The following is a 55,998-nucleotide window of genomic DNA, read 5'->3' as shown; positions in this document are numbered from 1 at the left end:
ATGCCGAATATAGAGCCAGCGCCAATGGGACACGCCATTGAGGCCGCCGAGCAGCGCGCCACTCTCATCATGGGCGAGAATGGAGAGCGGGAGCTCGTTCCGCGGGGCGAAGCGGGCCGCGATCTCGGCGCCGAGCGCCGTGGCGACGGCCGGGCTCTCGCGGTCGAGCTCGTGAAAAACGAGGCGAAGGGGCGGCGTCTCGGGAGGTTCGTCGTTCATGGTCGTATCCGACATGGGGCGTCGCGAGGCGGCAGACAGGATTGACTAAATACGGCAAATTGCCGTACATGCGTGTATGACCAAGACCGCTCGCCTCGAAGCCCGTATCACGCCCGACCTGCAAGCGCTGCTCAAGAGGGCCGCTGAGCTCGACGGACGGAGCGTGAGTGATTTCATCGTCTCCGCGGTGCAGGAAGCGGCGGAGCGCCGGATCGAGCAGGCTCATGTGATCCGCCTCTCGCTCGAGGATCAACGGGCTTTCGTCGAGGCTATTCTCGACCCACCCGAGCCGACGGCGGCGCTGCGCCGCGCATTTCAACGTCATCGTGAGTTGATCGAAAGCTCGAAGTGACGGGCGGTTTCGTCATCGAGCCGCTCGACGCGCAGGATCGGAAGCGATTTGCTTGCGGCGCCGAATCTCTCGACTCCTATCTTCGCGAGCGCGCAAGCCAGGATGTGAAGCGGTTCATGGCGAGCTGTTTCGTGCTGGTGGAAACACAGACGAATTCGATCGCCGGCTATTATACTCTTTCGGCCTCCAGCGTTCCCGCCGGCGATCTGCCTGCCGAAAGTCTGAAGCGGCTTCCTCGCTATCCCGTGCTGCCCGCGGCGCTCATCGGGCGGCTGGCTGTGGATTTGCGTTTTCAGAAGCGGGGCTTCGCGAGCGCGCTTCTCGCCGACGCGGCTCTGAGGGTGATGAGGAGCGACACGCGAGCCTTCGCGCTCATTGTCGACGCAAAGGACGAAACGGCGGCCGGCTTTTACCAAGCGCTCGGTTTTCGCGCCTTTTCGAGTCGTCCTCAGTCGCTATTTTTGCCGATAGCGACAGCGATGCGGATTCTGAGCGGGGAGAAATGAGCTGCGATGCGGCGATCACGTAGCGGACGTGCCTTCGTTCTCGCGGCGCTCGCCGCAATGTCGGGCGGCGACGCCGACGCGGCGTCGCGCCGGGTCGCGGACTATCGGCCGGTCTTTCTCGCGTGCCGCGACGCGGCCGGGGCGTCGCGCCTCGCCATCCGACGCATGCGCCTCGACGGCGCCGACGCCCTTTTGACCGTCGACTCCGAGACGCTGGCCACGGCCGTCGCGCCGGCCGCCGATTGGCGCTGCGCGGAGACCGATGAAGCGGCGCAGGCGTCGACGCGGTTTTTGCGCGCGCTGAGGCCGCAGGGGGCGGCCGCGGGCTTCGCCGACGGGCGCAGCGTCTCGGCCAACGCCGGGCTCGCCCATGGCGCGGGCGGCGGCTCCTTCCTCACCGGCGATCTCTGCCCGAGCCACAGGCCGCTCGACCGCGGCTTCCTCGAGCGTCTCGCCGCGGCCGCGCCGGGCGCGCCGATCGCCCTTTCGATCTCGGGACGCTGGCTCGCCGGCCATGGCGAGGATTTCGATTGGCTGATGGAGAAGGCGAAGAGCGGCGCGCTCGCCGTCTCCTTCGTCGACCACTCCTACTCCCATCCCTATGTTCGCGGCCTCGCGGAGACGCGCAATTATCTGATGCGGCCGGGAAGCGATCTCGACGCAGAGGTTTTTGCGACCGAGCGGCTGTTGATCGAGAAGGGCGCGACGCCCTCGGTGTTCTTCCGATTTCCGGGCCTCATCGCCGATGCCGGCCTCCTCGAGGCGCTGCGGCGGCGCCATTTGATCGCGCTCGGCGCCGACGCCTGGCTGGTGCTGTCGCCGCCGCCGCGGCCGGGCTCGATCGTGCTCGTCCATCCCAATGGCAATGAGCCCGCCGGGCTGCGCCTGTTCGAGCGCCTGCTGGCGTCGGGCCGGCTGGCGCGACCGTTCCGGCCGATCGAAGAAGCCCCGGAATGAGGGGCGCTCAGCCGGCGCGAAAATTCTCCCAGCCGGCGGCGCGTAGCCGGCAGGCGGGGCATTCGCCGCAGCCATGGCCCCAGTCGAAGCGTTTGCCGCGTTCACCGAGGTAACAAGTGTGGCTCTCCTCGACGATGAGCGAGACCAGCGCCTCGCCGCCCAGCTCCCGCGCGAGCCGCCAAGTGGCGGCCTTGTCGATCCACATCAAAGGGGTGTGGATGGTCAGCGGCCGGTCCATGCCGAGGCGCAGCGCCGTTTCGACGGCGCGGATCGTGGCGTCGCGGCAATCGGGATAGCCGGAATAATCGGTCTCGCACATGCCGCCGACGAGATCGCCGATCCCGCGCCGATAGGCGAGGGCCGCGGCGAAGGTGAGGAACAGAATATTGCGGCCGGGCACGAAGGTATTGGGCAGGCCGGTCGAATCGAAGGCGATGGCGGCCTCCCGCGTCAGCGCGGTCTCCGATAGGGCGCCGAGCGCCTCGATCGAGACCGTGTGATCCTCGCCGAGCCGCTCCGCCCACAGCGGCGACAGCGAAGCCATCCCCGCGCGCAGAACCGCGCGCTGGTCGAGCTCGACGCGATGGCGCTGGCCGTAATCGAAGCCGATGGTCTCGACGCGGGCAAAGCGCGACAGCGCGAAGGCGAGGCAGGTGGCCGAATCCTGCCCGCCCGAGAACAGGACCAGGGCGGAGGCGTCGGCGGGTGGATCGGCGATGGTCATGGCGGCCTCGTTCCGGTGGGGAGTAGGCGTTCTACGGCGTCATGTGAAGCCGCGACGATTGCAAGGAGCGCAGCGACGAAGCGACAGCGGGCCGCCCCGTGGCTCTAGATTGCTTCGCTTCGCTCGCAATGACGGCCCTGGCTTCCGTTGGCTCGTATCAGGATCGCTGTTGTTGAATAATGTTATCATCAGGTGACGCCAGTGTCCGACTGCCCACCGCCTCGCTCACTCGGGCCTTTCATGCAATATGGTCCCGCTCGACGACGGCGCCCAGATGGAGAAGCCGGAGGCGGCGCGATGGCGGCAGGGAGCGACGCATGGCGGAAACGGCGGACGGCTCCGAGCGGCGCCCGGACCCGGACGCGCTGCTGGCTCTGGCGGAGCAGGAGAAGCGCGGCAAGCTGCGCGTGTTCCTCGGCGCCGCGCCCGGCGTCGGCAAGACCTATGCGATGCTGGCGCGGGCGAAGGCGGCGAAGGCCGACGGCTGCGACATCGTCGTCGGCGTCGCCGAGACGCATGGCCGCGCCGAGACGCTGGCGCTGCTCGACGGTCTCGAGAGCCTGCCGCGGCGCAAAATCGACTATCGAGGCCGCGCGCTCGAGGAATTCGACGTGGATGCGGCGCTCGCGCGCAAGCCGCGCATCATCCTCGTCGACGAGCTCGCCCACACCAATGCGCCCGACTGTCGCCACCCTAAGCGTTGGCAGGACGTCGAGGAGCTGCTCGAGGCTGAGATCGATGTCTGGACGACGCTCAACATCCAGCATCTCGAAGGGCTCGCCGATATCGTCTCGCGCGTCACCGGCGTCGCGGTGCGCGAGACCGTGCCCGATCTCGTGCTGCAGAACGCCGACGACGTCATTCTCGTCGACATCACGCCCGACGAGCTGCTGCAGCGGCTCAAAGAGGGCAAGGTTTATGTGCCGCAGATGGCCGAGCGCGCCATCCGCAATTTCTTCACCCCGCGCAATCTCACCGCCCTGCGCGAATTGGCGCTGCGCCGCACCGCCGATCGCGTCGACGACCAGATGGTCGATTATCTGCGCCAGAGCGCGATCGAGGGCCCCTGGGCGACATCGGAGCGGCTGCTCGTCTGCGTCGGCGCCGATCGCCTCTGCGAGCGCGTCGTGCGCGCCGGCGCGCGCGCGGCGACGGCGCTCAACGCGCCCTGGCTGGCGCTGCATGTCGAGCGCCCCGGCGAGGAGCAGGATCCGGCCGAGGGCCGCCGCGTCGACGAGGCGCTGCGGCTCGCCGAACGCCTCGGCGGCGAGGCCCTGCGCGTCTCCGGCCAGGACCTCGCAGCCGAGACGCTGCGCGTCGCCCGGCGCGAGAACATCACCCAGATCGTCGTCGGCCGTTCGCGCGCCGGCTGGTTCGCACGGCTCGCGCGCAAATCGCTGACCGAGGAGCTGGTGCGGCGCTCCACCGACATCGCCGTGCAGATCATCACCGATGGCGGCGCGCCGGCCGAGCCGATGCGCCGCGTCGCGCCGCCGCATCGGCGGTTCTGGCTCGGCGTCGCGGCGGCGCTGCTCTCCTCTGCAGTCGCGGCTGGCGTCGCCGCGCTGGCGGAGCGCTGGCTGGCGCTTCCCGATCCATCGCTGATCTTTCTCGCCTCCGTCGTCGCCTGCGCGCTCGGCTTCGGCGTCGCCTCGGCGACGGCGGCGTCGATCTTCTCGTTTCTCGCGCTCGATTTTCTGTTCGTCGAGCCGCGCTACGACATTTCGATCAGCGAGCCGCGCGAGTTCCTGTCGCTGCTCGTCTTTCTCTCCATCGCCATGGTGACGGGGACGCTCGCCGGCCGGGCGCGCTCGCGCTCGGAGGCGATGCGCGCGCGCGCCGAGGCGGCGCAATCCTTGTTCGATCTCTCGCGCAAGCTGGCGAGCGCCGCCAATCTCGACGATGTGCTGTGGGCGGCCGCCAATCACGCGCAGAAGGCGCTGGAGGCCAAGAGCGTCGTGCTGCTCGTGCCGGGCGACGCCGATCTGCGCATTGCCGCCGCCTGGCCGCCCGTCGACGAGCTCGACGCCGGCGAGGCGGGCGCGGCGCGCTGGGCGCGCGACAAGGCGGAGCCGGCCGGCTGGCGCACCGACACTCTGCCCAGGGTGCGATTCCAGTTCCATCCGCTGATGACGACCCGCGGCGTCGTCGCCGTCGCCGGAATCGAGCCGCGCGATCCCTCCGAGCCGCTCTCGGCGCAGACCGAGCGCATGCTGACCGCTATTCTCGAGCAGACGGCGGTGGCCGTCGACCGCTCGCTGCTGGTCGGCGAATCGGTGCGCGCCGCGGCGCTCGAGGAGAATGAGCGGCTGCGCACGACGCTGCTGTCGTCGCTCTCGCATGATCTGCGCACGCCGCTCGCCGCCATCATCGGCGCCGTCACCAGCCTGCGCCAGCTCGGCGAGAAGATGACCGCGGAGGAGCGCGCCGATCTTCTCGCCTCGATCGAGGAGGAGGCGGGGCGGCTGTCGCGCTTCGTCGTCAATCTGCTCGACATGTCGCGCATCGAATCGGGCGCGCTCGCGCCGCGCCGCGAGCTCGTCGACATCGGCGATGTCGTGCGCGGCGCCTTGGAGCGCGCTCGCAAAGAGCTCCCCCGGCTCACCGTCACGGCGAGCCTCGCGCGCGATCTTCCGCCCATTCGCGGCGACGCCCATCTCTTGGGGCAGGTTCTGTTCAACCTGCTCGACAATGCGCAGAAATATGGCGGCGGCTCGGCCGCCGTCTATGCGCGGCGCGAGGGCGGCGAGCTGGCGCTCTCGGTGACCGACGAGGGGCCCGGCGTGAAGCCGCAGGATTTGGAGCGCATCTTCGAGAAATTCTACCGCGGCGGCCGCGTCGACGGCCGCAAGGCCGGCACCGGCCTCGGCCTGTCGATCTGCCGCGGCCTCGTCGAGGCGATGGGCGGCGCGATCGTCGCACAGAGCCCGGCGGCGCGGCGTCGGGGAACGCGCATGCTGATGCGCTTTCCCGCGGCCGAGCCGCGCGGCGGGGCGTGAGGGCGGACGACCGGCGCTGCTCTCGACTCGCCGCATCGGCGTGCTATGCGACGATCGGGGCGCGTCGGCCAGTCGCCGAGCCGAAGACCAGAGCCGAGCCATGTTCCTGACCCGTGACGATGTCAAATCCCTCACCGAAAGCCTGATCGGCCGCTCGAGGGCCGATTCCTGCACGATCTTCGTCGAGGGTTCGGAAAAGCATAGCCTGCGCTTCGCCGGCGGCGGCGCGACCACCAATGTGGCGACGGCGCGGGCGCAGCTGCGCGTCACCTCCCATATCGGCGCGCGCTCGGGCTCGGTCTCGATCGGCGGCCTCGAGCGCGAAGCGCTCCTGCGGGCGCTGGCGCATTCCGAGGAAATCGCGCGGATGATGCCGGAGGACCCGGAATTCATGGCCCCGCTCGGCCCGCAGAATTATCTCGCCGGCGCCCGCTACGACGAGGCGACGGCGGCGCTGGGGCTCGGCGATCTCGCCGAAGCCGCCGGGCGCATCATCGCCGAAGGGCGCGCGCGCGGCGTGAACATGTTCGGCTTCGCCGGCTCTGGCCGCCGCTTCGAGGCGATGGCGACGAGCAACGGCCTCTTCGCTTATGACGCGACGACCTCCGTCGACCTTGCGACGACGGCGCGCACGATGGACGATCTCTGGTCCGGCTGGGCCGGCGGGCGGGCTTTCGCGGCGAGCGCGCTCGACGCCGCCGCGATCGGCCGCCGCGCCGCGGAGAAGGCCGCGCAGACGGCGGAGCCGGTCGATCTCGAGCCCGGGAAATATACGGTGATCCTCGAGCCTTTCGCGGTCGGCGAGCTGGCGCGCTGGCTGTTGTGGATGATGGACGCCCGCGCCGCTGACGAAGGCCGCAGCTTTTTTTCCGCGCCCGGCGGCTCGCGCATCGGCGAGAAGCTGTTCGACGAGGCGATCACGCTGCGCTCCGGCCCGCAGGATGCGATCGCGCCGGAAGCCGCCTTCGGCGACGAAGGGCTCGCGCAGCAGCCGCGCCGCTGGATCGAGAAGGGCGTGCTGCGCGAGCTGAAGCGCTCGCGCTTCTGGGCGCAGAAGACCGGGCGCGAGGCTGCGCCCGCGGCGCGCAGCTTCACGCTCGAAGGCGGAACGACGAGCCTCGACGAGATGATCGCCGGGACGCGCCGCGGCGTGCTGGTGACGCGCTTCTGGTACACGAACATGCTCGATCCGCGCAGCCTGCTGCTCACCGGGCTGACGCGCGACGGCAATTTTTTGATCGAGAATGGCCGCATCGTCGCGCCGGCGCGCAACATGCGTTTCAACGAGAGCCTCGTGCACATCTTCTCGCGCGTCGCCGCGATCGGCCCGAGCGTGCGCGTCTCCACCGACATGGGCGGCGACGCGGCGATCAGCGCGCCGCCGATGATGGTGGAGGAGTTCGAGTTCTCGTCGCGGTCGAGCGGGATTTAGAGGCGGAGCGCCCTTCATTGCTTCGTCACGGCTGCGTCTCGTCGTAGGACTTCTCCTCGACGATCGCCGAGCCGCAGAGGTCGTTGACGCGGCGCTTCAACAAGGCGCGATGATCGTTGCGGTGATAGACGCTGCGCGCCAGCGCGATGAACTCGGCGCCGAAATCCTGCCGCTTCTCGCAATTGCGAATGCGGTCCTCGATCTCCCACAGCGCGAGATTGGTGTCCTTCAATTCGCGCGTCAGCGCTTCCAGCGCGCCGCCGCGAAGCCCGCGCGCGTCGCGCTGGTCGGCGAGCAGCGAGAGCTCGCGCGCGACATTGGCGCGCTTGGCGGCGTCGGCGATCTTCGCGGATTTGATCTCGAGAATGGTGATGCGGTCGATGAGGTCGCCGATCGAGCAGGGCGTCATCACCGGCGCCGCCTGCGGCGCATGGGCGAGCCGCTCCAATTCGTGCGCCATGCGCGCAAAAACCTCGTCCCAATCGCCGCGCGCTTTTTGGCGGAACAGCCGCGCGCTGTCGTACCAGGGCGTCGCCTCGCGCTCCAGCATCCAGCGCCATTCGGGCGAATGCTTGATGGCGATCCACACTGGTCTGCCGAGCGCGCCGGCGAGATGGGCGATGGACGTGTCGATGGTGACGACGAGGTCGAGATTTGCGATCACCGCGGCGGCGTCGACGAAGGCGTCGGCGCCGGCGTCGAAATCCGCGCCGAGCGATTCGATGCGCATGCCGGTCGGCGCGCTCCGTAATTGTTCGGCGCCGAAGTTCTTCTGCAGGCTGACGAGCCGCACGCCGTCGATGCGGCCGAGCGGCGCGAAGGCGGCGAGCGGCGCCGCGCGCGTATGGTCGGAGCGCGAATGCGAGCTGCCATGCCAGGCGATTCCGACCTTGAATCCTTCGCCCAAGCGCGCGCGCCAATGGGCGATGCGTTCCGGTTCGGCGTGAAGATAAGCGTTGCCGGTTATCGTGTCGACGCGCGTCGCGAAGGCGCGCGGCAGGCTGCAGATGGTGACGCAATAATCATAGTCGGCGCCGGGCGGCGGCGCCGTGACGATCTCGACATCGGCGCCGAGACCGCGCATCACGCGCGCCAGAGAAGGGCGGCAATGATAGGTCGCGCGCGCGCCGGCCTTGACGAGCAATGGCGCGTAGCGGCAGAATTGCAGCGCGTCGCCGAGGCCCGCCTCATCGAGCACGATGATGGATTTGCCCGCGAGCGGCTCGCCGCGCCATTCCGGCCAGCGATAGGAGATCTCGGCCTTGGGCCGGTCGCCCTGCACCCAGCGGTGCTCGAACAGCTCCAAGCCTTCCTCGAACTGGCCGAGCAGCAGCAGCAGCGAGCCCTTGTTGGCCTTGGCTTCCGCATTGCGCGGATCGATGGAGAGGGCGCGGTCGAAATCGGTGAGCGCCTCGTCATAGCGGGCGAGCTCCTTCAGTACGATGGCGCGGCCGACGTAGACATCGGCGTCCGCGCCGACGAGGCGCAGCGCCATATCGAAGGAGGCGAGCGCTTCGTCGAGCTCGGCGCGGCGCAGCTCGATCATTCCTCGGCAGCGCCAGGCGAGCGCAAAGCCCGCGTCGAGGGCGATAGCGTCGAGCGCCGCGGCGTGCGCCTCGTCGAAGCGGCCGAGCTCGAACAGCGCCATGCCGCGATTGGTGGCGAGCCGCACATCGTCCGGCGCCTGCGCGAGCGCCGCGTCGAAGACGGCGAGCGCTTCCTCGAAGCGCTTCAATTCATGCAGCGCATTGCCCTTGGTCAGCAGCGCCGGCGCATGTTGCGGCGCGAAGGAGAGCACATGGTCGCAGAGCGCGCCCGCTTCGTCGAAACGGCGCAGCGCCATCAGAGCGCCCGCGGCGCCGTCCGCCGCGTCGAGATAGCGCGCGTCCATGGCGAAAGCCTGCGTGAAGGAGGCGAGGGCCTCCTCATGGCGCGCGAGCCGCACCAGCGCGACGGCGCGATTGCGCAGTAGGTTCTTGTCTGCGCCGGCGAGCGCGAGCGCGCGGTCGTAATCTTCGATCGCCTCGGCGTCGCGGCCGAGCGCGTGCAGCGCGAGACCGCGATGGCCGAGCGCGGCGGCGTGGCTCGGCGCGAGCGCCAGGGCGTGCGTTAAGGCGTCGCATGCGTCCGAATGCCGCCGCAGCGCGATCAGCGCCTCGCCGTAATTGAACCAGCCCTCGGCATTGGCGGGATCGAGCCGCAGCGAGGCCTCGTAATCGGCGAGAGCTTCGTTTGGGCGGCCGCATTTTTGCAGCGCGACGGCGCGGCCGTAGAGCGCTTGCGCATGATCGGGAGCGAGCGCGACGGCGCGGCCGAAATGCGCGATCGCCTTCTCGTGCTCGCCCTTGGCGACGCGAATGAGACCGGCGAGATAGCTGGCGAACGGATGGGCGTCGACAATATCGCGCCGCGCATCGATCTTATGCGTCGCGACAGCGAGCGAGCCCTCGCGCACATCCGCCATCAGCGTCGCGAGAAAGACCTCGGAATCGGCGGGCGGGCGCGCGCGCTCGGGACCTGTCTTGCGATGTCTCGGCGTCATCGAGCTGCCTCTCTCGGATCGTCGTCGAATGATCCGAGTAGAAGGTCGGGCTTGTCTCGGACTGACGTCTCGCTTTATGCCGCCGTGCGTTACAATATGTAACATTGTTGCACGTTATCGGTCTGAACGCGCAATAAAAAATTATGACTAATTTGCAATCTGTGGGAGCGACGAATCGAATAACGATTCGCAGGAGGCGGTGAGGAGGCAACGGCGATGATGTTTCGCGGCGAGCAGCCGAGAACGCGATTCGTCGTCTTGCGGAAAGGGACGGACTGATGACCAATGCGTCGCAGCAGCCGATGACGATGGAGCAACGGCTCGCTTTTATCGACATGACCGATGAGGCCCGTGCGGCGCTGCGCTGCCTCGAGCCGGTTCTCTTGCGCGCGCTCGGTCCGGCGCTCGATGCTTTCTACGAGAAGGTCCGCGCCGACTCGAAGCTGCGCGCCTTCTTCGGCGACGAGCGTCAGATGGCCTCTGCGAAAGGCGCGCAGCAACGGCATTGGGCGCAGATCGCCAAAGCGAATTTCGGTCCCGAATATGAGCGCATGGCGCAGAATGTCGGCCGCGCGCATGCGCGCATCGGTCTCGAGCCGAGCCTCTACATCAACGCCTATGCGGTGGTCGTCGACCGGTTGATTCGCGCCGCGATCGAGGAAAGCGCGCCCCATTCGATGTTCGCGGGCAAGAACCGGAACAATCGGCTGGCGCAGAGCCTCACGGGGCTCGTCAAAGCGGTGTTGGTCGACATGGATCTGTCCATCTCTGTTTATCTCGAGACGCTGAGCGAGCAGCAGCGCCTCGCGGACGAGAAGCGCGCGGCGACCGAAGCGGCGCAGCGCCACGCCGTCGACGTGATGGCGCGGGCGCTCGACGCGCTCGCGCATGGCGATCTGCAGCGGCGGATCGACGAGGCGCTCGACGGCGGCTTCGACAAGATCAAAGGCGATTTCAACAACGCCGTCGACAAGCTGCGCGAGGCTTTCGCCGACGTCGGCAGTTCCGCCAATGTGATCCAGTCGTCGAGCGCCGAGGTTTCCCGCGCGGCGGACGATCTCGCGAGGCGCACGGAGACGCAGGCGGCGAGCCTCGAGGAGACAGCAGCGGCGCTCGAGGAGATCACGGCCACGGTGAACAAGACCGCCGACAGCACGCGCCATGCGAGCGAGGTGTTCGACGCGACCAAGGCCGAGGCCGAGAAGGGCGGCGCGATCGTGCGCGAGGCCGTCGACGCGATGCGCCGCATCGAGCATTCGACGCGCGACATCGGCCAGATCATCGGCGTCATCGACGAGATCGCCTTTCAGACCAATCTGCTCGCGCTCAACGCCGGCGTCGAGGCGGCGCGCGCGGGCGAAGCCGGCCGCGGCTTCGCGGTCGTCGCCTCCGAAGTGCGGGCGCTCGCCCAGCGCTCCGCCGAGGCCGCCAAGGAGATCAAAGGGCTGATCTCGGCGTCGACGGCGCAGGTGGAGAATGGCGTGGTGCTGGTGACCCGCACCGGCGAGGCGCTGGAGCAGATCGTGCGGCAGGTCGGCGATGTGAGCCAAGTGGTGACGGAGATCGCCGCCGGCTCGAAGGAGCAGGCGACGGGCTTGAGCGAGGTCAATCGCGCCGTGAGCCAGCTCGACAGCATGACGCAGCAGAACGCCACCATGGTCGAGGAGACCACGGCCGCGAGCCACAGCGTCTCGCACGAGGCCGAGGATCTCGCGCGGCTGATCTCGCGTTTCAAGCTCGATTCCAGCGCGCGCGACGGCCGGCACGCCATGGCCGAGCCGCGCCGCCCATCGCCGCCGCAGCAGCCGGCGCGCCGTCGGGCCGCGGCGGCCGGCGGCGGACGCGCGTCTTCGGCGGGCGCCAGCGAGGAGGAGTGGCGGGACTTCTGAAGCCTCGCTTCCGAACGCTCGCGCCGATCGCATGAGCGCGCTACGTGAGTGGAGGACGCGCTCGAGACGAGACGCTTCGTCGAAGGCGGCCGCCGGCGCCACCTCCCGCTGAAAGCTTATCGAAGCTAAGTAATTTCCACAGGCAGTTTGCCGCGTCCGCGTGACGTATCAAACCTATGATCCAGCGCGAGGCGAACCGCCTCGCATCGGTCGAAGCGCGCCGAGCGCGAGCACGCCTGCTGCGGCTTCGATCGCGCGAGCCGTGTCCTTGGGCCGAAGCGGCGTGGACCGGCGTGACTTCCAGACGCAGCGTCGACGACGTCCGCTTCCGTCGCGGAAGGGAGGCAAAATCGGTGGATGAAACCTGCGTTCGCGTCTCAGCGCCGCCGGAGCCCCAACGCCGCTCTGCGGATCGCGCCCCACGCGCGAAGGATGGCGCCGACATCGGCCGGCAGAGCGTCGAGCGCATCTGTCGCCGCCTGCTCGAGGAGATGCGTGAGGGCACGGTCGAGCTGGACCGCAACGCGGTCGTCCTGCACTGCAATCGGCGGTTCCGGGAGATGATCGGACGGCCGCTGGCGCGGCTGATCGGCGGTCGGCTCGTCGACCATGTCGCATTGCCGCAGAGGAAGCGCTTCGCCGCCTTCCTCGCTGCCGGGCGCGCCGAGACGAGGGAGTTCGAATTCGCGCGCGCCGACGGTTCGCTGGCGCCGGTGAGCGTCGCGCTCGGGCCGCCGACGGCGGGCTCCGCCGCCTCGCGGCTCGCGGTGATCACCGATCTCTCGCAGATCAAATGGATGGAGCGCAGCTTCGCGGCCAGCGACGCTTTGCGCGAGCGCGAGAAATGGCTGCGTCTCGCCGTCGCCGCCGGTCGGGTCGGCACATTCGACGCCGATCTCGTTCGCGGCTGCAGCTGCTTCTCGGCGACGGCGCATGAGATTCTCGGCCTGCCGGCCGAGCGCGCGATCACGCTGGCCGAGGTCGAGGCCATGCTGCTCGAGGACGATCGGCCGGGCTTTTACGCCGAGCTTCGCGCCGCCTGCACGGGCGCCGATGGCGGCGAATGGAGCCATGAGCTGCGCATCCGGCGCGCCGACGGCGCGCTGCGCTGGATCGCGCTGGCGGGTCAGTTCGAGCTGCGGCGCAGCCCGCGCGGGCTGACCCCGACGCGTGTGCTCGGCACCGCGATCGACGTGACCGAGCGGCGCGAGACCGAGGAGTCGCTGCGCCACAGCAACGAGCGGCTGCGCCTCGCGCTGGCCGCCGGCGCCATCGGCAGCTGGGAGCTCGACACCGGCCAGGAGACCGTCGACGTCGACGCCAAGCATCGCGAGATTTTCGGGCTTCCGGCCGCGGAGCCGATCCTGCCGGACACGGTGCTCGACCTCATCCATCCCGACGATCGCGAGGAGGTGCGGAGCGCCGTGCACGCGGCTCTCGATCCTTCTGGCGACGGCCGCTATCAGGCCGAATATCGCATTCGCAGGCGCGCTGACGGCGCCGAGCGCTGGGTGTCGTCGCGCGCGCAGGCCTTCTTCGACAATCCTCGCGCCGTTCGGATGATCGGCGTCGTCAGCGACGTCACGGAAAAGAAGCGGACGGAGAGCGAGCTGCATGAGAAGGCGCGGCTCGCCGAGCAGCTCGCCGGCGTCGCCGCCTCGGCGCCCGGCCTCATCGCCTCCTTTCGTCTCGCTCCGGACGGCAAGGCGTCGCTGCCTTACACATCGCCCAATGTCGAGGACGTCTACGGCCTCTCCTCCGAGGCGCTGCGGGAGGACGCGGAGATCAAATTCGCGCGCGTGCATCCGGACGATCTCGGCCATGTGCGCGCCAGCATCGCCGAGTCTGCGCGTCTCATGACCGTCTGGCGCGCCAGCTATCGTTACAATCATCCGCGCAAGGGCTGGGTCTGGATCGAGGCGCAATCCTCGCCGATCCGCGAGCCGGACGGCTCGGTTCTGTGGAACGGATATCTGCAGGACGTCACCGAGCGCAAGCGCATCGAGCAGGCGCTGGTCGACAAGGAGGCGCGGCTCCACGCCACCGTCGAAGGCGCCCATGACGCCATCGTCACCCTCGACGAGCAGGGCGCGATCCGGTCGATGAACTCGGCGGCGGTGCGCATGTTCGGCTATCCCGAGGTCGACACGATCGGGCGCAGCATCGAGGCGCTCATTCCCGCCTGCCTTTGCGGAGGCCGCCGGTCGAGCCTGCTCTCGCGCGTTCACGAGGCTTGCGCGGAAGAAGGCGCGGTCTGCGAGGCGGAGGGGCGGCGCAAGGACGGCGCGGCGTTTCCGGTGGATCTATCGGTCAGCAAGGCCGCCTATCACGGCCGCAGCCTGTTCATCGCCTTCGTCCGCGATTTGAGCGAGCGTCGGCGGATCGAGGCGCGCATGCAGAAGCTGCATGCGGAGCGGCTGAGCGCCGTCGGCGAGCTCGCCGCCGGCCTCGCCCATGAGCTCAACCAGCCGCTTTCGGCGACGACGATCTATCTGAGGGCGGCGCGGCGCCTGCTGCAGATGCCGGCGGACCAGCGTCCCGCCAATGTCGAGGACGCGCTCGACAACGCCGCGACGCAGATCATGCGCGCCGGGCAGATCATCTGTCATTTGCGCGAGTTCATCACGCGCGGCGAGCCCGACAAGACGATCCAGAGGCTGCACGAGCTCGTCGCCGAGGCCAATGAGCTCGTGGTGGTGGAGGCCAAGCAGGCCGGCATAGGCGTCGTCTTCCAGCTGAACGCGCCCGACGACCGCATCCTGGCCGATCGGGTGCAGATCAAGCAGGTCGTCGTCAATCTGATGAGAAACGCCAAGGATGCGATGAGCTCGTCACAAACACGTAGAATGCTCGTCTCGACCCGGGCCGCTGGCCGGAGCATGATAAGGGTGGATGTCGCGGACACGGGCTCGGGACTCACCGAGGAGGCGCGGGCCAGCCTGTTCGAGCCTTTCACGACCACCAAGGCCAATGGCCTCGGAGTCGGCCTGACGATCGCGCGCACCATCGTCGAGGCGCATTACGGGAAGATTTGGGCGGGTCCCAACCGGGACGGAGGCGCGACCTTCAGCTTCACTCTGCCGCTCGGCGTGGAGACCGAGACGTGAGCCATCCGACCGTTCATGTGATCGACGACGACGCCGCCGTGCGCGACGCCTTGCGTCTGCTGTTGACGACCGAGGGCCTCGAGGTCGTCACCCATGACTCGGCTCTCGGCTTTCTCGCCTCGATCGATCGCGGCAGCACCGGATGCGTCGTCACCGATGTGCGCATGCCCGAGATGACCGGCATGGAGCTGCTGCTCAAGGTCAAGGAAATGGGCCTCTCGCTGCCGGTGATCGTGATCTCGGCGCATGCCGATGTGCCGCTGGCCGTGCAGGCGATGAAGGAAGGCGCGCTCGACCTTTTGGAGAAGCCTTTCGACGACGAGGCGCTGCTCGGCGCCGTGCGCCTGGGGCTCGCCTTCGACAGCGGCAAGCGGGCGCAGAGCACGCAGGAGCAGGAGATCGCGCGCCGGCTGACGACGCTGACCGGCCGCGAGAACGAGGTGCTGGCCGGCCTGCTCAAGGGCCAGCCCAACAAGATCATCGCCCATGAGCTCGGCATCAGCGTCCGCACCGTCGAGGTCCATCGCGCCAATGTGATGGCGAAGATGCAGGCCGGCAGCCTGCCGGAGCTGGTGCGCATGTCATTGACTGGACAAGCGAAGGGACAGCAGCAGGAGTCCGAGGCGGGGCCGCCGGTCGATCACTGAGCGAGGGTGAGGGGGAGAAGCCCGATGAGCGAAAATTCTGGCCGCGGCCCGCCATTGCGGTCGCGGGGACAGCGGTCGCGCGGACGGCGGTCGCCGTTGGTCGCGCAGCCGGCGGGCAGGTCGCCGCCATCGTTGCGGCGGCGCATTCGCATCCTGTCAATTAGCATGCACGTATAGATGGAATTTATCGATTCTCCGCACGCGATGCGCAGAGCCGCCGGGGTTCGGCCCGCCGTGCGAAAACCTCTATCGGGCGACATATGGCGATGAATTGTTCGAGCTTTGCGAGCGGCGGCCCGGCGCGGGCCTTGTTGATCTGCATCACCGAAGCGCGTTTCGAGCCGCCGTCGCGGACGCGCGTCGAGAACCCGCTCGGAGCCGCCGGCGCGACGCTGCTCGGGCGGTGGGAGGGGGCCGATTGGCCGACTGTCTTCGTCGAGCCGGACGCCGCGCTGCTCGTTCCATCCTATTCGATGGCCGGCGCGGGGCGCGATCCCGGCGGGCCGGAGCCTGCGTCCGCCGATTCGCAGCGCCGGCCCAAGCCCGACGATTTCGTCTTCCGGACCAGGGGGCCGTCGCTGCTGCGCCATCGCCGTTTCTCGCGGCTGTTCGAGGTCATGGGCGGCCCGCTGCTGATTCTGCTCGGCGACGCGCTCGGCGATATCGTGCTGCAGACGGCGATCGACGGGTTTCTGGCCGGCCATCCGATCATCGTGGTGAAGGACGCGGCGCCTCCCGGCTTTGCGCCGAGCGCCGAGGCCGATGCGTCCCGCGCTTCGGCGTTGCCGCTCATCGCCTGTTTCGCGCGGCTGATGACCGCCGCCGAATTGATGCGGGATTGGACAGGCGCCGAGTGAGGGGCGGGCCTCGGCGTCAGCCGATTTGCGTTCCCTCGAGAGCGAGCCCATGAGGCTCGCTGCTTCAGCCCGGTCGAATCGGCTGAATCACACCGCTAAAGCGTTTTCCGATCGGCCGGAATCGTTCGATCGATCAGAATTCGCGCGCAAGCGAAAGAATGCGAGAGCTTTATCCGATCCGATCGGAGCGGATAAAGCTCTAGATGGCGGCGTGCGGCTTGTCTCGGCGCGCTCCTCGAGCCAGTCTCCTGCCGCGGCGCAAATCGAGACCCAGGGGAGCCGAGGATGGATATCAAGGAACGGGCGAAGGACATCGCCGAGCGAGCGAAGCGCATCATCTTGTCGCCGAAGAGCGAATGGGCGGCGATCGACGCCGAGCCGATGACGGTGCGCGAGATTTATCTGAACTATGTCGTCTATCTCGCCGCGATTCCCGCGGTGGCGAATTTCCTCGGCAATTGGCTGTTCGGCTTCACGCGCGCTTCCGAGGGCGTCGTGCATACGACGTTTTTCGGCGGCCTCTTGCATTCGCTGGTCCAATATGCGCTCAGCCTGCCGCTGCTCTATGTCGTCGCGATCGCCCTCTCGCGCCTCGCGCCGACCTTCGAGGGAAAGACCGACGATCTGCGGGCCCTCAAGCTCGTCGTCTTCTCCTATACGCCGATCTGGCTCGCCGAATTCTTCGGCCTCATTCCTGGCCTGCGCTGGCTCGACGTGCTGGGCCTCTACGCCGTCTGGCTCTTCTATGTCGGCGTGGCGCCGATGACGCGCAGCAAGCCGGAATATGCCGACGTCTTTACCGCGGCGGGAGTGGCGCTCGGCATAGCGGGGGCCTTCCTCCACGGGGCCATCGTGCATATGATCGCGCCGATCTAGAGCGTTGGCCGATCCAATTGGATCGCATACTCTCGCATTCTTTGGTTCGAGCGAATTCTGATCGATCGAACGATTCCGTTCGATCGGAAAGCGCTCTAGCGGCGGATCATCGGCGTGCTGCGAGAAGCGAGCCTCAAAGGCTCGCTCTTCGTCGCCGTGCTCGCTCCACGCGGAACCGGCGCCGCCGAACAAAAGGGCCTCCCGGAGGGGAGTCCGGGAGGCCTCACATCCGCCGTCGCGCGAGTAGGGGCGGGGGAGCGGCGGCGGTTTTCGCGGATCCTCGGGCGGAGGACGCGAAAATCAGTTGCAGACGCGCACGCGGCGATAGCCGACGAACTGGCCCCAGTCGTCGTAGACGCGCTGTTGGACCGGATAGCAGGCGGGAGCGTAATAGTAAGGACGCGACGCGGCGGCGCCGAGCGCGAAGCCTCCGAGGAGGCCGGCGGCGACGGGGGCGCCCCATCCATAGCCGCCGCGATAGCCGCCACCCCATCCGCCGCGGCGATAGCCCCAGCCGCCGCCATATCCATAGCCGCGGCCTCCCCAGCCGGGGCCCCCCCAGCCACGACCGCCCCAGCCGGGACCCCAGCCATAGCCGCCGGCCGAGGCGGGCGTCGCGGCGCCGAGCGAACCCGCCACGATGACGCCGGCGATGGCGGCGGCGGCGAATTGTTTCAGTCGGGCGTTCATCGAGCTCTCCCCTTTACGGCGGCCCCGAGCGGGCCTCATCGAACATGAGGCGCAAATTAACCGTACGAAGCTGAACGTGGCATGGCCGTGTCGTTCATCTGCCCTTCAGCTTTCTCGGGCGGCGGCCGCGGCGTCTCGACGCGGCGAGGGCCTTCGCGTAACGAAGCGCGGCGTTCGGACGAAGGATGGATGTGACGTGGGATCGCCGAAAGAGGAGGAATGGGCCGTGCTGATGCGCGCCGCCATCGGCGGAGACGCGAACGCCTATCGCCGATTGCTCTCGTCGCTCGCGCCGGCGTTGCGCGGCCTCGCCCGGCGCGATTGCGCGCGCATCGGTCTGCCGGCCGGCGACGCCGAGGATGTCGTCCAGGAGGTTCTGCTGGCGATCCATCTGAAGCGCGACACATGGGACGTGGATCGGCCGATCGGGCCCTGGATCATGGCCATCGCCCGCAACAAGCTGATCGACGCGCGCCGGCGGCGCGGCGACAAGACGCCGTTGCCGATCGACGAATTGGCCGAGCGCCTCGTCGCCGCCGAGGCCGCGGACGACGGACTCGACAGGCAGGACCTCGACCGGATGCTCGGCGCCCTGGGCGAACGGCAGCGCGATCTCGTGCGCTCGCTCTCGGTGGAGGGACGCTCGATCCAGGAGACCGCCCTGCGGCTGGGGATGAGCGAGGGCGCCGTGCGCGTTGCGCTGCATCGGGCGATCAAGAGCCTGGCCGCGCTCTATCGGAAGGGGGAGTGATGAGAACCGAGGATCTGATCGGCGCGCTGGCGATGGATCTCGCTCCCTCGCGTCTGCGCTTCCGCCGACTCTTCGCCGGCGCGCTGCTTTGCGGCGCGCTCGTCGCCGGAGCGCTGTTCCTCGCGTTGCTCGGGCCGCGTCCCGATATCGCTCAAGCGGCCGCGAGTCTGCGCTTTCTGTTGAAATTCGCCGTCACCCTCGGCCTGCTCGCGGCTGTGGTCGGGCTGCTGCTGCGGGTCGCCGCGCCCGGCCGCGAGGCCGGAGCCTGGGCGCTCGCGCCTTTCGCCGCGCCCGTCGTTCTCGCAATGGCGGCGGCCGCAGAATTCGCGCTCTCGCGCGGGGACGAATGGCGCGGGCTTCTCTTTGGCGACAACGCCGTGTTCTGCCTGATGCTCATTCCGCTGCTGGCGCTCGGCCCGCTCGCCTTTCTGCTCTATGCGCTGCGGCGCGGCGCGCCGGCGCGGCCCGGGCTCGCCGGCGCCTTGGCCGGACTCGCCGCGGGCGCGCTGGCGGCGGCGCTCTACGCCGCCCATTGCGTCAACGACAGCCCGCTGTTCGTCGCCGCCTGGTATTCGCTGGCGATCGGCTTCGTCACGCTGCTCGGCTTCGCGCTCGGCTCGCGCCTGCTGCGATGGTGAGCGCGCGATCCTCACAGCGCGCCGATGTCGCGCTCTGCGCGCGCGGCCTGTTCGAGAGCCGCGCCAAGGCGCGCGCGGCCATAGATGCGGGCCTCGTCGAGGTCGACGGCCGCAGGATCGAGAAGGCGTCGCAGCTCGTGGCCGCCGATGCGGCGATCGCGGCGCGGGCGCCGCATCCCTTCGTCTCGCGCGGCGGCGTCAAGCTCGCCCATGCGCTCGACGCGTTCCGCGTCGATGCGAGCGCGCGCTATTGTCTCGACGTGGGGGCCTCGACCGGCGGCTTCACCGACGCGCTGCTCGCCGCGGGCGCGCGGCATGTCGTCGCCATCGACGTCGGCCATGGCCAATTGCACGAGAGGCTGCGCGCTGATCCGCGCGTCGCCTCTTTCGAGGGGCTCGACGCCCGCGCGCTGACCGCGGCGCATCTCTCCGAGCCGCCCTCGCTCATCGTCGTCGACGCGAGCTTCATTTCGCTGGCTCTGACGCTGCCCGCGGCGCTGGCGCTCGCCGCTCCGCAGGCGGATCTGTTGGCGCTGATCAAGCCGCAGTTCGAGGCCGGCAGAGCCGCGGTCAAGAAGGGCGTCGTCCGTGACGCCGCCGTCCACGCGGAGGTGTGCGCGCGCGTCGCGGCCGAGGTCGAGGCGCTCGGCTGGCGCATCTGCGGCGTCATCCCCTCGCCGATCGAGGGCGGCGACGGCAATCGCGAATTTCTTCTCCATGCGCAGCGGAGCTGAACGAATGCGCCGGCGTCTCGTCATCGAACGGCTCGGACATCGCGGCGAGGGGATCGCGCATGGAGAGGAGGGGCGCGTGTTCGTGCCCTATGCTCTGCCGGGCGAGACGGTGATCGCCGAGATTGACGGCGAGCGCGGGCGGATCGTCGACCTTCTCGATGCCTCGCCGGAGCGGATCGCGCCCTTTTGCGCGCATTTCGGCCGCTGCGGCGGCTGCGTCGCGCAGATGCTCGCGCCGCCGGCCTATGCGCGCTGGAAGCGTGGGCTCGTCGAGACGGCTCTGCGCAACGCCGGCCTTCCGCTCGAGGTCGGCGCGCTCGTCGACGCCCATGGCGCCGGGCGCCGGCGGGCGACCTTTCACGCGCGCTTCGAGCGCGGCGCGGCTCGGCTCGGCTTCATGCAGGCGCGCTCGCACGAGATCGTCGAGATCGACGCCTGCCCGCTGCTGGAGCCCGATCTGTCCCGCGCGCCCGAAATCGCCGCGGCTCTGGCGCAGGCGCTCGCCTCGCGCGCAAAACCGCTCGATGTCGCGGTCACGCTGACGACCGGCGGGCTCGATGTCGATCTTCGCGGCGCCGGCGCCTTGGAAGAGGGCGAAACGCTCGCTCTGCTGAACCTCGCCGAGAGTCTCGATCTCGCCCGCCTCGCCAATCATGGCCGGCTCGTCGCGCTGCGGCGCCCGCCCGCGACGGCGGTCGGCGAGACGCTGGTGGTTCCGCCGCCGGGCGCCTTTCTGCAGGCGACCGCTCGAGGCGAGGCCGAGATCGCGGCGCGCGTCGAGCAGGGGAGCGCCGGTGGGCGCGTGGCCGATCTCTTCTGCGGAATCGGTGTGTTCGCTCTGCGCCTCGCCGCGCGCGCGCAGGTCACGGCCGTCGACAGCGACGCCCCGGCGATCGAGGCGCTGGCCAAGGCCGCGCGCGCCGCGATGCTTCCGATCGAGGCGCGGACGCGCGATCTCTTCCGCAGTCCGCTCACGGCCGAGGAACTCGCGCGCTTCGACGCCGTGATCTTCGATCCGCCGCGCGCCGGCGCGCCGGCGCAGGCGCGCGAGATCGCCCGATCCTCCGTGCGCCGGGTGGTGGCCGTCTCCTGCGACGCCCAGAGCTTCGCGCGCGACGCGGCCAGTCTGCGAGAGGGGGCTATGAGGCGGGCGTGGTGACGCCGATCGACCAGTTTCGCCATTCGCCCCATGTGGAGATCGTCGCGACCTTCGAGCGGCGGAGCAAGCCGCCCCGCAGGCGTCTGCTGTCGCGGTAGCAAAGGAGCGAGCCTGCAGGCTCGCTCTCGGACGACCTCGAACCGATTGCGCCGCTCTCTCTAAGTATGTTCACTTATGGCGGCGCTCCGAGCACCCGCTATCTCGCTTCGCCAGTCGCAGAATATGCGGCAACGAGCGGAATTTAGATAATTTCGGGTTCGGGGGGCGATTCCCCTTGCCAGTCGCGTCCTTTCAGGCATAGCATTTGCGTCCGTGTCCAGCGTAGGGAACGAAAACTAGGTAGCTCTCGTTCGTAACTGGAAGGAGATGGTCACATGAATGCGCTTCTCGCCGCAACATTGTGCAGTATCGTCCTGGGCAGCCTTCCCGTCGCCGCAGTCGCTTATGCGCGAGTGAAGCGTTCCGACGATCGTCGTCACCGTCACAGGTGATCTCCTCCCTCGGTGGGTGATTTTCGCTGACAGCCATCTGCGAACGACCTTCCCGATCCATTCTGCTCGACCGCATTGAAGCGATCGTGGGCCATAACGGCGTCATCGCCGACCCGGCTGATATGATCGGCTATGTGACCGAGCCGCGCGACGCCTTCCACGGGCGGGCGCTCTGTGTCGTGAGGCCCGGTCGCGCCGAGGAGGTCGCCGGCGTCCTCGCCCTCTGCAATGACGCCGGCGTCGGCGTCGTTCCGCAGGGCGGCAACACCGGTCTCGTCGGCGGTCAGACGCCGGACGAGAGCGGCGAGCAGATCATCCTTTCGCTGCAGCGGCTCGATCGCATCCGCGAGGTCGATCCCGCCTCTGACGTCATGACGGTCGAGGCTGGCGTCATTCTGGCGCGGGCGCAGCAGGCCGCCGAGGAGGCAGGGCGCTATTTTCCGCTCTCGCTCGCGGCCGAGGGAAGCTGCACCATCGGCGGCAATCTCGCCGCCAACGCCGGCGGCGTCCATGTGATCGCCTATGGAACCGCGCGGGACCTCGCGCTGGGGCTCGAGGTGGCGCTCGCCGACGGGCGGCTGCTCTCCAATCTCTCCAAGCTGCGCAAGGACAATACCGGCTACGACCTCACCCGTCTGTTCATCGGCTCGGAGGGCACGCTCGGCGTCATCACCGCCGCCACCTTGAAGCTGTTCCCCTTGCCGCGCTCGCGCGCCACCGCTCTCGTCGGCCTCGCCGATCCGCAGGCCGCGCTCGCTCTGCTGACGCTCGCCAAGGCGCGCGCCGGCGCGGCGCTCGCCGCCTTCGAGGTCCTGCCGCGCATCGGCGTCGATTTCGTGCTGCGCCATCTCGCCGCGCGCGATCCGCTCGCTTCCCCGCATCGCTGGTACGCGCTCGTCGAACTGGCCTCGCCCGCAGAGAGCGGAACCGACGAGCTGCTCACCGATCTGCTCGCGGAATCGCTGGAGCAAGGCGTCGCCGAGGATGCGGCGCTCGCCGCGACGCTGGAGCAGCGGGCCGGACTCTGGCGCCTGCGCGAGACGCTGCCCGAGGCGCAAAAGCCCGAGGGCGGCTCGATCAAGCATGATGTGTCCGTGCCGATCGAGAGCATTCCGGCCTTTCTGGCGGAGGCCGAGGCGCTGATCCAGCGCCATTTCCCCGGAGCCCGGCCGGCGCCCTTCGGCCATATGGGCGACGGCAACATTCATTATAACATCTCGCAGCCGCCGGGCGCCGATCGCGCGGCCTTTCTGGCCCGACGCGACGAGATGAACGAGCTGGTGCACGGCCTCGTGCGCAAATTCGGCGGATCGGTCTCGGCCGAGCATGGCGTCGGCCGGCTGAAGCGCGATCTGTTGCGCAAGGTGAAGGACCCGGTCGCGCTCGAGGTGATGCGCGCGATCAAGCAGGCGCTCGACCCGAAAGGCGTCCTCAATCCGGGGAAGCTGCTGTAGCGCTGGATCGGCGCTTGCGGCGCTTTTGCGCCGCCGCCGGCTTCTCCGCGACGCCGCCCTCGAAGCCGACCAGAATCTCGTAATCGTCGGCGGCCTGCGGGCCGAGATAGGGAACGAGCAGCGGATCGGCGATCACCCGGAACGCGCCGCGCGTAGCGCCCGCGGCGACGGCGGCGGAGATCCGATAGGTTTTCGAATCGAGGATGTGCTCGTCCTTCTGCCGTCGCACGGCGACGCGCAGCGAGCCGGAATAGGCGCCGGGCGAGCCGGCGGGACCGAGCACAGCGGCGCCCTCGACGCCGACCTTGATCGCGATCTGGTCGCCCTGCATCGAGCATTCTCGCGCCATGTCGCCGAGCGAGAGCTGATAGCGCACAGCGGCGTTGTCGGAGCCCGGGGGAACGCGTAGCGAGGCGGCTCCCGAATCGACGAGGATCTCGGGACAGTCGACGCCGAGCGCGCCATCCGGCGGCGGCGGAGGCGGCGCGCCCGGCGCCTGCTCGCTCTTCTTGTCCCCGAACAGGCCGAAGGGGTTGGGCAGATCGAGCGCGTGCGCCGCGCCGGCAGAGAGCGCGAGGGCGGCGAGCCCTGCAAGAATGCGCTTGGCGTCCATGAAACCGTCTCTTCCTCTGGTCGGCCCGAGCGCCCGCGCTTCACGGGAGCTTGGCGAAGCCCTCCTTGAAGCCGGCGAGCGACAGCGGCAGGCCGACTCCTTCTTCAGGCGTCAGATAAATCACGAAAGTCGCCGTCTGGCCGTTCTTCAGCTGCTCGATCAGCGCGTCGTCCATCACCACCTCGGCGACGCAGCCGGAGGGCAGGCAGCGCAGGAAGCCGGTGTCGCCGATGCGCGTCTTGTCGATGGTGAGGCCGAGGCCTTTGATCAGCAGCACATTGAGCGGCGCGATGACGCGCAGCAGCCGGCTCTTGCCGTCGCTGGTCTTCAGCACGATGACGACGAGATTGATATTGGCCTTGTCCTCGGCGGCGACGCTCTGAATGAGCGCGCATTGCTCGCTCGCGGCGCCGGGCGGCGTCTCACAGCGAATCTCCCAATCGCCGAATCGCGACTTGACGGCGCCTTGCGCGGCGGCCGGCGCGCACAGCATTTGTGCGGCGCCCGCCAAAAGGACGCCCGCGACCAGATGTCGCAACCCGAGAGATCGGCGATCCGGCGCGGTTGGCCTCATTTTCGCTCCATGGCGCTCGATGTGTGTCGTTCGATGCGGAAACCACTGGCCCATAGGACTGAATCCCGGCCGAATCGGGGCGTTACGCGACGCCGCGCGATCCAACCTGCTGGGTAGCAAATGGCCAGTGCCTGTCAAGCTCGAGGGGCGTCTTCGCCGCTGCGCGGGGGGTCGGGGGACGGCGCGACTTTTTGTCAAGGCGCCTGCGGCGCCGCAGCGATTGCGTAGGAGCGCCGTTTGTGATTGAAACCGCGTCGGAACATGCGTCGAGCGCGGCTTGCGGCGGGCCGCCCGACGCGAAAAACACCGGACATCAGAATCATAACGACCTTGTTCCGAAGGTCCGAGAGGCGAAGTTCATGCTCATCGGCAGACGACATTTTATCCGCCGCGCAGCCGCAATGGCCGGCGCCTTTCTTCCTGTCCTGCTGTTCGCGGGACTGGCCTTCGCCCAGGTCGAGGGCCGGCCGACGCCGGGAGGGCTGGGCCTGCCGGCCACGGTCACCGACGTCGGCGCCGAGACGCAGTTCTTCTACAACATCATCCTGCTTCCGGTGATCAGCTTCATCGGCCTCTTCGTCTTCGGCCTGCTGATCTATGTCTGCTGGCGTTTCAACGAGAGCGCCAATCCGGTGCCGTCCAAGCTGACGCATCACACCGGGCTCGAGGTCGCCTGGACGCTGGTGCCGGTGCTGATCCTCGTCTTCATCGCGGTTCCCTCCTTCCGGCTTCTCGCCCATCAGGTCGAGATTCCCGAGGCGGCGGTGACGATCAAGGTCACCGGCAATCAGTGGTACTGGTCCTTCACCTATCCGCAGGATCAGGGCGGCGGCTTCTCCTTCGATCAGCTGATGAAGAGCGACGCCGAGCTCACGCCGGACGACATTCGGCTCCTCTCGGTCGACAATGAGGCTGTGGTGCCGGTCGGCGAGGTGGTGAAGCTGCAGGTGACCGCTGACCCGTCGGGCGTCATTCATTCCTACACCATTCCGGCCTTCACGATCCGCATCGACGCGGTGCCTGGCCGGCTCAACGAGACATGGTTCAGGGCCGACAAGGAAGGCGTCTTCTACGGCCAGTGCTCGAAGATCTGCGGCAAGGATCATGCGTTCATGCCGACCGCCATCCGCGTCGTCTCCAAGGAGAAATATGCGGAATGGCTGGTCGAGGCGAAGCAGAAGTTCGCAAAGCTCGATGACGGCCGCATGAAGGTCGCCGTCGAGACCGGAACGCGTTGATCGCAATACAACCCGCAAGAACGAACAAGCCAAGCATTCGAGGACGAAAACCATGGACGCGATCTCGACCGCCGAGGCGGGGGCTCACCACGGCCATCCGACAGGACTGCGCCGCTACCTCTTCTCGACCAATCACAAGGACATCGGCACGCTCTATCTGATCCTCGCGGTCGTCGGCGGCCTCATCGGCTTCCTGATGTCCATGGCGATCCGCGCCGAGCTCGCGCATCCCGGCATTCAGGTCTTCCCCGGCCTCGCGGCGCTTCTGCAGGGCACGGACCCGACCTCGATCGACGCCGGCAAAAATCTCTACAACGTGTTCATCACCGCCCATGGCGTGCTGATGATCTTCTTCTTCGTGATGCCGGCGCTGATGGGCGGCTTCGCCAACTGGTTCGTGCCGATCATGATCGGCGCGCCCGACATGGCCTTCCCGCGCCTCAACAACATCTCCTTCTGGCTGCTCGCCGCCGCGCTGGTGCTGCTGGTGCTGTCGGCCTTCGCGGAAGGCGCGCCGGGCAGCCTCGGCTTCGGCGGCGGCTGGGTGTTCTACCCGCCGCTATCGTCGAACACCGGCCATCCGGGACCGGCGATGGATTATGTGATCTTGTCGCTGCATCTCGCCGGCGCCTCGTCGATCCTCGGCTCGATCAACTTCATCACCACGATCTTCAACATGCGCGCGCCGGGCATGACGCTGCACAAGATGCCGCTGTTCGCCTGGGGCATGCTCGTCACCGCCTTCCTGCTGGTGCTGACCCTGCCGGTGCTCGCCGGCGCCATCACCATGCTGCTGACCGACCGCAATTTCGGCACCACCTTCTATGATCCGACCGGTGGCGGCGATCCGATCCTGTTCCAGCATCTGTTCTGGTTCTTCGGCCATCCGGAAGTCTATGTGCTGATCCTGCCGGCTTTCGGCATCATCAGCCACATCGTCTCCACCTTCTCGAAGAAGCCCGTGTTCGGCTATCTCGGAATGGCCTATGCGATGGTGTCGATCGGCTTCCTCGGCTGCATCGTGTGGGCCCACCACATGTATACGGTCGGCCTGTCGCTCAACGCTCAGCGCTATTTCGTGTTCGCCACCATGGTCATCGCGGTGCCGACCGGCATCAAGGTGTTCTCCTGGATCGCGACCATGTGGGGCGGCTCGATCTCGTTCCGCGCGCCGATGATCTGGGCGATCGGCTTCATCTTCGTGTTCACGCTCGGCGGCGTCACCGGCGTGGTGCTCGCCAACGCCAGCATCGATCGGCAGCTGCACGAGACCTATTACGTCGTCGCGCACTTCCACTACACGATGTCGCTCGGCGCGGTGTTCGGCATCTTCGCGGGCTTCTATTACTGGTTCCCGAAGATGACCGGCTACATGTATAGCGAGGCGCTGGCCAAGACCCATTTCGCCCTGCTGTTCATCGGCATCAATCTGGTGTTCTTCCCGCAGCACTTCCTCGGGCTCGCCGGCATGCCGCGCCGCTATATCGACTATCCGGACGCCTTCGCGCTGTGGAACTATTGGTCCTCGGTCGGCGCCATGATCGCCGCGATCAGCGTGCTGCTGTTCTTCTACACCGTGATCGAGGCCTTCTGGCGCAAGCGCGTCGCCGGGGCCAATCCGTGGGGCGTGGGCGCGACGACGCTCGAATGGACGCTGCCTTCGCCGCCGCCCTTCCACCAGTTCGAGGTGCTGCCCCGCATCTCCGGCTCCGGACATCAATGATCGGCGCCGTCGGACCGGGGAGCGGCGCCCCGGCCCGACGGCCCAATCGCCAGAGAGGCGAGCAGGATTGGAACGATCATGAGCGACGCTTCCTTCATCCTCGACGACAGCGCGCCGCGCGTCCCGACCGCCGCGCCGGGTGACTATTTCGCTTTGTTGAAGCCGCGGGTGATGTCGCTGGTCGTGTTCACCGCGCTCGCCGGCCTGCTGTTGGCGCCGACGCCGCCGCATCCCTTCCTCGCTTTCGCGTCTCTGCTCGCCATCGCCGTCGGCGCGGGCGCGTCCGGCGCGCTCAATATGTGGTTCGACGCCGATATCGACGCGCTGATGACGCGCACGCGGTTGCGCCCCATTCCCGCCGGGCGGCTTTCGCGCGAGGAGGCGCTGGCCTTCGGTCTCGTGCTGTCCGTCCTCGCGGTGTTGACGCTCGGGCTCGTCGCCAATTGGCTGGCCGCGGCGCTGCTCGCCTTCACTATCTTCTTCTATGTGGTCGTCTACACGATGTGGCTGAAGCGCTCGACGCCGATGAACATCGTGATCGGCGGCGCCGCTGGCGCGCTGCCGCCGATCGTCGGCTTCGCCGCCGCGACTGGCGCGGTCGATCTCTCCAGCATCGTGCTGTTCTCGATCATCTTCGTATGGACGCCGCCGCATTTCTGGGCTCTGGCTCTGGTCAAGCGCGAGGAATATGGCCGCGCCGGCATTCCCATGCTGCCCAATGTCGCCGGCGAGGACCGCACCCGGCTCGAGATTCTCGCCTATTCGCTGGCGCTCGCGCCGATCGGCGTCGCGCCTTATCTCTTGGGCTTCGCCTCGCCGATCTATGGCGCCGCCTCCCTCCTGCTCGGCGCGGCGCTGGTCGTCGGTGCCATTCAAGTGTTCCGTCTGCGCAGCGGCGAGGCCGCGCGGCGCGCGGCGATGCGCCTGTTCTTTTTTTCGATCCTCTATCTGTTCCTGCTGTTCATGGTTCTGGTGATCGAGCGGCTCGTTCATCTTTCGCCCTTGTTCTCCTGAGCGGAAACAAATCGAGAGGATGTGAGATCATGGAGCGAGGCCCGAACAACGGCGCGAGAGAGGCGGAGGGCATCGTGCTCACGCCGGAGCAGGCGAAGAGCCGACGCGCGCGCAACATAGCGATCGGCGTCGCCGTGGCGCTGTTCGTCGCGCTGTTTTATTTCGTCACCATCGTGAAGCTCGGCGGCAATGTCGTGCCGAGGAGCTTGTGACGATGAGCGAGAACCTTCCGCAGGACGGCGAGAAAGGGGCCTCGCGCCACGGGCGCTCGGCCGGTGCGCTGGTGCTCGGCTCGCTGGTCATGCTGGCGCTGAGCTTCGCCTCGGTTCCGCTCTATCGCGCCTTTTGCGCGGCGACCGGTTTCGGCGGCACGACGCAGGTGGCCAAAGTCGCGCCGATGAAGGCCGGCGAACGCCGGCTGGCGGTGCGCTTCGACTCCAATGTCGCTCGCGATCTGCCTTGGAGCTTCGCTCCGGAGACGAGCCGCATCGTGGCGCGCACCGGCGAGACCACCACGGTCTATTATAAGGTCGTCAACCTCTCCGACCATGAGACCACCGGCGTCGCGGCCTATAATGTCAGCCCGGATCAGGCCGGCGCTTACTTCAACAAGCTGGCCTGCTTCTGCTTTTCCGAGCAGAAGCTCGGTCCGCACGAGGCCGCCGAATGGCCGGTGGTGTTCTTCCTCGATCCGGCGCTCGAATCCGATGAGACGATGGATCGGGTCGAGGAGGTCACGCTCTCCTACACATTCTTCCCTTCCAAGGCCGCGCCCAAAGCGGCGAGCGCCGCGGGAGCGAGGCCGAGGTCTTGATTGCGCGAGAATAAGCGACGGCGCGCTGGCGGTGAGGCGCGACCATCGCTCGAAGGAGCCTCAAGTCAACGAGAGCCGGCCGTCAGGCCGGTCCACTGTCAAGGAACTGAACATGGCGGACGGACACGCGAAACCACAGCACGATTATCATCTCGTCGATCCGAGCCCCTGGCCGCTCGTCGGCTCCCTCGCCGCTCTCGCCACCGCCATCGGCGCCATTCATTGGATGAAGGGCCTGCCGATCTTCGGTCTTTCCTTCGGCGCGCCGGCGCTGTTCTCGGCCGGCTTCGCCGGCGTGCTCTTCACCATGTGGTCCTGGTGGAGCGACATCATCCGGGAGGCCGAGCACGAGGGCCATCACACGCCGGTCGTGCAATTGCATCACCGCTATGGCGTGATCCTGTTCATCCTCTCCGAGGTGATGTTCTTCGTCGCCTGGTTCTGGGCTTTCTTCAACTCGGCGATCTTCCCCGCCGACGCCGTGCAGGCGACGCGCGCCGAGCTGTTCCAGGGCGTGTGGCCGCCGCATGGGATCGAGGTGCTGAGCCCCTGGCATCTGCCGCTGCTCAACACGGTGCTGCTCCTCACCTCGGGCGCGACCCTCACCTGGGCGCATCACGCCCTGCTGCACAATGATCGCGACACGCTGAAAAAGGGCCTCATCGCGACGATCGCGCTCGGCCTCACCTTCACCTGCGTGCAGGCCTATGAATACGCCCATGCGCCCTTCGCCTTCAAAGGCTCGGTCTATGGCGCGACCTTCTTCATGGCGACCGGCTTCCACGGCTTCCATGTGATCGTCGGCACGATCTTCCTGCTCGTCTGCCTCGCGCGCACCTACGCCGGCCAGTTCAAACCCGAGCAGCATCTCGGATTCGAGTTTGCTGCGTGGTATTGGCATTTCGTCGACGTCGTCTGGCTGTTCCTGTTCGCCTCTATCTACGTTTGGGGCAATTGGGGCGGAGCGATGGAATAGGCCGGGCGCGTCAGCCGCTGTCTTTTCCGAAGCGCCGGCCGCTATCGCCGGCGCTTCTTTCATTTTCGGCGTCGCGCCTCGACAGCGACGGAGAGGAAATCATGTCCGCCGAACCCGAGCATCTCCCGTCTCCTTATGTGACCGGCCTTCTCGGCCGTTGTCCCCGCTGCGGCAAAGGCAGCCTGTTCAGCGGCTTCCTGACGCTCGCGCCGACCTGCGACGTCTGTGGTCTCGATCTGACCTTCGCCGATGCGGGCGATGGACCGGCGGTCTTCGTGATGACCCTCGCCGGCTTCATCGTGGTCGGCGCGGCGCTCTATGTCGAGGTCGCCTATTCGCCGCCCTATTGGATGCATTTCGCGATCTTCCTGCCTTTGACCATCCTCGTCTGCGCCGGCTTGCTGCGGCCGACCAAGGGGCTGCTGATCACGCTGCAATACGCCAACAAGGCGGAGGAGGGCCGGCGGGCCGATGAGGGCTGAGGCGCGCGCGCTCGCGGGTTCGGGGGTGCTCGGCCCGGCGATCTTCACGGCGCTGATGGTCGCGCTTCTGACGACGCTGGGCGTCTGGCAGCTGCGCCGCCTCGCCTGGAAGGAGGCGCTGATCGACCGCGTCGAGACGCGCGCCCATGCGACGCCGGTCGATCTGCCGCCGCGCGCGGATTGGCGGTCGATGCGTCCCGACGACTATGACTTCCTTCATGCGCGCGCGCGCGGCCGTTTCGATCTCGCGCGCGAGGCGCTGATTTTCTCGCCGCCGCCGCAAGGCGCCGGCGTCGAGCCCGGCTATCGCGTCTTCGCGCCTTTCGCGCTCGACGACGGCGGGATCGTGCTCGTCGACCGCGGCTTCCTGTCGATCTCGCAGCGCGCGAGCGACGCGCGACGACGTGAGCCGGCCGGGCGAATGACGATCGTCGGCGTGCTGCGCCGCCCGCAGGCGAAAAATTTGTTCACACCCGCGGATGATCCGGCGTCGGGCCTGTTCTACACCAGCGACGCATCCGCTATCGCCGCCGCTCTCGGGCTTGAAGACGTGGCGCCCTTCACGCTGGAGCTCGATTCGGACGCCAGCCCGACCCCGGCGTCCGATCAGCTGCCGCGCCCGTTCGGCGTCAATGTCGAGCTGGTGAACAATCACCTGTCCTACGCAGTCACCTGGTTCGGCCTCGCCGCCGCCACCCTCGGCGGTTTCATCTTCTACGCGTGGAGCCGCCTTCGCCGTTCATGACGGCCCGCAGCCGGCGCAGCAGAGCGCCGATCGGTTGGTTTTCATTTGACATGCGGTTGTCGACAACAGCATAGCTTACGCTTTGGCGAAGTCGGAGCCGTCTTCCCTCGATTGCAGGAGCGCATAGATGCAGGGTTTTTTCGCTTTGGGCTCGGCCGCGCTCGCGACTCTTTTGCTCGCAGCGGTCCCGGCCGCGGCCGTGACTGTGACCGAGACGACGGCCGCCGGCCTGGCGGTCTATCGATACAGCTGGACCGACTCGAAGGGGCGTCCGCGCAATGTGTCGCTGAAGAAGGAAGGATCGGGCAATCCGGGCCATGGCGGTTACGCGGTCGCGGCGTCTTATCAATATCTAGATGGAGGGGTGTGGAAGACGAAGGCCGTCAAGCCGAGCGACGTCAATGATGGTTTCGGCTATTTCGTTTCCCACGAGCGCGAGCGTCTCTTCACGGACGGCGAGCGCGCCACGATCGCGCGCAAGATCTTCCATGTGGACGACTCTCCGCTCGGCAAGAACTTTGCGGTCGCCACCGCGACCTATGCGCCGGCGAGCAATCTGAAGATCATTCGCTTCAGCCTCGTCTATCCCCACTACGGCACGATCGCGGCGAATGGAATCGATCTGGAAACCGGCGACGACGCCCCGCCGCTCGGCGCATCCTCGGCTCTTTTCGTGAAATACAGCCTGCCTGTTCGCATCTGGTGGTATTTCAAGGACGGCGCGGATTACCCACGCATTCGGACGCAGGTGAGTCTCGCCTCGCTGCCAGGGCCCGACCGGGTGAGCTTCGACCTGCGCGGCCCTTATGGAAAGCTCGATTTCGACGGAGGCGCCAATTCGATCACTCAGGTTCGCTGGGGCGATGATTTTCACTTTGTCTCGACGACCATGCCTTTGACCCGAAATTCCGCCTGGACTTGGAACGTCATTAATCACGACAATCGCTATACGTCGCTGATCGCCGGAGGTTTCGAGATGGGCCTCGTCAATCTGGGCGGCACGAAGCTCAACGACGGTTACGCGGACGGCCGGGGCAGGACATCGAGCGTTTATTTCAACGGAAAGGGTTGTCCCTACGAGCCGCAGCTCATTCCCTGCGACTATGAATGGCCCTATCAATCGGCGCAGTACGAGCTGCCCTATGACAATCGTAACGGCGTGACCACATCGGAGAAGATCGCCTGGGGCTCGACGCCATTTTTCGGGACCAGCCTGACGAGCACCTATGACGGCCGCGCGTCGCATCCGTTCGATGGCTTCCCTGCGAACAAGGCGATCACCTACGACCTCTGTCTCGTGCTCGGGCGGACGATCGACGGGGGGACGACGCGGGCCGCAGCGCGCGATGTGCGGCTGGGCAATGGCCACTGCGCGGCAACGGCTCCGTAGCGCCCCGCGGGACAGAGCGAGGGGCTTTTCGCGGCTCAACTCCGCGGGTAGAAGAAGAGCTGTGCGCTACATTTCCACCCGCGGCGACGCCCCCGAGCTCGCCTTCGAAGACGTCCTCCTCGCCGGCCTCGCCGCCGATGGCGGGCTCTACACCCCCGTCGCCTATCCGCGCCTCGAGCGTGAGGCGATCGCGGCGCTCGCCGGCCTGCCCTTCGCGCAGGCGAGCGCCAACATCATCGCGCCCTTCGTCGGCGAGGCTTTTTCCGGCTCGGCGCTCGGCGAATTGACACGCGGCGCCTATGCGGGCTTCCGCCACGCCGCAGTCGCGCCGCTCACGCAGATCGACGACAATCTCTTCGTGCTGGAGCTGTTCCACGGGCCGACGCTCGCCTTCAAAGATGTGGCGATGCAGCTGCTCGGACGCATGATGAACGAGGCGCTGGCGCGGCGCGGCTTGCGCGCCACCATCGTCGGCGCCACCTCGGGCGATACGGGCGCGGCGGCGATCGAGGCCTTCCGCGGGCTCGACCGCGTCGATGTGTTCATTCTCTATCCGCATGAGCGCGTGTCCAATGTGCAGCGCCGGCAGATGACCACCATCGCCGACGACAACATCCACACGATTGCGCTCACCGGCTCCTTCGATGACGCGCAGGCCATTCTGAAAGCGCTGTTCCGCGACCAGCGCTTTCGCGAGGAGGTCGGCCTCGCCGGGGTCAACTCCATCAATTGGGCGCGCGTCGTCGCGCAGACGGTCTATTATTTCACCAGCGCCGTGGCGCTCGGCGGGCCGCTGCGCGCGGCGAGCTTCGCTGTGCCCACGGGCAATTTCGGCGATATTCTCGCCGGCTTCGTCGCCAAGCGCATGGGGCTGCCGATCGACCGGCTGCTCATCGCCACCAACGCCAATGACATTCTCGCCCGCGTTCTCGCGAGCGGCGCCTATGAGCTGCGCGCGGTCACGCCGACCCTGTCGCCGTCGATGGACATTCAGATCTCGTCCAATTTCGAGCGCCTGCTGTTCGACATGCTCGGCCGCGATCCGGCGCAGATCCGCGCGCTGATGGGCTCGCTCGATCAATCGCGGCGCTTTTCGCTCGCGCCCGAGACGCTCGCCGCCATTCGCGCCGAATTCGACGCCTGCTCCAGCAATGACGAGGAGACGACGGCCGAGATCGTCCGCACCTTCCGCGCTTCGGGCTATGTGCTCGACCCGCATGGCGCGACCGGCGTGCGCGCCGCGCGCCGCCGCCTCGCCGAGGATCCGGCGACGCCGGTGGTCGCGCTGGCGACGGCGCATCCGGCCAAATTTCCCGATGCGATCGAGGCGGCGATCGGGCGCCGGCCGCCGCTGCCCGAGCATCTCGCGCCGATCCTCGAGGCGCGCGAGCGATTCTCCGTGCTGGACAATGATGTGGCGACGGTCGCCGCCTTCATCCGCGCGCGCGCCCGCGCCGCGCGTGGGACCGCGTGAGGGCGCCATGGCTCTGTTCGGCCTCGTCTCCTATTATCGCGATCTGCCGATCCGCGGCGACGGCGTCTATCTGCGCATGTCCGACATGCGCGACTATGCCGCCTGGGCGGCGTTGCGCGAGCGCAGCCGCGCCTTTCTCACGCCCTGGGAGCCGACCTGGCCGGCCGATGATCTGACCCGCGCCAGCTTTCGCTATCGCGTGCGCCGCCACGCCGAGGAGATGGCGCGCGACGACGCCTATTCCTATTTCGTGTTCCGCGCCGCCGACGATGAGCTGGTCGGCGGGCTGACGCTCGGCCATGTGCGGCGCGGGGTCTCGCAGGCGGCGACGCTCGGCTATTGGATGGGCGAGCCCTATGCCGGCAAGGGTTATATGTCCCGCGCGGTGCGGGCCGCGCTCGACTACGCTTTCACGCGCCAGCGCTTGCATCGCATCGAGGCCGCCTGCCTGCCCACCAACGCGCCCTCGATCCGCCTGCTGGAGCGCAACGGCTTCAAGCAGGAGGGGTTTGCGCGCGCCTATCTGAACATCAATGGGCAATGGCGCGACCATCTGCTGTTCGCGCGTCTCGACAGCGATTCCCTGCCGCCGGGTCGTCCCGGCGCAGGCTGACCGGCGCCGTCTCGAATCCGCACGGCGCCGCTCGAGCGGGGCCCGCTGCGTCATTAGCCGACTCTCGACGCGCGCTCCTTCTCCCACTCGTGGGAGAAGATGGCCCCGCGAAGCGGGGTCGGATGAGGGCGCCGGCAGTTTCTCTGAATCTTGCAGCTCTGTTTCTTGAATTCGAAGCAGTTTTTGAATTCGAAGTCGTTTTTCAGTGAGGGCCCTCATCCGACCCTCGCGAAGGCGAGGGCCACCTTCTCCCGCCCTGCGGGAGAAGGGTGCGCCCATTTCTGCGACGCGACTCGTTTCTTCCGCGCGTCTGGCGCGATTCTTTCAGCCGACCCTGCAAGTCACGGGTGCGCGTCCCGCAACAGGACGCGCCAGCGTAGCAAGGGTCGCGTGCATGGAGTCGAAGGATCGAGGGCGTCCGTTCGGGGCGGTGGAGACCATCATGGTCGGCGGCGCGCAGGTGGCGCGTCTCGACCTCGAGCAGACGGCCCGGCTGATGATCGAGACCGCGCGCGGGCCGGCGCCGGAGGGCGCGCCGCTGTTCCTGACCTCGGTCAATGGCGAGGCGCTGGCGCGCCGCGACGCCGATCCCGATTTCGCCGCGCTGATCGACGGCGCCGATCTCGTCAACGCCGACGGCCAGCCGCTGGTGGTCGCCTCGCGGCTGCTGGCGCGCAACGCGCTTCCGGAGCGCGTCGCGACGACCGATCTCTATCCGCTCGTCGCCGGCAAGGCCGAGGGGGAGGGCGTCAGCTTCTATCTGCTCGGCGCCAGCGAGGAGTCCAATCGCGGGACCTTTCAAGCGACGAAGCGGCGTTTCCCGCGGCTCGACATTCGCGGTCGCTGCCATGGCTTTCTGACCGGAGCGGCGCTCGAGCGCAAGGTCGAGGAGATCGACGCGCTCGCGCCCGACATTCTGTGGCTGGCGCTCGGCGTGCCGCGCGAGCAGGAATTCGTGCGCCATTGGCGTCATCGCCTTCGCAACGTCAAAATGATCAAGACATCTGGCGGCCTGTTCGACTTCATGGCCGGGGCCAAGAAGCGGGCGCCGCTGTGGATGCAGCAGGCGGGGCTCGAATGGGCGTTTCGTCTGGCGCTGGAGCCGCGCCGCCTGCTGCGCCGCTATGCGACGACCAATCCCGTCGCGCTGATGCTGCTGATGCGCCATACGCGCTGAGGCGCAAGAGTTTCCGCCCGGCTGCGTCCGAGGCGGGAGACCAGGGCCGACAAAGTACCGCGTATCGGCTTTGGGTCCCCGGCGCGCGTCTCCGCTCGCGCCGGGGACGGCCCTGAGCGCCGCCCCGGCGCACGCTTGACTCGGCCACAGTCTCGCCTATGACTCCCCCTCGATGGTTCCCCATGTGGGATTGAATGGGAATGCGGTGAGCGTCGGCGGCGGCGCGATTCCGCGGCTGCCCCCGCAACTGTGAGCGGATAGCCGAAGACCGAAAGCCACTGGCGCGCAAGCTCCGGGAAGGCGGTCCGACCGGCGATGACCCGCGAGCCAGGAGACCTGCCATCATTCGTGGTCACGCGCGAGAGCGTCGGGCGGGGTGCACCGATGCGGCCGAGATCCGTTCGACGAACGGGTCGAGACCTTCGCAGTGACGGCCCACGTCCGCTGCGAGGCGATTGTCATGTCTTTTCCACTTTCGAGGTCCGCCGTTCTCGGCGCGCCGCTCTTCTCCGCGTCCCTGCTCGTCATCCTTCCCGCTCTCTCTTTCGCCCAGGAGGCGCTGCCGAGCCTAGAGATCGGCGCCGCCACCGTCGTCTCCGCCGATCGCGTCGAGGAGCCGGCGTCGCGCGCGGCCTCCGCCATCACCGTCGTTTCGGGCAAGGAGGTCGAGAAGCGCGGCGCGACGGGCCTGCTCGAGGTTCTGCGCGGAACGCCCGGCCTCGATCTCTATTCCTCCGGCGGCGTCGGCACGCAGAGCTTCGTCTATCTGCGTGGCGCGACGCCCGGCCAGACGCTCGTGCTCATCGACGGCGTGCGCATCGGCGATCCGTCCTCGACCGACGGCTCGGTCGATTTCGGCGCGCTCGTCGCCACCGATATCGAGAGGATCGAGGTGCTGCGCGGGCCGCAATCGGCGCTCTATGGCTCCAACGCCATGGGCGGCGTCATCGACATCATCACCCGCAAGGGCGAAGGCAAGCTCAAGGGCTCCGTCACTTTCGAAGGCGGCTCCTATGGAACGATTCACACGCGCGCCAGCGTTTCGGGCAGCGAGGGCGCGCTCTGGTACGCCTTCGCCGTCGACGCGCTGCATGTTGATGGATTTCCGCGTTATGGCTATCGCATCACGCGGCCGCTCACCATCGGCGACGGGGTGACGCCGCTGCCGGCCGCGCCCTCCGACAGTCCGACCAACAAGGGCGGCGCCAGCGCGCGGCTCGGCTATCGCATCTCCGAGGATCTGTCGGTCGAGGCTTCTTTCATCGGTTATGACAATTCGATCCGCTTCGCCAATACATTCGCCTTCACGCCGGCGGATGTGTTCGACAATGAGAACCATTCGCATTCGTCCTTCGGACAGGGCCATGTGCGTATCGACGCCGATCTCTTCGAGCGCCGGCTGCATAATCGGCTCGTGCTGTTCGGCAATGTGATCGATCGCGACATCTGGCAGACCAGCGCCTGCTTCGATGCGAGCTTTTCCTCCTTCGATTGCCGAACGGGAATGCGCGGCGCGCGCCGCGGGCTCGAATATCAGGGCGATCTGAAGCTCGACGCTCTGGGGCTGCTCACATTCGGCGCGCGACTCCAGACCGAGACGGTGCATACTTCGCAGGATCCGGCGCCGGTGGGGAGCTTCACGCCGATCGACGCCGCGCAGACGACTCATTCGGGCTTCGCCCAGCACAAGTTCACTGTGTTCGATCGTCTCGATCTCTCCTATGGCGGCCGTATCGACGCCGTCGCCGGCAATCACACATTCGGCACATGGCGTACGACCGCCGCCTATCGTCTCGAGGAAACCGGAACGAAATTCAAGGCCAGCGCCGGAACCGGCGCGCGCATCGCCTCGCTCTATCAGCTCTTCAGCCAATATGGCGATCCGCGCCTGCAGCCGGAGACGAGCCTCGGATATGATTTCGGATTCGACCAGACGCTCTTCGAGGATCGTGTGTTCACGTCGCTGAGCCTGTTCGAGAATGATTTTCGCCAGCTCATCGACTATGGCTCGGCGCCGACCTGCACGGCGACGCAAGTGTACGGCTGCTATTACAATGTCGGCAAGGCGAAGACGCGCGGAATCGAATTTTCCGGCGAGGCCGCGCTCGTGCCGAACGAATGGCGCCTGAAGGCGAGCTACACGCATCTCGTCGCGCAAGATCTCGTCAAGAATGTCGGCCTGTTTCGGCGCCCGCGCGACAAGGGCATGGCCGCGCTCGTCTATTCGGGCTTTCCCGGCCTCGAGCTCGAGGCGCGGCTCAATGTCGTCGGTCCTCGCATCGACAACGATTTGATCAACTCGCGGCGCGTGACGCTGTCGAGCTATGCGCGGCTCGATCTCTTCGCCGATTACAAGGTGAACGAGCTCTTGTCCGTCTTTGCGCGCATCGAAAACCTCAATGATGCGCGTTATGAGGAAATCTATAATTACGGAACCGCCGGACGCTCCGCCTATGGCGGAATCAGGATGAAATGGTGAGGGTGCTCCGACATGACGCGAGTGCGTCATTGTGAGCGCAGCGAAGCAATCCAGGGCCACGGGGCGGGCTCTGGATTGCTTCGTCGCTGTGCTCCTCGCAATGAGGCCCCGACGTGTGATTCAGCTGATTTGACGAGGGTGAAAGAGCGAGCCTTCAGGCTCGCTCTCGACGCCGATGAATTCGATGACGCGGGGCAGTAGAACCATGACGCAAAGAGGAGACTTCGGATGACGCTTTCTCTCGATCGGTCCGGCGGCCGCGCACTCGCCTGGCTCGCCGCCTTCATCGCCGTCGGCGCCTTCGCCGGCTTCGGGGTCGCTTGCGCGGCGCCTTTCGCGGCTTTTGCGGCAGTCGCGGCGATCGCCAATCCGCGTGGCGCGGCGCTGACGCTGACCGCCTCGGCCTGGCTCGTCAATCAGATCATCGGCTTTGCTTTTCTGCATTATCCGACCGATCCGGCGACGCTCGGCTGGGGCGTCGCGCTGCTCGTTGTGGCGCTGCTCGCCTGCGAGACCGCGCGTCTCGTCGCGCCGCGCGCCGGCGCCGTCGCGGCTTTCGTCGCCGGCTTCGGCGCTTATGAGGGCGCGCTCTATCTCGCCACGGTCGCCACCGGCGGCGTCACCACGCATTATGCGCCGGAGAGCGTCGCGCGCCTCTTCGCCATCAATGCGGCCGCCTTCGCCGCGCTGCTCGCCGCCGGCAAGATTGCTTCGCTGATCGCGACGCGGCGCGCGCGTCGCGCCTATAGCTGAGCGAATCGTTTCGCGAGCGCGAGGCTCGCGGCGACGAGGCGGCGCTCCTTCAGCAGGCGCGTCGCGCGCTCCTCGATCACGGCCGCCGCGGCGCGATCCGCGTCGGCGACATCGCCCATTCGCGGCAGCTCGACCGACGTGAGCGCGGCGAGCTGCGCAATATCTTCGTCGACGAGCGCGGCGAGGCGCGCGCGCCGCTCGCCTTCGACGCGCAGCCGATCATCGGCGCGTCGCGGCGTCTTCGCGAGCGAGCGCAGAATCGCGGCGCGCGCCAGCGTCAGCAGCAAATGCCGAGCATAGCCGCGGCGCGGAAAAGCCTCGCGGTCGCCGATGATCTCATTGACGCGGCGCATCGCCTCGAGCGCGCTCGCGCCGGGGTCGGCGTTGATGCGCTCGCCGCGCCGCGGCGGCGCGCCGTCGAGGCCGAGCATGTCCGTCCACAGCAGATCGACGATGTCGCGCGTTTTGTGGAAGGGGAGAATCGTGAGCCGCTCGGCGCCGAGCACATTGCGCCAGCGCGCGATGGTTTCGGCGTAGCGGCAATACCAGTTCGCGGGAAGCAGCAGCTCGTCGACGAAGGCGTCGAGCGTCAGGCCGCGGCCGGCGCGGATCGTGCTGGAATAGGCCGAATAGACGCGCTCCTCATGGGGACGCAGCACGAGGACGATGCGGCAGTCGAAACCTTTGAAGTCCTCGGCGAGCCGTTCGATCTGGAAGGGATAGAGCCGCGAGGACAAATGCTCGGCGCTGACGAGCGCGGTCGGCGCCGAGTCGCGCTCGATCTCATCGACGAGCGAAGCGACGACGCGCCGGCAGGTCTTCCACGAGCGCGTGAGATGATAATCGGCCCAGCCGGTGTCTTCGTAATAGCCGGCGACGAGCGCCGCATGATTGCGGCTCTGGCGCGAGAAGGCGAGGTTGCGCGTCGGATAGAGCACGCCGCGCGCGGCGAGGGCGCGGCGATGCGCATGGCAGAAGCGCTGCAACGCGCTGGTGCCGGTTTTTTCGAGCCCGATGTGGAAGATGATCTGCTTGCGCATGTTTCGAAGGATCTCGACGCGCGCTCCTTCTCCCGCTTGCGGGCGAAGGGAGCTGCCGCCCGTCACCGTCTATTTCGGCGCATGCACCAGCAGCCGGCCGACGCGGCGCGGATCGGCGTCGACGATCTCGAACTCCCAGCCCTCGACCGGCGCCGGCACGATCTCGCCGCGCATCGGCACATGGCCGGCGAGCGAGGCGACGAGGCCGCCGAGCGTCGTCACCTCGGCGCCGTTCTCCTCCGGCGTGAAATCCACGCCGAGCCGACGCGAGACCTCCTCGAGATCGGCCTTGGCGTCGATCATATAGACGCCCTCGGAGACCGTCTCGATGCGCGGCTCCTCGTCGATGTCATGCTCGTCCTCGATGTCGCCGACGATCATCTCGACGATATCCTCCATCGTCGCGAGCCCATGCGTGCCGCCATATTCGTCGATGACGAGGGCGAGATGGGTGTGCGTCGCCTGCATCTTCACGAGCAGGTCGAGCGCCGGCATGGACGGCGGCACATAGAGCACCGGCTTCAGCACGTCGACGGTCGAGAGCGGCGTGGAGAAGTCGATCGCGGCGAGCGAGGCGGTCGGCGCATGCTCCATCGACGCATGGTCTTGCGCGTCCCCTTTGGGCGCGGCCGCCGCCGGCTCGGCGCGCTCGGCCAGCGAGGCGAGATAATCGACGAAATCGCGGATGTGGATCATGCCGCGCGGATCGTCGAGCGTGTCGCCATAGACCGGCAGACGCGAATGGCCGGCGTTGCGGAACAGCGCCAGGGTTTCGCCCAGCGTCGCATCCTGGCCGACGGCGACGATGTCGGCGCGCGGCACCATGGCGTCGGCGACGCGCAGATCATGCAGCGCCAGCACATTCTTCAGCAGCACGCGCTCATGTGGCGTGACGTCGCCGGTCGCGTCCTCCAGCGCCTCCTCGATGTCCTCGCGCACGGAGGCGGAGCCGAAGCCGATGAGGGCGCGCAGCCGGTCGACGATGCCGACCCGCGGCTCGCCCCGCCGCGAGCCCACATGCTCGCCATTATCGATCCTGGACATTGCCGTCAGCGGTTCCCCATTGTGGAAGCTCCGTCCACGAGGTCGGAGCCTTCGTAAGGATCGGCGAGGCCGAGCGTGGCGGCGATGCGGCGCTCCAGCGCCTCCATCTCCTCGGCCTCGCGCGCGGCCTGATGGTCATAGCCGATCAGATGCAGAAATCCGTGGATGATCAAATGGGTGAGATGCGCCTCGAAGCTCTTGCCCTGCTCGTCCGCCTCTCGCGCGACGGTCTCATGGGCGATCACTATGTCGCCGAGCGACAGCCGTCGCGCCAGCGGGCCGGGCGTCTCGAAGGAGAGCACATTGGTGGGCTTGTCGATCCCGCGCCATTGCGCGTTCAATTCGCGGATCGTCGCGTCATCGGTGAAATTAACGCTCAGCTCGCAATCTTGCGCGAGCCGCGCCGCCGTGACGGCGACGCAGCCGCGCACGGTACTCTGCGTCAGCTCGTCGAGGCCCGTCTGCTGCTCCCAGCAGGGGGCCGTGACGATGATGTCGATCGAAGGGCTCATGGCTCCCGAGACTTTGCTCTTTCCCGTCCGGCCGCCTCATAGGCGCCGACGATCTGCCGCACGAGGTCGTGGCGCACCACGTCGCCCTCGGCGAATTTGACCCGGCCGACGCCCTCGATAGTCGAGAGCAGAGCGATCGCCTCGCTCAAGCCGGATTTCTGGCCGGGCGGCAGGTCGGTCTGCGAAGGATCGCCATTGACGATCATACGCGATCCTTCGCCCAAACGGGTCAAAAACATTTTCATCTGCATCGAGGTGGCGTTCTGCGCCTCGTCAAGCAAGACGCAGGCCTTGGTCAGCGTGCGCCCACGCATGAAGGCGAGCGGGGCGACCTCGATCATGCCGGTCTGAATGCCGCGCTCCACCATGCGCGGGTCCATGAAGTCGTGCAGACCATCATAAATGGGGCGCAGATAAGGATCGACCTTCTCGCGCATGTCGCCGGGCAGGAAGCCCAGGCGCTCGCCGGCCTCCACCGCCGGGCGTGAGAGGATGATCCGCTCCACCGCGCCTTGCTCGAGCAAAGAGACGGCGTGGCCGACAGCGAGCCACGTCTTGCCGGTGCCGGCCGGTCCTTCGGCGAACACCAGCTCATGGCGCTTGAGCGCGCGAAGATAGAGGTCCTGCGCCAGATTGCGAGCGCGCACCGGGCCGCGGCGGCGCGTCGAAATCTGCTCGAACACGGCGCGGCCGGACTCGGCCTCGGGAAACAGCGTGCCCTGGCGGGCGCATTCCTGAATGGCGCCGTCGACGTCGCCGAGCCCGACGGTCTGGCCGAGCTGCACCCGGCCGTAGAGAATCTCCAGCACGCGGCGGCCGTGCTCGCAGGCCTCCGCTCGGCCCTTCAGCGTGACGTGATTGCCATTGGCGAAGCAGGCGATGTCGAGCTTGCGCTCGATCTTGGCGAGATGCTGGTCATAGAGGCCGAAGACCAGCGACGCGTAGCGATTGTCCTCGAAGGCGAGCGTGATCTCGGCTTCCGGCTCGCCGGGACGCGGCGCATCCGGCTGCTCGAACAGCTTGGGCTCGCGCTGTAGCCTCACAGGGCCCCCTCCCGCATGGGCTCGCCGATGGTTCCGGCGAGCGAGTTGGAGCCGGCGGCGACGATCGTTACCGGCAGAATCGAGCCGATCAGCTCCGGGCCGCCGCTCGCGTGAACCGCTTGCATATAGGGGCTCTTGCCGGCGATTTGACCCCCGTGCCGGCCCGGCTTCTCGAACAAAGTCTCGACTGTGCGGCCGACGGTGGCGGCGTTGAACGCCTGCCGCTGCTGCTCGAGCAGCGCCTGCAGCGCCGCGAGCCGCTCGGATTTGACGTCTTCGGCGATCTGGTCGTCGCGCTCGGCGCCCGGCGTGCCCGGCCGCGGCGAATATTTGAAGGAGAAGCTCGAGGCGAAGCCGACCGCCCGGATAAGGGCGAGCGTCGCCTCGAAATCGGCGTCGGTCTCGCCCGGAAAGCCGACGATGAAGTCCGAGGAAAGCGCAATATCGGGGCGCGCCGCGCGCAGCCGGGCGACGATGTCGAGATAAAAATCTGCGTCGTGGCGCCGGTTCATCGCTCTCAAAACGCGATTCGAGCCCGATTGCACAGGAAGATGCACGAAGGGCGCCAGCATCGGAAGGGATGCATGGGCGTCGATCAGCTCCTGATCCATATCGATCGGATGGCTCGTGGTGTAGCGCAGCCGCGTGACGCCTTCGATACGGGAGAGACGCGCCAGCAGCCGGGGCAGCGTCGCGGGCGCGCCATTTTCGTCCTCGCCGCGATAAGCGTTGACGTTCTGGCCGATGATGGTGATCTCGCGCACGCCGGCGGCGGCGAGGGCCTCGGCCTCCGCGACGATCTCGGCGACCGAGCGCGAGACTTCCGCTCCGCGCGTGTAGGGAACGACGCAAAAGGAGCAGAATTTGTCGCATCCTTCCTGCGCCGTGACGAAGGCCGTGACGCCGCGCGGAATCGGCGCGCGGCGCAGCGCCGCGAATTTGTCGGCGACGGCGAAATCCGTCTCGGCGATGCGCTCGCCGGCCTCGGCGCGGGTCAGCAATTCGTCCAGCCGGTGATAGCTCTGCGGGCCGACGACGAGATCCACTGCGCGTTGGCGGCGCAGCACCTCGACGCCCTCGGCCTGGGCGACGCAGCCGGCGACGACGATGCGGAAGTCCCGCCCCTCGGCGCCGCGCTCGGATTTGAGTCGGGCGAGCCGGCCGAGCTCGGAATAGACCTTGTCGGTCGCCTTCTCGCGAATATGGCAGGTGTTGAGCACCACGAGATCGGCGTCGTCCTCGCTCGCGGCTTCGCCATAGCCTCTCCCGGCGAGCAGATCCGTCATGCGCTCGGCGTCATAGACGTTCATCTGGCAGCCGTAGGATTTGACGAAAGCTTTTGTTCGCGCGGGCGATGTCTCGGCGGCGTTCGGCGCGAGCGGGAGAGGCGCGATGGATGTCGAAGCCGTATCGGAAATGTCAGCTCTCCTCTGGGCCGTCTCTCATTGCTCGGGGCGGTCTCGCCCCCTTTCGCGACGCCCCTTTCCAGGAGCGCGCGCACGCGCTGCTCGGTGGCCTGGGCCAGTGCCTTGCGGTCGCCGGCGCGCGGGTCCACCGCCTCGCCCCACAATATATGACATTTTGCGCCGCCGCGCTTCATCAGGCTCCACAAATGCGGAAGAAAAGTCATATCGCCATACCAGCCGGCGTCGAAGCCGCCGGCTTCTCCCCGTTTTCGCGAGGCGTAGACGATCGCCGCCGGGGCGAGAACGGGCGCCGCGCCGTCCTCGGCGAGGTCTGTCAGCATGGCGAAATGCGAGGCGTTGAATTTCAGCACGCCGGAGCCGTCGCTCGAGGTTCCTTCGGCGAAGACGACGACGTCGTCTCCAGCGCCGAGCCGCTCCGCCAGAGCGGCGTTGACGATCGGGATCGCCCGGCGGTTGCCGCGATCGACGAACACCGTGCCCTGCAGTCGCGCCAGAAAGCCGAGCACCGGCCAGAAGGCGACCTCGCGCTTGGCCAGGAACACCAGAGGGTAGCGGCTGGCGAGAGCGATGATGTCGGTCCAGGACACGTGATTGGCGACGATGAAGCGCGGCGCCGCCTCCGGCGGACGGCCATGCTCGCGCACCTCTATGCCGATGATCGCGCACATGGTTCGGCAGAAGCCGGTCTGGACGCCATGCCGCATCGCCCAGCCGCGCCGGCGCGCCAGCCATTGGACGGGAACGAAGAAGACGAACGCCCCGGTCATCGCCAGGACAAAAGCGAGCGCGCGAAGATAGGCCATGGCCTTTCTTTCAACGCGCGAACGACAGTTTCGTGACAGCGGGGACATCGCCGCGAATGCGAGCTTCAGGCTCGCTCTTGTCCGAGACGTCTCACGCCGCGATCGCCGCTGCCCCGTCGGCGAGGCGGAAATCGCGCGTCGCCGGCTCGGGCAGGCTCCGCCAAGGCGCGCATTCATAGCCTCGCGCGCTGAGCTCGCCGGCGCCGCGCGCGCTCATCTCGACGACGAGCCGCGTCGTATGGTTCAGCACCGGCGGAACCGCCCAGGCGAAGGCCGGCGCCGAAGCCGGCGTCGTGCGCAAAAGAGCCTTGCGCGCCTCGTTGTTTTCAAAGCCCATGCGCGCCTTCCAGCCGGCGGCGGGCTGCTGCCAGTCATTGGCGACGACCACGGGGCCGCGCAGAACCCGGGCCTCGCGCTCGGTGCGCTCGATCAGCGCGATCTCGTGCCGAGCCGTTCCTGTCAGAGTGAACAGCACCGGCCGCGCCAGCGGCTCGCGCGCGAGCAGCGCCACCGCCTCGTCGAAGGTCGGGCAGGTCTCGAAGGCGAGGCGCAGCAGATGGTCGGGCGGCCAGCCGTTCTCCTGCGCCAGCGCGTCGCGCAGATTGAGAGCGAAATCAAAGGGGAAGCCGAGGAGCCCGTCGCGCCGGCGGCGCATCGGCGCCTGATTGACGACGGCGGCGAAGCGGCCCGGCGCCATGGCGGTGAGCACGCCGACCGCGCCCGGCCAGGTGACATTGTAGAAGCCGCCGGCCGGGCCCTGCTGCCAGGCGATCTCGACGCCGCGGCCGAGGCCGCGAAAGGGCCAGTCCAGCGAGCGGCGCAGCGTCGGGGCGCCGCCCGGTCCGATGTCGGCCGAGGTCGTGCAGGCGAAGAGATAGGACATGTTGAGCGTGACGGCGCCGTGGAACCCGAGGATCTCGGCGATTTGCTCGAGGTCGCGCAGATAGAGGGAGCCCGATTTGCGCAGCCAGGCGGCGGCGAGACGGTCGACCGGGGCGAGGCAGACATGGCTCCAGCGCGGCGCCGGCGCGAGGCAGGCGTCGCGCAGCGCGGCCGCCGCCTCGAGGCGCGCCGCGGCATGGGCGATGGGTCCGCCGTCCCGCACATCGACGAAAGGAATCTGCCGCATACTGGTCCCTCCGACTGTCATCGAAGCGATACAAATGTCACATGCAACTGTCACATAACAGTCGGAAATCGAGGGCGGCGCCGATCCCGCGCGTGACAAATCAACGCGAGGGGCGGCTGCGTCGTCGGTCTCTTTCCGCTGGCTCTGCCGTCGGGCGGGCCCCGCCATGTTCCCGCGGGGCGCGTTCGGGTTAGATAGAGCGGCGGCGAGCGAATCGCCTCTCGACTTGCCAAAGGGGTGGAAGCGCATGTCTCGTCCGAATGTCCTCGAAGCGATGGCCGCGCTGCAGGATCACGCGCGCATGCTGCGCACGCAGCGAACAACGGAGCTGTTCGCCGCCGATCCCGGTCGTTTCGCGAATTTCTCGGTGGCGCTCGACGATTTCCTGTTCGATTTCTCCAAGCACCGCGTCACGCGCGAGACTTTGGGGCTGCTGATCGCGCTGGCGCGCGCGGCTGATGTCGAGGGGCGACGGGCCGCGCTGTTCGCGGGCGAGCCCGTCAATTCGACCGAGCATCGCGCGGCGGCTCATATGGCGCTGCGCGATCTCGGGCAGGGGCCGCTCCTCGTCGGCGGCGAGGATGTGCGCGGGCTGGTCGCGCAGGAGCGGGCAAGGGTCTATGACTTCGCCCGCGCCGTCCGCTCTGGAGCGCTGCGCGGCGCGCGCGGCGAGCCGTTCAGCGACATCGTCAATATCGGCATTGGCGGGTCCGATCTCGGCCCCGCCATGGCGGCGCGCGCGCTCTCGCCCTTCACAGCAGGCGGCCCGCGCACGCATTTCGTCTCCAATGTCGACGGCGCCGATCTCGCCGACACGCTGAAGACGCTCGATCCCGCCCGCGCCCTGTTCATCGTCTCGTCCAAGACCTTCACGACGCAGGAGACGATGACCAATGCGCAGAGCGCGCGCGCCTTCATCGTCGAGGCGCTGGGCGAGGCGGCGGTGGCGTCGCATTTCGCCGCCGTCTCGACGCGGCTCGACAAGGTCGCCGCCTTCGGCGTCGACGTCTCACGCGTCTTCGGCTTCTGGGATTGGGTCGGCGGCCGCTATTCGCTGTGGTCCTCGATCGGCCTGTCGCTGGCGATCGCCATCGGCCCCGAGCATTTCACCGAGTTCCTGCGCGGCGGCGCCGATATCGACGCGCATTTCGTCGAAGCGCCGCTCGAGCGCAATATTCCGGCGCTGATGGCGCTCATCGGCGTGTTCCACCGCAATGTCGAAGGCCGGGCGGCGCACGCCGTCATTCCCTATGATCAGCGCCTCGCGCGCTTTCCCGCCTATCTGCAGCAGCTCGACATGGAGTCGAACGGCAAAGCGGTGGCGCGCGACGGCGGCGTCGCCGAATTCGCCACCGGGCCGATCATCTTCGGCGAGCCCGGCACCAATGGCCAGCACGCCTTCTTCCAACTCTTGCATCAGGGAACCGACGTCACGCCGATCGATTTCCTCGTCGCCGCCGAGCCGATCGACGCCGACGCCCATCATCACGCGCTTTTGTTCGCCAACTGCCTCGCGCAGAGCGAAGCTTTTATGCGCGGGCGCACGCTCGGCGAAGTGAAGGCGCTGCTCGCGGCGCAGGGGCTCGGCGCGGCCGAGATCGAGGCGCTGGCGCCGCACAAGGTGTTTTCCGGCGATCGGCCGAGCAGCGTGCTGCTCTATAAACGCCTCGATCCGCGCACGCTCGGCCGTCTCGTCGCGCTCTATGAGCACAAGGTGTTCGTGCAATCGGTGATCTGGGACATCAACCCTTTCGACCAATGGGGCGTGGAGCTCGGCAAGGAGCTGGCCAATCGGCTCGCGCCGATCGTCGAGAATGCGAGCGCGCCGCTCGACGCGCTCGACGGCTCGACGGCGGGGCTGATACGCTGGCGGCGAGAGGCGGAGCGCGGGTGAAGCCTCGCGGTCCAGGCTCGGGCTCGGTCTGCGCCGTCGCCGCGGGGCTCAATCTCTACTGCGTCACGAGAAGCCGCAACCCCACCAGGGGCGCCGTCATTGCGAGTGGAGCGAAGCAATCTAGAGCTGTGGGGCGGCCCCTGGATTGCTTCGCTCCGCTCGCAATGACGGACCCCGGCGTCCATCAGGACGAGCCGGAGGCGCCCTCATCCGACCCTCGCTGAAGCGAGGGCCACCTTCTCCCACAAGTGGGAGAAGGGACGCGCGTCGAGAGTCGGAAAGCCGTTATTTTGCCGTGTGGACTAAACCGGCTCGCTGCGCCGCCGCGCGCGCGTCTCGACATCGATGTCGTGCACACGCGCCTTGATGGTCCGCCAGTTGGGGGCCGGCAGCCGCTCCTTGAGGCAGCGCTTGCTGATCTCGCGCACCAGCTGGCTGAACTTCGGCCGCGCCGGCTGCAGATAGAAATTCTCGATGGCGTCGCGGATCAGCGTCTCGCGCGTCGTGTCGAGCACGCGCGCGCCCTTCGGCCGGCCGACCGGCCGCGTGAACGGCGAGGTGACCGCGCCGCAGCTGCGGAAAGTCTTGATCATGCGATAGGCGGTGGCGCGGCTGACGCCGAGGTCGCGCGTCAGATCCTGAATTGCGCCCTGCGAGAGACGCTCGCCCTCGCGCGTCAGCAGCTCGCGGATCATCTCCTCGCGGCGACGCTCCTCCTCCGGACGGCGGCTGCGTCTCTCGGCGCTTTCGATCGCCGTCTGCGGCGACGTCACGGCGGGACGTTCGGGCTCGAGAAGGTTCCCACTCATATTCTCGGCGCTCCTCGCGAAAAGCTCGTGTGGTTGCTCACGTCACGAAAAGACGAATGTCCGCCCGCCGCGACGACGTGAGTTTTTTCTCATGTTTTCAAGACCGGGCACAATATTCGATTTTTCGTCCCGAAGCCTCGTCGTGAGCCGTCTACGCCGCATCCGCTGCGCTCCACGGCCGTCGTCTCTCATAATCTGCACAAAAAAACCTCCGCCGAACAGATGCTTTCGTTCGGTGGGGCTCGAATTGGAAGAGTTCAAAATTGGCTTCGGCGCGCTCGAAAATTGAACAGTTCTCGGTCTTGCTACAAAATGTCGCATCATGATGGCCGGATAGTCCAAGCCGAGCGCGGACAGTACGGAGCCATTCCTTGCGATGACTGGCGCAGCCCGGCGCGACCCCCGGTAGCCGGGTCGCGGCCCGTCGCCGGGGCCTTCTCATCGGCGGCGCGGGCACATTGCTTGCGTGCCCGCCGTTCCTCGTCCGACGGAAAATCACGATGCACGAACATGAGCGAGCCGGGGATGTCCGAGCGGTTCCGGCGCAGATGCTGGACCGGGGCTTTCGCCTGCTGGTGCTGCGCGAGTTTCGCGAGGCCGATCAGCCGCCGGCTCTGGCGTTGATCCGACAGAATGTCCTGCGCGACGTGCATCGCCTCCAGCGCCACGGCATTTTTTTCAGCTGCACATTTTTGCCCGACATCACGCAATGGCTGAACGAGCTGGTGGGCCGCGCCTCGCTCCATCCGCCGGATTATCCGGCGAGCCCGGCGTTTCGCAACCCGGCCTGGCCCACCTTTCATTGGCGTCAGGAGAGCCGGCTGTGGGACGAGGGGATTTCGACGATCGAGTGGCGCGCGGAGGCTGCCTTCGCCGATCAGGCCTCCTTCGAGGCGTTCACGGCGCGCTGGAAGGACCGCTTGGCCGCGGCCGCGACGCCGGACGGGTCGTCGGCCGCCTGACGGCCGGCGCGCTCCGTTCGCGCCGCCCATTTGTGACGCGGCGGCGCGCGTTGTATATGCGCGAAGCCGCGCCGGCCGGAGGAAACGGCGCCGCGGCGGGAGCTCGAACGAAAATTGCAAACGGACGCCGAACATCCCGCGTCGCCCCTGCGCGCCTCGCGCGCCCGCGCGCTTTCCGGACGCTGCCGGCCGCCGGGCGACAAATCCGTCTCGCATCGCTCGCTGATCCTCGGGACGCTCGCCGTCGGCGAGACGGCGATCGAGGGCCTGCTCGAGGGAGAGGATGTGCTGCGGACCGCCGAGGCCTGCCGGGCGCTCGGCGCGCGCATCGACCGGCTCGGCCCCGGAAGCTGGAGCGTGCGCGGCCCCGGGCTCGGCTCGCTGCTCGAGCCGCGCGAGACCCTCGATTTCGGCAATGCCGGCACAGGCTCGCGGCTGATGATGGGCGTCGTCGCCGGCCATCCGATCACCGCCCGCTTCGACGGCGACGCCTCGCTGCGCAAGCGGCCGATGCGCCGCATCCTCGATCCGCTGACGCAGCAGGGCGCGCGCGTGCTGGAGGAGGCGGAGGGCGGGCGCTGCCCGATCCTGCTACGCGGCGCGGCCGAGCCGCTGCCGGTGGAATATAAGACGCCGGTCGCCTCGGCGCAGATCAAATCCGCGGTGTTGCTGTGCGGGCTCAACTCGCCGGGCCGCACGGTGGTGATCGAGAGCGAGGCCTCGCGCGACCATACCGAAAAAATGCTCGCTCATTTCGGCGCGCGCATCGCCAGCGAGCCCTTCGGCCCACATGGGCGCAAGATCACGCTGGAGGGCCGGCCGGAGCTGCGGCCGGCGCCCGTGCGCGTGCCGGCCGATCCGTCCTCCGCGGCGTTTCCGCTGGTGGCGGCGCTGATCGTCCCGGGCTCGGAGATCGTCATCGAAGGGGTGATGATCAATCCGCTGCGCAACGGCCTGCTGACGACCTTGCAGGAGATGGGCGCGCGCATCTCATTCGAGAACCGCCGCGCCGAGGGCGGCGAGGAGGTCGCCGATATTCGCGTCGCCGCTTCGACCTTGGCCGGCGTCGACGTGCCGGCCGAGCGCGCGCCGTCGATGATCGACGAATATCCGATCCTCGCCGTGGCGGCGGCTTTCGCCGGCGGCGAGACGCGCATGCGCGGGCTTTCCGAGTTGCGGGTGAAGGAGTCCGATCGCCTCGAGGCCATCGCTGCGGGCTTGCGCGCCAATGCGGTCGAATGCGAGATTAGCGGCGACGATCTGATCGTCAGGGGCGGGACGGGGCGCGTTTCCGGCGGGGGCGTGGTCGAGACTCATCTCGATCATCGCATCGCCATGAGCTTTCTCGTGATGGGGCTCGCCGCCGAGCAGGATGTGACGGTGGACGACGACCGCATGATCGCGACGAGCTTTCCCGATTTCCGCGCCCTGATGGAAGTCCTGGGAGCGCGTTTTGCCTGAGCGGGGGCTCATCATCGCCATAGACGGGCCGGCGGCCTCGGGGAAGGGCACGCTGGCGCGGCGGCTCGCCGCGAATTTCGGCCTGCCGCATCTCGACACGGGATTGCTCTATCGCGCCACCGCCTGCGCGCTGCTGGACGAAGGCCGTCCGCTGGACGACATCCGCGCGGCGGTCGAGGCGGCGCGCGGGCTCGCGCTCTGCGATTTCGACGAGGCGCGCTTGCGCACGCGCGAATTGGGCGAGGCGGCTTCGGTCGTCGCCGCCATTCCGCAGGTGCGCGCGGCGCTCATCGACATGCAGCGCGGCTTCGCGGGGCGCCCGCAAGGCGCGGTGCTCGACGGCCGCGACATCGGCACGGTGATCTGCCCGCAGGCGCCGGTGAAGATTTTCGTCACCGCCAGCGCCGAGAAGCGCGCGCAGCGGCGGGCGCTGGAGCTCGCCTCGCGCGGCGAGAAAGTGGATTATGCGGCGGTGCTCGCCGATGTGCGCAAGCGCGACGAGCGCGACAGCGGCCGCTCTCAGGCGCCGCTGAAAATGGCCGAGGACGCGGTCGCGCTCGACACCACCGATCTCGACATAGAGGCGGCCTATCGCGCCGCCTGCGAGATCGTCGAGGAGCGGCTGGCGCTCGCCGGCAAGGTGTGAGGTGGCGAGCCTCGAGGCTCGCGGTCCAAGGGAGCGCATGGACCGCGAGCCTTCAGGCTCGCCTCGCGCAGGCGAAAGGGTGTTTCGCTTCGCGCCGTCGCCGAACGGCTATCTGCATCTCGGCCACGCTTATTCCGCGCTGTTGAACTTCGACCTCGCGCGGCGCGCCGGCGGCCGCTTCCTGCTGCGCATCGAGGATATCGACCGCGGCCGCGCGCGTCCCGAATATGAGCGGGCGATCTATGAGGATCTCGGCTGGCTCGGCCTCGAATGGGAGGAGCCGGTCCGCCGCCAGTCCGAGCATTTCGGCGATTACGCCGGGGCGCTGGCGAAGCTCGACGCGCTCGGCCTGCTCTATCCTTGCCGCTGCTCGCGCGGCGACATCGCCCGCGCGACGCAGGGGCGCGCGGACTGGCCGCACGATCCCGATGGCGCGCCGCTCTATCCTGGAACCTGCCGCGGGACGGTGGGGCAGGGGCCCGCGAGCTTGCGGCTCGACATGGCGAAGGCCGTGGCGCTCGGCGGCGGCGTGCGTTGGCGCGAGGCGGAGGTCGGCGAGGTCGCGGCCGATCCCTCCGTCTGGGGGGACGTCATCCTCGCGCGCAAGGATGTTCCCGCGAGCTATCACATTGCCGTCGTGGTCGACGACGCGCTGCAGGGCGTGACCGATGTGGTGCGGGGCAGGGACCTCTATGAGGCGACGCGGATCCACCGGCTGCTGCAGCTTCTGCTCGGCTTGCCGGAGCCGCGCTATCGCCACCACGCGCTGGTGCGGGACGAGGAGGGAAAGAAGCTGGCCAAGAGCCGGCTGTCGAAGCCGTTGCGGGAACTGCGGGCGGATGGCGCGACGCCGGCGGATGTGCGGCGGATCGCCGGGCTCGATTGAGCGATCGAAATCGCGCATCGACGATCAGTCGGAATGCGCCTCGCCCGCCGCGATGCGCGCGATCCAGCGCGTCGAAGGGAAATGCTCGCACATGGTCAGCGCGGCGATGGCGATCGGCACGCCGATGAAGGCGCCGGGCAGGCCCCAGAGAAAGGTCCACAGCAGCACGGCGAAGACGACGACGGTCGGAGACATGGCCAGCGCCGTGCCGGAGAAGACCGGCTCGAGCCCGCTGCCGATGACGAGCTGAATGACGCAGAGCGCGCCCAGCACCAGCAGCGCCGCCTGCGCCGAGTCGAACTGCACATAAGCGAACAGCGCCGGAAGAACGGTGACGACGAGCGAGCCGATATAGGGCAGATAATTGAGCGCGAAGCTCAGCACGCCCCAGGCCGCCGCTCCCTCGAGGCCGATCGCCAGAGCGAACAGGAACACCAGCGCGCCGGTGGCGAGGCTCGCGGCGGTCCGCACCAGCATGTAGCGGCGGAATTTCTTCGCGATATGCGCCGCCGCGCTCAGCAGGCGCTGCGCCGTCTCGTCATTGGTCGCGGCGGCGATGTTCTTGCGCAGCGTCGATGTCTCTGCGAGGCCCATCACCACATAGATGAAAACGACGAGAGCAAAGCCCGCGAGCACATTGATCCTCGTCGCCGCCGCGCGGATCACGCCGAGCATCCAGGCGGCGTTGGCATGCTCGGTGATCAGCGCGCCGACGAATATGTCATGCGTCTCCAGCCATTTTGTCGAGGCCTCGAAGCTCGCGCGCACACGGTCGAGATTGCGCGCGAACCAGTCGACGAGCTCGCCGCCGCCCCACACCATCAGCGAGGACAGCGTCACGATGACGGCGAGAGCCGCGGTCACGGTGAGCGCCAGCGCCGCCCAGCGCGGCAGACGCCGCTCGAGCGTGGTCTCCAGCGGAAAGATCAGCGCGATGATGAAGATCGCGAAGACGATCGGCTCCACCACGGTCTGCCCGACATGCGCGGCGACGAGCGTCAGGAAGATCAGCAGCGCAGCGCCGGCCGTGTTCGCGGTTTCCGCCATTGCCGCTTCCTCTCTCGCATGGACCCCGCGCGAAAGGTAGAGCGCCGCGTCGGAACGTGAATGCTCGTGTCATGGCCGCATTGCCGCGGCGGCGCGGCGCGCTAATTCCCCGCCAGTCGAATCTCTTTTTTGGAGGACTGCGCATGTCGATGGAGACGAAGATCGTTTCGCGCCGCTCGCTGCTCGGCGGACTGTTGATCGCGCTCGCCGCGGCGCCGCTGGCGACTGTCGTCGGCTCCGGCGCGCAGGCGCAGGAGCGTCAGTTCGTGCGTCCCTGGCACACGCCGCGCGTCACGCGGCCGCGTAGCGAACTGCGCGGGCCGCGGACTCATCGCAGCCTGTTTCGTCTGCGTCGTCGGGCTCCCCGGGTCATTGTCCGCTGAGCGTCCCATCTGGAACGAAGCAGAAGAGCGAGCCTCGAGTCTCGCGGTCGAGATGCGGCTCGAATTTTGATCCGAGAGGCTGCGATGAACGATCACAGCGCGAGCGTTCCGTCGCCGCGGGCCTCCTCCGAGCCCTCGCTCGGCCTCGGCGGCTGGGCGAAGCAGAAGGCGCCCTATCTCGCCGTGCTCTTGCTGGCGATCTTCGGCGTCGCTTATACGAGCATCGCGCAGCGGCCTCTGTTCGGCTATTGGGAGTTCCTGGGGCTCGCGGTCGGCGTCGCCTGCGTCGTCATCGGCTGGCGCAAGACCGATGATCGGCGCGAGCGCATGCTCATCGCGCGCACGCAGTTTCTGCATTGGGCGGCGTTCATCGCAGCGATGAACATCGTCCTTTGGCCGAGCGTCAACACATTCCTCAACGGGCCGGCGACGGGCCTCGCGCTGCTGCTGCTGCTCGCTCTCGGCACATTCGTCGCCGGCGTCCACGTCTCCGTGGACATCGCCATTCTCGGCCTCGTGCTCGCCGCCGCCGTTCCGGCGATCGCCTGGTTCAAGCAGGTCGCGCTCATTCTGGCGCTCGTCGCTCTGGCGATCGTGGCGATCGGCGCAGCGCTGTGGTCGCGCCGCGACGACGCTTCGGCCGAGCCGCCGCGCCGCCCCGACTCGGCGTGAGCTTCAGCGTCGAGATACGCGAGGGCTGTTCGGCGCCTTGGCGATCAGCGTGTCGATGCGGTCGCGCTCACGCTTGAAATCGGCGAGCAGGCGCCCGTCGAACTCGCGGGTGCGTGCGAGCCTGACGCGCATCGGATCGACGAAATGGCCGTTGACCATCACCTCATAGTGCAGATGCGGGCCGGTCGAGAGGCCGGAAGAGCCGAGGAAGCCGACGAGCTGGCCCTGGCGCACGCGCACGCCCTCGCGAATGCCGCGCGCGAAGCCCGACATATGGCTATAGGCGGTGACATAGCCGTTGGCGTGCTGGATCTCGACGCGTCGGCCATAGCCGCTGTGCCAGCCGGACTGAATGACGAGGCCATTGCCGGCCGCGAGAATGGGCGTGCCGATCGGCGCGGCCCAGTCGACGCCCGTATGCATCTTGTAATAACCGAGGATCGGATGACGGCGCATGCCGAAGCCCGAGCGCGTCTCGCCGGCGGCGATCGGCTTGCGCACGAGGAATTTGCGGCTCGAGCGGCCGCTCTCGTCGTAATAATCGACGAGGCCGTCGTCGGTCGTCTGATAGCGGTAATAGCGCAGCGTTTCGTTATGGCTGGTGATCGATGCGTAGAGCAGCGCCTCGCGCCCCGGCCCCTCCTCGCTCTCGTCGTAGAGAATGTCGAGCGCATCGCCGGCGGCGACGCCGCGCTGCAGATCGAGATCGCTGGCGAAGATACGAATCAGCTCATTGATGATCGGACGCGGAATATCCTGCTTCAGCGCGGTCTCATAGAGCGAGTCGTAGAGACGCATCGCGCCCGGATCATCGGACTCCTCGCCATCCTCCTCGAGCCTGCTGGAGCCGCGCCGGCCGGCCCGGGCCAGATTGGCCGGCGCCGTGACCTGCAGAAAGCCGCCGCGATCCGTCGCCGCCACCATGGTCTCGAGTCGATCCTCCGAATAGATCGAAATGCGCGCGAGCTGCATCTCGGCCCCCGAGCCGTCGAAATCGGCGAACAGCAGCTTGATGCGCTGCCCCTCGCGCGCGATCGTCTCGATGCGCCGGCCGCCGAAGGCTGCGCCCACCTCGGCGATGCGGGACTTGGGCACGCCATTGGCGAGCAGCGCGTCGGCGAGCGTCTCGCCGCGGCGCAGAACGATCAGCT

The 55,998-nt window shown here is 67.8% G+C and carries 51 protein-coding genes, 1 pseudogene and 1 riboswitch (2 of these 53 cut by a window edge); of the genes and pseudogenes, 36 read left to right on the top strand and 16 right to left on the bottom strand.

Features of this window, described 5'->3' with window-relative positions; genetic code table 11:
• On the bottom strand, positions 1-219 hold the 5' end (the start) of the coding sequence (locus tag CQW49_RS10175; RefSeq protein ID WP_003613472.1) for a GNAT family N-acetyltransferase. 228 nt of this gene lie to the left of the window's left edge; 219 of the gene's 447 nt are visible here — the first part of the coding sequence; its start codon is at positions 217-219; its stop codon lies off the left edge, out of view.
• A 76-nt stretch (positions 220-295) separates the two neighbouring features.
• Between CQW49_RS10175 and CQW49_RS10170 the strand changes: the two genes are divergently transcribed.
• From CQW49_RS10170 to CQW49_RS10160, 3 genes are read left to right on the top strand one after another with little or no spacing between them, the layout of a single operon-like run.
• The gene (locus tag CQW49_RS10170) at positions 296-571 is read left to right on the top strand and encodes a type II toxin-antitoxin system TacA family antitoxin (RefSeq protein WP_003613486.1); all 276 of its coding nucleotides are present in this window, start codon (positions 296-298) and stop codon (positions 569-571) included.
• Positions 568-1,077 (top strand): GNAT family N-acetyltransferase, encoded by a 510-nt coding sequence (locus CQW49_RS10165; RefSeq protein ID WP_003613487.1) that lies wholly within the window; start codon positions 568-570, stop codon positions 1,075-1,077. The genes CQW49_RS10170 and CQW49_RS10165 overlap by 4 nt, the downstream gene beginning before the upstream one ends.
• 6 nt (positions 1,078-1,083) lie before the next feature.
• The gene (locus CQW49_RS10160; protein WP_003613488.1) at positions 1,084-2,034 is read left to right on the top strand and encodes a polysaccharide deacetylase family protein; all 951 of its coding nucleotides are present in this window, start codon (positions 1,084-1,086) and stop codon (positions 2,032-2,034) included.
• Between the two features lie 7 nt (positions 2,035-2,041).
• On the opposite strand, the gene queC is transcribed toward CQW49_RS10160, so the two are convergent.
• Positions 2,042-2,758, bottom strand: a complete 717-nt coding sequence (gene queC / locus CQW49_RS10155) for a 7-cyano-7-deazaguanine synthase QueC (protein ID WP_003613489.1) — start codon at positions 2,756-2,758, stop codon at positions 2,042-2,044.
• A gap of 317 nt (positions 2,759-3,075) precedes the next feature.
• Here queC and CQW49_RS10150 point away from each other — a divergent pair, with 317 nt between their 5' ends.
• Together CQW49_RS10150 and CQW49_RS10145 are read left to right on the top strand one after the other, a co-directional pair.
• Positions 3,076-5,757: a sensor histidine kinase gene (locus CQW49_RS10150; RefSeq protein WP_003613490.1), complete on the top strand. Its 2,682-nt coding sequence runs from the start codon at positions 3,076-3,078 to the stop codon at positions 5,755-5,757.
• A 100-nt stretch (positions 5,758-5,857) separates the two neighbouring features.
• Positions 5,858-7,189, top strand: coding sequence for a TldD/PmbA family protein (locus CQW49_RS10145; protein ID WP_003613491.1), 1,332 nt, complete (start codon positions 5,858-5,860; stop codon positions 7,187-7,189).
• Between the two features lie 25 nt (positions 7,190-7,214).
• Here CQW49_RS10145 and CQW49_RS10140 read toward each other — a convergent pair whose 3' ends face one another.
• Positions 7,215-9,731 (bottom strand): DUF6165 family protein, encoded by a 2,517-nt coding sequence (locus tag CQW49_RS10140; protein WP_003613492.1) that lies wholly within the window; start codon positions 9,729-9,731, stop codon positions 7,215-7,217.
• A gap of 278 nt (positions 9,732-10,009) precedes the next feature.
• Here CQW49_RS10140 and CQW49_RS10135 point away from each other — a divergent pair, with 278 nt between their 5' ends.
• The 5 genes from CQW49_RS10135 (at position 10,010) to CQW49_RS10115 (ending at position 17,107) form a co-directional block, all read left to right on the top strand.
• The gene (locus CQW49_RS10135; protein WP_003613494.1) at positions 10,010-11,620 is read left to right on the top strand and encodes a globin-coupled sensor protein; all 1,611 of its coding nucleotides are present in this window, start codon (positions 10,010-10,012) and stop codon (positions 11,618-11,620) included.
• A gap of 353 nt (positions 11,621-11,973) precedes the next feature.
• Positions 11,974-14,727 carry a PAS domain S-box protein gene (locus tag CQW49_RS10130; protein ID WP_003613496.1) on the top strand — a complete coding sequence of 918 codons (2,754 nt, stop codon included), beginning with the start codon at positions 11,974-11,976 and terminating at the stop codon, positions 14,725-14,727.
• Positions 14,724-15,374, top strand: coding sequence for a response regulator FixJ (gene fixJ, locus CQW49_RS10125; protein ID WP_003613498.1), 651 nt, complete (start codon positions 14,724-14,726; stop codon positions 15,372-15,374). The genes CQW49_RS10130 and fixJ overlap by 4 nt, the downstream gene beginning before the upstream one ends.
• Before the next feature lie 266 nt (positions 15,375-15,640).
• A complete protein-coding gene (locus CQW49_RS10120; RefSeq protein ID WP_155931279.1) occupies positions 15,641-16,231 on the top strand; it encodes a cysteine hydrolase family protein in 591 nt (196 codons plus the stop codon).
• A 285-nt stretch (positions 16,232-16,516) separates the two neighbouring features.
• A complete protein-coding gene (locus tag CQW49_RS10115) occupies positions 16,517-17,107 on the top strand; it encodes a Yip1 family protein (RefSeq protein WP_003613504.1) in 591 nt (196 codons plus the stop codon).
• A gap of 300 nt (positions 17,108-17,407) precedes the next feature.
• Here the strand turns inward: CQW49_RS10115 and CQW49_RS10110 are convergent, their stop codons facing one another.
• Positions 17,408-17,797, bottom strand: coding sequence for a hypothetical protein (locus CQW49_RS10110; protein ID WP_003613506.1), 390 nt, complete (start codon positions 17,795-17,797; stop codon positions 17,408-17,410).
• Positions 17,798-18,029: 232 nt separating this feature from the next.
• Between CQW49_RS10110 and CQW49_RS10105 the strand changes: the two genes are divergently transcribed.
• From CQW49_RS10105 to CQW49_RS10085, 5 genes and pseudogenes are all read left to right on the top strand, one after another.
• Positions 18,030-18,548 carry a sigma-70 family RNA polymerase sigma factor gene (locus CQW49_RS10105; protein ID WP_051418903.1) on the top strand — a complete coding sequence of 173 codons (519 nt, stop codon included), beginning with the start codon at positions 18,030-18,032 and terminating at the stop codon, positions 18,546-18,548.
• Complete coding sequence (locus tag CQW49_RS10100) at positions 18,548-19,186, top strand: NrsF family protein (protein ID WP_024749792.1); 639 nt, start codon at positions 18,548-18,550, stop codon at positions 19,184-19,186. Before CQW49_RS10105 ends, CQW49_RS10100 begins: the two co-directional genes overlap by 1 nt.
• Positions 19,180-19,920, top strand: coding sequence for a TlyA family RNA methyltransferase (locus CQW49_RS10095; protein WP_003614085.1), 741 nt, complete (start codon positions 19,180-19,182; stop codon positions 19,918-19,920). Before CQW49_RS10100 ends, CQW49_RS10095 begins: the two co-directional genes overlap by 7 nt.
• 4 nt (positions 19,921-19,924) lie before the next feature.
• Positions 19,925-21,177 (top strand): annotated as a pseudogene (locus CQW49_RS10090) (class I SAM-dependent RNA methyltransferase).
• A 479-nt stretch (positions 21,178-21,656) separates the two neighbouring features.
• On the top strand, positions 21,657-23,024 hold the full coding sequence (locus CQW49_RS10085; RefSeq protein ID WP_003614089.1) for an FAD-binding oxidoreductase: 1,368 nt from the start codon (positions 21,657-21,659) through the stop codon (positions 23,022-23,024).
• Here the strand turns inward: CQW49_RS10085 and CQW49_RS10080 are convergent.
• Complete coding sequence (locus tag CQW49_RS10080) at positions 23,002-23,637, bottom strand: hypothetical protein (RefSeq protein ID WP_003614092.1); 636 nt, start codon at positions 23,635-23,637, stop codon at positions 23,002-23,004. The two genes, CQW49_RS10085 and CQW49_RS10080, sit on opposite strands and share 23 nt — an antisense overlap.
• 40 nt (positions 23,638-23,677) lie before the next feature.
• Positions 23,678-24,211, bottom strand: coding sequence for an invasion associated locus B family protein (locus CQW49_RS10075; RefSeq protein ID WP_003614094.1), 534 nt, complete (start codon positions 24,209-24,211; stop codon positions 23,678-23,680).
• Between the two features lie 359 nt (positions 24,212-24,570).
• On the opposite strand from CQW49_RS10075, the gene coxB reads away from it, so the two are divergent.
• The 14 genes from coxB to CQW49_RS10005 all read left to right on the top strand — a co-directional run bounded on the left by coxB (position 24,571) and on the right by CQW49_RS10005 (position 39,089).
• Positions 24,571-25,449, top strand: coding sequence for a cytochrome c oxidase subunit II (gene coxB / locus CQW49_RS10070; RefSeq protein WP_003614095.1), 879 nt, complete (start codon positions 24,571-24,573; stop codon positions 25,447-25,449).
• Between the two features lie 52 nt (positions 25,450-25,501).
• Positions 25,502-27,172 carry a cytochrome c oxidase subunit I gene (gene ctaD / locus CQW49_RS10065; RefSeq protein ID WP_003614097.1) on the top strand — a complete coding sequence of 557 codons (1,671 nt, stop codon included), beginning with the start codon at positions 25,502-25,504 and terminating at the stop codon, positions 27,170-27,172.
• A gap of 78 nt (positions 27,173-27,250) precedes the next feature.
• Entirely contained in the window at positions 27,251-28,186 is a 936-nt protein-coding gene (locus CQW49_RS10060; protein ID WP_003614099.1) for a heme o synthase, read from the top strand.
• 29 nt (positions 28,187-28,215) lie between these two features.
• On the top strand, positions 28,216-28,398 hold the full coding sequence (locus CQW49_RS10055; RefSeq protein WP_003614102.1) for a hypothetical protein: 183 nt from the start codon (positions 28,216-28,218) through the stop codon (positions 28,396-28,398).
• A 2-nt stretch (positions 28,399-28,400) separates the two neighbouring features.
• On the top strand, positions 28,401-29,000 hold the full coding sequence (locus CQW49_RS10050; protein WP_003614104.1) for a cytochrome c oxidase assembly protein: 600 nt from the start codon (positions 28,401-28,403) through the stop codon (positions 28,998-29,000).
• A gap of 112 nt (positions 29,001-29,112) precedes the next feature.
• Positions 29,113-29,976, top strand: a complete 864-nt coding sequence (locus CQW49_RS10045; RefSeq protein ID WP_003614105.1) for a cytochrome c oxidase subunit 3 — start codon at positions 29,113-29,115, stop codon at positions 29,974-29,976.
• A 101-nt stretch (positions 29,977-30,077) separates the two neighbouring features.
• Entirely contained in the window at positions 30,078-30,458 is a 381-nt protein-coding gene (locus CQW49_RS10040) for a DUF983 domain-containing protein (protein WP_003614106.1), read from the top strand.
• Positions 30,448-31,203, top strand: a complete 756-nt coding sequence (locus CQW49_RS10035) for an SURF1 family protein (RefSeq protein WP_065083575.1) — start codon at positions 30,448-30,450, stop codon at positions 31,201-31,203. Before CQW49_RS10040 ends, CQW49_RS10035 begins: the two co-directional genes overlap by 11 nt.
• 127 nt (positions 31,204-31,330) lie before the next feature.
• Positions 31,331-32,593 carry a hypothetical protein gene (locus tag CQW49_RS10030; protein ID WP_003614108.1) on the top strand — a complete coding sequence of 421 codons (1,263 nt, stop codon included), beginning with the start codon at positions 31,331-31,333 and terminating at the stop codon, positions 32,591-32,593.
• A gap of 61 nt (positions 32,594-32,654) precedes the next feature.
• Positions 32,655-34,067, top strand: coding sequence for a threonine synthase (gene thrC, locus CQW49_RS10025; protein ID WP_003614109.1), 1,413 nt, complete (start codon positions 32,655-32,657; stop codon positions 34,065-34,067).
• 7 nt (positions 34,068-34,074) lie between these two features.
• Entirely contained in the window at positions 34,075-34,680 is a 606-nt protein-coding gene (locus CQW49_RS10020) for a GNAT family N-acetyltransferase (protein WP_003614110.1), read from the top strand.
• A gap of 394 nt (positions 34,681-35,074) precedes the next feature.
• A complete protein-coding gene (locus CQW49_RS10015; protein WP_003614111.1) occupies positions 35,075-35,857 on the top strand; it encodes a WecB/TagA/CpsF family glycosyltransferase in 783 nt (260 codons plus the stop codon).
• 156 nt (positions 35,858-36,013) lie between these two features.
• A riboswitch (cobalamin riboswitch) is annotated at positions 36,014-36,215 on the top strand.
• A gap of 102 nt (positions 36,216-36,317) precedes the next feature.
• Positions 36,318-38,336 carry a TonB-dependent receptor plug domain-containing protein gene (locus tag CQW49_RS10010; protein WP_003614113.1) on the top strand — a complete coding sequence of 673 codons (2,019 nt, stop codon included), beginning with the start codon at positions 36,318-36,320 and terminating at the stop codon, positions 38,334-38,336.
• 228 nt (positions 38,337-38,564) lie between these two features.
• Positions 38,565-39,089 (top strand): hypothetical protein, encoded by a 525-nt coding sequence (locus tag CQW49_RS10005; protein ID WP_003614114.1) that lies wholly within the window; start codon positions 38,565-38,567, stop codon positions 39,087-39,089.
• Here the strand turns inward: CQW49_RS10005 and CQW49_RS10000 are convergent.
• From CQW49_RS10000 to CQW49_RS09970, 7 genes are all read right to left on the bottom strand, one after another.
• The gene (locus CQW49_RS10000; RefSeq protein ID WP_003614115.1) at positions 39,080-40,129 is read right to left on the bottom strand and encodes a hypothetical protein; all 1,050 of its coding nucleotides are present in this window, start codon (positions 40,127-40,129) and stop codon (positions 39,080-39,082) included. The genes CQW49_RS10005 and CQW49_RS10000 overlap by 10 nt on opposite strands.
• A gap of 69 nt (positions 40,130-40,198) precedes the next feature.
• On the bottom strand, positions 40,199-41,173 hold the full coding sequence (locus CQW49_RS09995; protein WP_003614116.1) for a hemolysin family protein: 975 nt from the start codon (positions 41,171-41,173) through the stop codon (positions 40,199-40,201).
• Positions 41,174-41,178: 5 nt separating this feature from the next.
• Complete coding sequence (gene ybeY / locus CQW49_RS09990; RefSeq protein WP_003614117.1) at positions 41,179-41,685, bottom strand: rRNA maturation RNase YbeY; 507 nt, start codon at positions 41,683-41,685, stop codon at positions 41,179-41,181.
• Positions 41,682-42,728, bottom strand: coding sequence for a PhoH family protein (locus CQW49_RS09985; RefSeq protein ID WP_003614118.1), 1,047 nt, complete (start codon positions 42,726-42,728; stop codon positions 41,682-41,684). Before CQW49_RS09985 ends, ybeY begins: the two co-directional genes overlap by 4 nt.
• Positions 42,725-44,038: a tRNA (N6-isopentenyl adenosine(37)-C2)-methylthiotransferase MiaB gene (gene miaB, locus CQW49_RS09980; RefSeq protein ID WP_003614119.1), complete on the bottom strand. Its 1,314-nt coding sequence runs from the start codon at positions 44,036-44,038 to the stop codon at positions 42,725-42,727. Before miaB ends, CQW49_RS09985 begins: the two co-directional genes overlap by 4 nt.
• On the bottom strand, positions 44,035-44,958 hold the full coding sequence (locus CQW49_RS09975; protein ID WP_099831775.1) for a lysophospholipid acyltransferase family protein: 924 nt from the start codon (positions 44,956-44,958) through the stop codon (positions 44,035-44,037). Before CQW49_RS09975 ends, miaB begins: the two co-directional genes overlap by 4 nt.
• Positions 44,959-45,049: 91 nt before the next feature.
• Positions 45,050-46,087, bottom strand: a complete 1,038-nt coding sequence (locus CQW49_RS09970; protein WP_003614121.1) for a C45 family peptidase — start codon at positions 46,085-46,087, stop codon at positions 45,050-45,052.
• Between the two features lie 247 nt (positions 46,088-46,334).
• Here CQW49_RS09970 and pgi point away from each other — a divergent pair, with 247 nt between their 5' ends.
• Positions 46,335-47,981, top strand: coding sequence for a glucose-6-phosphate isomerase (gene pgi / locus CQW49_RS09965; protein WP_003614123.1), 1,647 nt, complete (start codon positions 46,335-46,337; stop codon positions 47,979-47,981).
• Between the two features lie 302 nt (positions 47,982-48,283).
• Here pgi and CQW49_RS09955 read toward each other — a convergent pair whose 3' ends face one another.
• The gene (locus tag CQW49_RS09955; RefSeq protein ID WP_003614125.1) at positions 48,284-48,790 is read right to left on the bottom strand and encodes a helix-turn-helix domain-containing protein; all 507 of its coding nucleotides are present in this window, start codon (positions 48,788-48,790) and stop codon (positions 48,284-48,286) included.
• 500 nt (positions 48,791-49,290) lie between these two features.
• Here CQW49_RS09955 and CQW49_RS09950 point away from each other — a divergent pair, with 500 nt between their 5' ends.
• The 4 genes from CQW49_RS09950 to gluQRS all read left to right on the top strand — a co-directional run bounded on the left by CQW49_RS09950 (position 49,291) and on the right by gluQRS (position 52,745).
• On the top strand, positions 49,291-49,752 hold the full coding sequence (locus CQW49_RS09950; RefSeq protein WP_003615652.1) for a hypothetical protein: 462 nt from the start codon (positions 49,291-49,293) through the stop codon (positions 49,750-49,752).
• A 114-nt stretch (positions 49,753-49,866) separates the two neighbouring features.
• On the top strand, positions 49,867-51,213 hold the full coding sequence (aroA, locus tag CQW49_RS09945; protein WP_003615654.1) for a 3-phosphoshikimate 1-carboxyvinyltransferase: 1,347 nt from the start codon (positions 49,867-49,869) through the stop codon (positions 51,211-51,213).
• Positions 51,206-51,859: a (d)CMP kinase gene (cmk, locus tag CQW49_RS09940; RefSeq protein ID WP_003615658.1), complete on the top strand. Its 654-nt coding sequence runs from the start codon at positions 51,206-51,208 to the stop codon at positions 51,857-51,859. The genes aroA and cmk overlap by 8 nt, the downstream gene beginning before the upstream one ends.
• 37 nt (positions 51,860-51,896) lie before the next feature.
• A complete protein-coding gene (gene gluQRS, locus CQW49_RS09935) occupies positions 51,897-52,745 on the top strand; it encodes a tRNA glutamyl-Q(34) synthetase GluQRS (protein ID WP_003615659.1) in 849 nt (282 codons plus the stop codon).
• A 24-nt stretch (positions 52,746-52,769) separates the two neighbouring features.
• Here the strand turns inward: gluQRS and CQW49_RS09930 are convergent, their stop codons facing one another.
• Entirely contained in the window at positions 52,770-53,792 is a 1,023-nt protein-coding gene (locus tag CQW49_RS09930) for an AI-2E family transporter (RefSeq protein WP_003615661.1), read from the bottom strand.
• A 143-nt stretch (positions 53,793-53,935) separates the two neighbouring features.
• Here CQW49_RS09930 and CQW49_RS09925 point away from each other — a divergent pair, with 143 nt between their 5' ends.
• Together CQW49_RS09925 and CQW49_RS09920 are read left to right on the top strand one after the other, a co-directional pair.
• Entirely contained in the window at positions 53,936-54,175 is a 240-nt protein-coding gene (locus tag CQW49_RS09925) for a hypothetical protein (RefSeq protein ID WP_003615662.1), read from the top strand.
• Between the two features lie 84 nt (positions 54,176-54,259).
• Positions 54,260-54,847, top strand: a complete 588-nt coding sequence (locus CQW49_RS09920) for a hypothetical protein (RefSeq protein ID WP_003615664.1) — start codon at positions 54,260-54,262, stop codon at positions 54,845-54,847.
• 3 nt (positions 54,848-54,850) lie between these two features.
• Here CQW49_RS09920 and CQW49_RS09915 read toward each other — a convergent pair whose 3' ends face one another.
• Positions 54,851-55,998: the 3' portion of a M23 family metallopeptidase gene (locus tag CQW49_RS09915; protein ID WP_003615665.1), read on the bottom strand. 874 nt of this gene lie beyond the right edge of the window; only the last 1,148 of its 2,022 coding nucleotides appear in the window; its start codon lies beyond the right edge, outside the window — the gene reads right to left on this strand; it ends in the stop codon at positions 54,851-54,853.

Origin of the sequence: Methylosinus trichosporium OB3b (assembly GCF_002752655.1) — a bacterium.
GTDB lineage: Bacteria > Pseudomonadota > Alphaproteobacteria > Rhizobiales > Beijerinckiaceae > Methylosinus > Methylosinus trichosporium.
This window is presented reverse-complemented; position numbering and strand designations above follow the sequence as displayed.

Coding starts and splice junctions, on each gene's coding strand:
- CQW49_RS10170 (WP_003613486.1), top strand. CDS start 296: ATGACCAAGACCGCTCGCCTCGAAGCCCGTATCACGCCCGACCTGCAA.
- CQW49_RS10160 (WP_003613488.1), top strand. CDS start 1,084: ATGCGGCGATCACGTAGCGGACGTGCCTTCGTTCTCGCGGCGCTCGCC.
- queC (WP_003613489.1), bottom strand. CDS start 2,758: ATGACCATCGCCGATCCACCCGCCGACGCCTCCGCCCTGGTCCTGTTC.
- CQW49_RS10150 (WP_003613490.1), top strand. CDS start 3,076: ATGGCGGAAACGGCGGACGGCTCCGAGCGGCGCCCGGACCCGGACGCG.
- CQW49_RS10145 (WP_003613491.1), top strand. CDS start 5,858: ATGTTCCTGACCCGTGACGATGTCAAATCCCTCACCGAAAGCCTGATC.
- CQW49_RS10140 (WP_003613492.1), bottom strand. CDS start 9,731: ATGACGCCGAGACATCGCAAGACAGGTCCCGAGCGCGCGCGCCCGCCC.
- CQW49_RS10135 (WP_003613494.1), top strand. CDS start 10,010: ATGACCAATGCGTCGCAGCAGCCGATGACGATGGAGCAACGGCTCGCT.
- CQW49_RS10120 (WP_155931279.1), top strand. CDS start 15,641: ATGAATTGTTCGAGCTTTGCGAGCGGCGGCCCGGCGCGGGCCTTGTTG.
- CQW49_RS10115 (WP_003613504.1), top strand. CDS start 16,517: ATGGATATCAAGGAACGGGCGAAGGACATCGCCGAGCGAGCGAAGCGC.
- CQW49_RS10110 (WP_003613506.1), bottom strand. CDS start 17,797: ATGAACGCCCGACTGAAACAATTCGCCGCCGCCGCCATCGCCGGCGTC.
- CQW49_RS10105 (WP_051418903.1), top strand. CDS start 18,030: ATGCGCGCCGCCATCGGCGGAGACGCGAACGCCTATCGCCGATTGCTC.
- CQW49_RS10100 (WP_024749792.1), top strand. CDS start 18,548: ATGAGAACCGAGGATCTGATCGGCGCGCTGGCGATGGATCTCGCTCCC.
- CQW49_RS10095 (WP_003614085.1), top strand. CDS start 19,180: ATGGTGAGCGCGCGATCCTCACAGCGCGCCGATGTCGCGCTCTGCGCG.
- CQW49_RS10080 (WP_003614092.1), bottom strand. CDS start 23,637: ATGGACGCCAAGCGCATTCTTGCAGGGCTCGCCGCCCTCGCGCTCTCT.
- CQW49_RS10075 (WP_003614094.1), bottom strand. CDS start 24,211: ATGAGGCCAACCGCGCCGGATCGCCGATCTCTCGGGTTGCGACATCTG.
- coxB (WP_003614095.1), top strand. CDS start 24,571: ATGCTCATCGGCAGACGACATTTTATCCGCCGCGCAGCCGCAATGGCC.
- ctaD (WP_003614097.1), top strand. CDS start 25,502: ATGGACGCGATCTCGACCGCCGAGGCGGGGGCTCACCACGGCCATCCG.
- CQW49_RS10060 (WP_003614099.1), top strand. CDS start 27,251: ATGAGCGACGCTTCCTTCATCCTCGACGACAGCGCGCCGCGCGTCCCG.
- CQW49_RS10055 (WP_003614102.1), top strand. CDS start 28,216: ATGGAGCGAGGCCCGAACAACGGCGCGAGAGAGGCGGAGGGCATCGTG.
- CQW49_RS10050 (WP_003614104.1), top strand. CDS start 28,401: ATGAGCGAGAACCTTCCGCAGGACGGCGAGAAAGGGGCCTCGCGCCAC.
- CQW49_RS10045 (WP_003614105.1), top strand. CDS start 29,113: ATGGCGGACGGACACGCGAAACCACAGCACGATTATCATCTCGTCGAT.
- CQW49_RS10040 (WP_003614106.1), top strand. CDS start 30,078: ATGTCCGCCGAACCCGAGCATCTCCCGTCTCCTTATGTGACCGGCCTT.
- CQW49_RS10035 (WP_065083575.1), top strand. CDS start 30,448: ATGAGGGCTGAGGCGCGCGCGCTCGCGGGTTCGGGGGTGCTCGGCCCG.
- CQW49_RS10030 (WP_003614108.1), top strand. CDS start 31,331: ATGCAGGGTTTTTTCGCTTTGGGCTCGGCCGCGCTCGCGACTCTTTTG.
- CQW49_RS10020 (WP_003614110.1), top strand. CDS start 34,075: ATGGCTCTGTTCGGCCTCGTCTCCTATTATCGCGATCTGCCGATCCGC.
- CQW49_RS10015 (WP_003614111.1), top strand. CDS start 35,075: ATGGAGTCGAAGGATCGAGGGCGTCCGTTCGGGGCGGTGGAGACCATC.
- CQW49_RS10010 (WP_003614113.1), top strand. CDS start 36,318: ATGTCTTTTCCACTTTCGAGGTCCGCCGTTCTCGGCGCGCCGCTCTTC.
- CQW49_RS10005 (WP_003614114.1), top strand. CDS start 38,565: ATGACGCTTTCTCTCGATCGGTCCGGCGGCCGCGCACTCGCCTGGCTC.
- CQW49_RS10000 (WP_003614115.1), bottom strand. CDS start 40,129: ATGCGCAAGCAGATCATCTTCCACATCGGGCTCGAAAAAACCGGCACC.
- CQW49_RS09995 (WP_003614116.1), bottom strand. CDS start 41,173: ATGTCCAGGATCGATAATGGCGAGCATGTGGGCTCGCGGCGGGGCGAG.
- ybeY (WP_003614117.1), bottom strand. CDS start 41,685: ATGAGCCCTTCGATCGACATCATCGTCACGGCCCCCTGCTGGGAGCAG.
- miaB (WP_003614119.1), bottom strand. CDS start 44,038: ATGAACGTCTATGACGCCGAGCGCATGACGGATCTGCTCGCCGGGAGA.
- CQW49_RS09975 (WP_099831775.1), bottom strand. CDS start 44,958: ATGGCCTATCTTCGCGCGCTCGCTTTTGTCCTGGCGATGACCGGGGCG.
- CQW49_RS09970 (WP_003614121.1), bottom strand. CDS start 46,087: ATGCGGCAGATTCCTTTCGTCGATGTGCGGGACGGCGGACCCATCGCC.
- pgi (WP_003614123.1), top strand. CDS start 46,335: ATGTCTCGTCCGAATGTCCTCGAAGCGATGGCCGCGCTGCAGGATCAC.
- CQW49_RS09955 (WP_003614125.1), bottom strand. CDS start 48,790: ATGAGTGGGAACCTTCTCGAGCCCGAACGTCCCGCCGTGACGTCGCCG.
- CQW49_RS09950 (WP_003615652.1), top strand. CDS start 49,291: ATGCACGAACATGAGCGAGCCGGGGATGTCCGAGCGGTTCCGGCGCAG.
- gluQRS (WP_003615659.1), top strand. CDS start 51,897: ATGGACCGCGAGCCTTCAGGCTCGCCTCGCGCAGGCGAAAGGGTGTTT.
- CQW49_RS09930 (WP_003615661.1), bottom strand. CDS start 53,792: ATGGCGGAAACCGCGAACACGGCCGGCGCTGCGCTGCTGATCTTCCTG.
- CQW49_RS09925 (WP_003615662.1), top strand. CDS start 53,936: ATGTCGATGGAGACGAAGATCGTTTCGCGCCGCTCGCTGCTCGGCGGA.
- CQW49_RS09920 (WP_003615664.1), top strand. CDS start 54,260: ATGAACGATCACAGCGCGAGCGTTCCGTCGCCGCGGGCCTCCTCCGAG.